The organism is Micromonospora arida, from assembly GCF_003857035.1.
GTDB lineage: Bacteria > Actinomycetota > Actinomycetes > Mycobacteriales > Micromonosporaceae > Micromonospora > Micromonospora arida.
On the sequence record NZ_QGSY01000213.1, the window covers coordinates 1 to 50,645 of the forward strand.

46 protein-coding genes are annotated in these 50,645 nt (G+C 70.5%); 27 read left to right on the forward strand and 19 right to left on the reverse strand.

Annotated features, from left to right (window positions below):
- Nucleotides 1-103: 103 nt before the first annotated feature.
- Genes DLJ58_RS20275 through DLJ58_RS20290 form a run of 4 tightly spaced genes read right to left on the reverse strand, consistent with a single transcriptional unit; the run spans nt 104 to nt 4,486 of the window.
- Nucleotides 104-1,312: an ABC transporter ATP-binding protein gene (locus DLJ58_RS20275; RefSeq protein ID WP_124858596.1), complete on the reverse strand. Its 1,209-nt coding sequence runs from the start codon at nt 1,310-1,312 to the stop codon at nt 104-106.
- 10 nt (nt 1,313-1,322) lie between these two features.
- Nucleotides 1,323-2,159: a carbohydrate ABC transporter permease gene (locus DLJ58_RS20280; RefSeq protein WP_124858597.1), complete on the reverse strand. Its 837-nt coding sequence runs from the start codon at nt 2,157-2,159 to the stop codon at nt 1,323-1,325.
- A gap of 1 nt (nt 2,160) precedes the next feature.
- Nucleotides 2,161-3,144 (reverse strand): carbohydrate ABC transporter permease, encoded by a 984-nt coding sequence (locus DLJ58_RS20285; protein ID WP_124858598.1) that lies wholly within the window; start codon nt 3,142-3,144, stop codon nt 2,161-2,163.
- Between the two features lie 55 nt (nt 3,145-3,199).
- Nucleotides 3,200-4,486 carry an ABC transporter substrate-binding protein gene (locus tag DLJ58_RS20290; RefSeq protein WP_124858599.1) on the reverse strand — a complete coding sequence of 429 codons (1,287 nt, stop codon included), beginning with the start codon at nt 4,484-4,486 and terminating at the stop codon, nt 3,200-3,202.
- A 212-nt stretch (nt 4,487-4,698) separates the two neighbouring features.
- On the opposite strand from DLJ58_RS20290, the gene DLJ58_RS20295 reads away from it, so the two are divergent.
- From DLJ58_RS20295 to DLJ58_RS20310, 4 genes are read left to right on the forward strand one after another with little or no spacing between them, the layout of a single operon-like run.
- Entirely contained in the window at nt 4,699-5,076 is a 378-nt protein-coding gene (locus DLJ58_RS20295; RefSeq protein ID WP_124858600.1) for a PadR family transcriptional regulator, read from the forward strand.
- A 3-nt stretch (nt 5,077-5,079) separates the two neighbouring features.
- Complete coding sequence (locus tag DLJ58_RS20300; RefSeq protein ID WP_124858601.1) at nt 5,080-5,775, forward strand: hypothetical protein; 696 nt, start codon at nt 5,080-5,082, stop codon at nt 5,773-5,775.
- Between the two features lie 48 nt (nt 5,776-5,823).
- The gene (locus DLJ58_RS20305; RefSeq protein WP_124858602.1) at nt 5,824-6,147 is read left to right on the forward strand and encodes a hypothetical protein; all 324 of its coding nucleotides are present in this window, start codon (nt 5,824-5,826) and stop codon (nt 6,145-6,147) included.
- Nucleotides 6,144-6,542, forward strand: coding sequence for a hypothetical protein (locus DLJ58_RS20310; RefSeq protein ID WP_124858603.1), 399 nt, complete (start codon nt 6,144-6,146; stop codon nt 6,540-6,542). The genes DLJ58_RS20305 and DLJ58_RS20310 overlap by 4 nt, the downstream gene beginning before the upstream one ends.
- Nucleotides 6,543-6,560: 18 nt before the next feature.
- Here DLJ58_RS20310 and DLJ58_RS20315 read toward each other — a convergent pair whose 3' ends face one another.
- Nucleotides 6,561-6,818 carry a flavin reductase gene (locus tag DLJ58_RS20315; protein ID WP_124858604.1) on the reverse strand — a complete coding sequence of 86 codons (258 nt, stop codon included), beginning with the start codon at nt 6,816-6,818 and terminating at the stop codon, nt 6,561-6,563.
- 264 nt (nt 6,819-7,082) lie between these two features.
- Here DLJ58_RS20315 and DLJ58_RS20320 point away from each other — a divergent pair, with 264 nt between their 5' ends.
- The 5 genes from DLJ58_RS20320 (at nt 7,083) to DLJ58_RS20340 (ending at nt 9,908) form a co-directional block, all read left to right on the forward strand.
- A complete protein-coding gene (locus DLJ58_RS20320) occupies nt 7,083-7,883 on the forward strand; it encodes a helix-turn-helix domain-containing protein (RefSeq protein WP_124858605.1) in 801 nt (266 codons plus the stop codon).
- On the forward strand, nt 7,877-8,059 hold the full coding sequence (locus DLJ58_RS20325) for a DUF397 domain-containing protein (protein ID WP_124858635.1): 183 nt from the start codon (nt 7,877-7,879) through the stop codon (nt 8,057-8,059). Before DLJ58_RS20320 ends, DLJ58_RS20325 begins: the two co-directional genes overlap by 7 nt.
- Nucleotides 8,060-8,263: 204 nt before the next feature.
- Nucleotides 8,264-8,968 (forward strand): VOC family protein, encoded by a 705-nt coding sequence (locus DLJ58_RS20330; RefSeq protein ID WP_124858606.1) that lies wholly within the window; start codon nt 8,264-8,266, stop codon nt 8,966-8,968.
- Between the two features lie 185 nt (nt 8,969-9,153).
- The gene (locus tag DLJ58_RS20335) at nt 9,154-9,585 is read left to right on the forward strand and encodes a RusA family crossover junction endodeoxyribonuclease (protein WP_124858607.1); all 432 of its coding nucleotides are present in this window, start codon (nt 9,154-9,156) and stop codon (nt 9,583-9,585) included.
- 47 nt (nt 9,586-9,632) lie between these two features.
- Nucleotides 9,633-9,908 (forward strand): hypothetical protein, encoded by a 276-nt coding sequence (locus DLJ58_RS20340; protein WP_124858608.1) that lies wholly within the window; start codon nt 9,633-9,635, stop codon nt 9,906-9,908.
- Nucleotides 9,909-9,921: 13 nt separating this feature from the next.
- Here the strand turns inward: DLJ58_RS20340 and DLJ58_RS20345 are convergent, their stop codons facing one another.
- The 3 genes from DLJ58_RS20345 to DLJ58_RS20355 form a co-directional block, all read right to left on the reverse strand.
- Nucleotides 9,922-10,707, reverse strand: coding sequence for a L,D-transpeptidase family protein (locus tag DLJ58_RS20345; RefSeq protein ID WP_124858609.1), 786 nt, complete (start codon nt 10,705-10,707; stop codon nt 9,922-9,924).
- 409 nt (nt 10,708-11,116) lie between these two features.
- On the reverse strand, nt 11,117-11,827 hold the full coding sequence (locus DLJ58_RS20350; RefSeq protein WP_124858610.1) for an HAD family hydrolase: 711 nt from the start codon (nt 11,825-11,827) through the stop codon (nt 11,117-11,119).
- Nucleotides 11,828-11,974: 147 nt separating this feature from the next.
- On the reverse strand, nt 11,975-12,553 hold the full coding sequence (locus DLJ58_RS20355) for a TetR/AcrR family transcriptional regulator (protein WP_244219048.1): 579 nt from the start codon (nt 12,551-12,553) through the stop codon (nt 11,975-11,977).
- Between the two features lie 178 nt (nt 12,554-12,731).
- Between DLJ58_RS20355 and DLJ58_RS20360 the strand changes: the two genes are divergently transcribed.
- Nucleotides 12,732-13,931 carry a low temperature requirement protein A gene (locus DLJ58_RS20360; protein ID WP_124858612.1) on the forward strand — a complete coding sequence of 400 codons (1,200 nt, stop codon included), beginning with the start codon at nt 12,732-12,734 and terminating at the stop codon, nt 13,929-13,931.
- 56 nt (nt 13,932-13,987) lie between these two features.
- On the opposite strand, the gene DLJ58_RS20365 is transcribed toward DLJ58_RS20360, so the two are convergent.
- Complete coding sequence (locus tag DLJ58_RS20365; RefSeq protein WP_124858613.1) at nt 13,988-14,902, reverse strand: RNA polymerase sigma-70 factor; 915 nt, start codon at nt 14,900-14,902, stop codon at nt 13,988-13,990.
- A gap of 158 nt (nt 14,903-15,060) precedes the next feature.
- On the opposite strand from DLJ58_RS20365, the gene DLJ58_RS20370 reads away from it, so the two are divergent.
- Entirely contained in the window at nt 15,061-15,444 is a 384-nt protein-coding gene (locus DLJ58_RS20370) for a DoxX family protein (protein ID WP_124858614.1), read from the forward strand.
- 136 nt (nt 15,445-15,580) lie between these two features.
- On the opposite strand, the gene DLJ58_RS20375 is transcribed toward DLJ58_RS20370, so the two are convergent.
- Nucleotides 15,581-16,180 carry a TetR/AcrR family transcriptional regulator gene (locus DLJ58_RS20375; RefSeq protein ID WP_124858615.1) on the reverse strand — a complete coding sequence of 200 codons (600 nt, stop codon included), beginning with the start codon at nt 16,178-16,180 and terminating at the stop codon, nt 15,581-15,583.
- Between the two features lie 100 nt (nt 16,181-16,280).
- On the opposite strand from DLJ58_RS20375, the gene DLJ58_RS20380 reads away from it, so the two are divergent.
- Nucleotides 16,281-17,438, forward strand: coding sequence for an FAD-dependent oxidoreductase (locus DLJ58_RS20380; protein ID WP_124858616.1), 1,158 nt, complete (start codon nt 16,281-16,283; stop codon nt 17,436-17,438).
- A gap of 123 nt (nt 17,439-17,561) precedes the next feature.
- Here the strand turns inward: DLJ58_RS20380 and DLJ58_RS20385 are convergent, their stop codons facing one another.
- Nucleotides 17,562-20,270 carry an MGH1-like glycoside hydrolase domain-containing protein gene (locus DLJ58_RS20385; RefSeq protein ID WP_124858617.1) on the reverse strand — a complete coding sequence of 903 codons (2,709 nt, stop codon included), beginning with the start codon at nt 20,268-20,270 and terminating at the stop codon, nt 17,562-17,564.
- A gap of 42 nt (nt 20,271-20,312) precedes the next feature.
- Here DLJ58_RS20385 and DLJ58_RS20390 point away from each other — a divergent pair, with 42 nt between their 5' ends.
- The 12 genes from DLJ58_RS20390 to DLJ58_RS20445 all read left to right on the forward strand — a co-directional run bounded on the left by DLJ58_RS20390 (nt 20,313) and on the right by DLJ58_RS20445 (nt 37,290).
- Nucleotides 20,313-22,256 (forward strand): amylo-alpha-1,6-glucosidase, encoded by a 1,944-nt coding sequence (locus DLJ58_RS20390; RefSeq protein WP_124858618.1) that lies wholly within the window; start codon nt 20,313-20,315, stop codon nt 22,254-22,256.
- 137 nt (nt 22,257-22,393) lie between these two features.
- Nucleotides 22,394-23,728, forward strand: a complete 1,335-nt coding sequence (locus tag DLJ58_RS20395; RefSeq protein WP_208741229.1) for a glycosyltransferase family 4 protein — start codon at nt 22,394-22,396, stop codon at nt 23,726-23,728.
- Nucleotides 23,729-23,811: 83 nt separating this feature from the next.
- Nucleotides 23,812-25,482, forward strand: coding sequence for a serine/threonine-protein kinase (locus tag DLJ58_RS20400; protein ID WP_279635895.1), 1,671 nt, complete (start codon nt 23,812-23,814; stop codon nt 25,480-25,482).
- 179 nt (nt 25,483-25,661) lie between these two features.
- Nucleotides 25,662-27,233 (forward strand): serine/threonine-protein kinase, encoded by a 1,572-nt coding sequence (locus tag DLJ58_RS20405; protein WP_244219050.1) that lies wholly within the window; start codon nt 25,662-25,664, stop codon nt 27,231-27,233.
- Between the two features lie 103 nt (nt 27,234-27,336).
- Nucleotides 27,337-28,146, forward strand: a complete 810-nt coding sequence (locus DLJ58_RS20410; RefSeq protein WP_124858619.1) for a metal-dependent hydrolase — start codon at nt 27,337-27,339, stop codon at nt 28,144-28,146.
- Nucleotides 28,143-29,051, forward strand: a complete 909-nt coding sequence (locus DLJ58_RS20415) for an amidohydrolase family protein (protein WP_124858620.1) — start codon at nt 28,143-28,145, stop codon at nt 29,049-29,051. The genes DLJ58_RS20410 and DLJ58_RS20415 overlap by 4 nt, the downstream gene beginning before the upstream one ends.
- 267 nt (nt 29,052-29,318) lie before the next feature.
- Nucleotides 29,319-30,350, forward strand: coding sequence for a LacI family DNA-binding transcriptional regulator (locus DLJ58_RS20420; protein ID WP_244219051.1), 1,032 nt, complete (start codon nt 29,319-29,321; stop codon nt 30,348-30,350).
- A 76-nt stretch (nt 30,351-30,426) separates the two neighbouring features.
- Nucleotides 30,427-31,731, forward strand: coding sequence for an ABC transporter substrate-binding protein (locus tag DLJ58_RS20425; RefSeq protein WP_124858622.1), 1,305 nt, complete (start codon nt 30,427-30,429; stop codon nt 31,729-31,731).
- A 67-nt stretch (nt 31,732-31,798) separates the two neighbouring features.
- The gene (locus tag DLJ58_RS20430; protein WP_112583000.1) at nt 31,799-32,767 is read left to right on the forward strand and encodes a carbohydrate ABC transporter permease; all 969 of its coding nucleotides are present in this window, start codon (nt 31,799-31,801) and stop codon (nt 32,765-32,767) included.
- Between the two features lies 1 nt (nt 32,768).
- Nucleotides 32,769-33,656, forward strand: a complete 888-nt coding sequence (locus DLJ58_RS20435; RefSeq protein WP_124858623.1) for a carbohydrate ABC transporter permease — start codon at nt 32,769-32,771, stop codon at nt 33,654-33,656.
- Nucleotides 33,653-35,884, forward strand: coding sequence for an alpha-xylosidase (gene yicI / locus DLJ58_RS20440; RefSeq protein WP_124858624.1), 2,232 nt, complete (start codon nt 33,653-33,655; stop codon nt 35,882-35,884). The genes DLJ58_RS20435 and yicI overlap by 4 nt, the downstream gene beginning before the upstream one ends.
- Nucleotides 35,881-37,290: a GH1 family beta-glucosidase gene (locus DLJ58_RS20445; protein WP_124858625.1), complete on the forward strand. Its 1,410-nt coding sequence runs from the start codon at nt 35,881-35,883 to the stop codon at nt 37,288-37,290. The genes yicI and DLJ58_RS20445 overlap by 4 nt, the downstream gene beginning before the upstream one ends.
- Nucleotides 37,291-37,455: 165 nt before the next feature.
- Here DLJ58_RS20445 and DLJ58_RS20450 read toward each other — a convergent pair whose 3' ends face one another.
- The 3 genes from DLJ58_RS20450 to DLJ58_RS20460 form a co-directional block, all read right to left on the reverse strand.
- Complete coding sequence (locus DLJ58_RS20450; RefSeq protein ID WP_124858626.1) at nt 37,456-38,214, reverse strand: hypothetical protein; 759 nt, start codon at nt 38,212-38,214, stop codon at nt 37,456-37,458.
- A gap of 56 nt (nt 38,215-38,270) precedes the next feature.
- Nucleotides 38,271-38,864, reverse strand: coding sequence for a nucleotidyltransferase family protein (locus tag DLJ58_RS20455; RefSeq protein WP_124858639.1), 594 nt, complete (start codon nt 38,862-38,864; stop codon nt 38,271-38,273).
- A 270-nt stretch (nt 38,865-39,134) separates the two neighbouring features.
- Entirely contained in the window at nt 39,135-40,844 is a 1,710-nt protein-coding gene (locus DLJ58_RS20460) for a bifunctional 3'-5' exonuclease/DNA polymerase (RefSeq protein ID WP_124858627.1), read from the reverse strand.
- 120 nt (nt 40,845-40,964) lie between these two features.
- Between DLJ58_RS20460 and DLJ58_RS20465 the strand changes: the two genes are divergently transcribed.
- Nucleotides 40,965-42,671, forward strand: a complete 1,707-nt coding sequence (locus DLJ58_RS20465; RefSeq protein WP_244219052.1) for an ABC transporter ATP-binding protein — start codon at nt 40,965-40,967, stop codon at nt 42,669-42,671.
- 50 nt (nt 42,672-42,721) lie between these two features.
- The gene (locus tag DLJ58_RS20470) at nt 42,722-44,413 is read left to right on the forward strand and encodes an ABC transporter ATP-binding protein (RefSeq protein ID WP_244219053.1); all 1,692 of its coding nucleotides are present in this window, start codon (nt 42,722-42,724) and stop codon (nt 44,411-44,413) included.
- 5 nt (nt 44,414-44,418) lie between these two features.
- On the opposite strand, the gene DLJ58_RS20475 is transcribed toward DLJ58_RS20470, so the two are convergent.
- From DLJ58_RS20475 to DLJ58_RS20495, 5 genes are read right to left on the reverse strand one after another with little or no spacing between them, the layout of a single operon-like run.
- Nucleotides 44,419-45,348 carry a carbohydrate ABC transporter permease gene (locus tag DLJ58_RS20475; protein WP_124858630.1) on the reverse strand — a complete coding sequence of 310 codons (930 nt, stop codon included), beginning with the start codon at nt 45,346-45,348 and terminating at the stop codon, nt 44,419-44,421.
- A complete protein-coding gene (locus DLJ58_RS20480; protein WP_124858631.1) occupies nt 45,348-46,256 on the reverse strand; it encodes a carbohydrate ABC transporter permease in 909 nt (302 codons plus the stop codon). The genes DLJ58_RS20475 and DLJ58_RS20480 overlap by 1 nt, the downstream gene beginning before the upstream one ends.
- 18 nt (nt 46,257-46,274) lie before the next feature.
- Nucleotides 46,275-47,711 carry an N-acetylglucosamine/diacetylchitobiose ABC transporter substrate-binding protein gene (gene ngcE, locus DLJ58_RS20485; RefSeq protein ID WP_124858632.1) on the reverse strand — a complete coding sequence of 479 codons (1,437 nt, stop codon included), beginning with the start codon at nt 47,709-47,711 and terminating at the stop codon, nt 46,275-46,277.
- Nucleotides 47,712-47,737: 26 nt separating this feature from the next.
- A complete protein-coding gene (locus tag DLJ58_RS20490; protein ID WP_091403970.1) occupies nt 47,738-48,487 on the reverse strand; it encodes a sugar isomerase domain-containing protein in 750 nt (249 codons plus the stop codon).
- Nucleotides 48,484-49,446: a MurR/RpiR family transcriptional regulator gene (locus DLJ58_RS20495; RefSeq protein ID WP_124858633.1), complete on the reverse strand. Its 963-nt coding sequence runs from the start codon at nt 49,444-49,446 to the stop codon at nt 48,484-48,486. Before DLJ58_RS20495 ends, DLJ58_RS20490 begins: the two co-directional genes overlap by 4 nt.
- A 203-nt stretch (nt 49,447-49,649) precedes the next feature.
- Here DLJ58_RS20495 and DLJ58_RS20500 point away from each other — a divergent pair, with 203 nt between their 5' ends.
- A complete protein-coding gene (locus DLJ58_RS20500) occupies nt 49,650-50,642 on the forward strand; it encodes an N-acetylglucosamine kinase (RefSeq protein ID WP_124858634.1) in 993 nt (330 codons plus the stop codon).
- The last annotated feature ends 3 nt before the right edge of the window (nt 50,643-50,645 follow it).

The following is a 50,645-nucleotide window of genomic DNA, read 5'->3' on the forward strand; positions in this document are numbered from 1 at the left end:
CGCCCCGCCCCCGCCGCGCCGATCTTGCACTTCCTGTCCCGACACAAGGGGCATTCCACCTGTATCGACGACCGAAAGTGCAAGATCGGCGCGATCGGGGCCGTCAGTCGGCGAGCGCGCCGGCGGCTCGACCCTCGTGCAGGGTCAGGTTGCGGCCGTTGGCCGGGTCGAACAGGTGGATCTTCTCCAGGTTGAACCAGACCCGCCGCGTCTGCCCCTCGGCGACCGGGGACTCGGCGGACAGCCGGGTCACCAGGTTGCCGCCGGCACCGGCGAAGTCGGCGGCGCCCGCGTCGGCGGCCAGCTCCTCCAGCTCGGCGGCGCTGGCCTTCTCACCCTCGACGGTGAAGTAGACGTACTTGTCCGAGCCCATCGACTCGACGATGTCCACCGGCGCCTCGAACTCCATGCCCCGCCGACGGGTGTCGTCGTCGACCAGTTCGGCGTCCTCGAAGTGCTCGGGCCGGATGCCGAGGATCAGCTCGCGGGGCGCGTCGGCCGCCTCCAACTCCCGGCGGACCCGGTCACCGATCGGCACCGTGCCCAGGGCGGTGTGCAGCTCGCCGTCCTGCACGGCGGCGTGCAGGAAGTTCATCGACGGCGAGCCGATGAAGCCGGCCACGAAGAGGTTCTTCGGGTGGTCGTACAGCTCCTGCGGCGGCCCGACCTGCTGCACCGCGCCCCCGCGCATGATCACCACGCGGTCGCCGAGGGTCATCGCCTCGGTCTGGTCGTGGGTGACGTAGACGGTGGTGGTGCCGAGCTGCTTCTGCAGGCGGGACACCACGGTGCGCATCTGCACCCGCAGCTTGGCGTCGAGGTTGGACAGCGGCTCGTCCATCAGGAACGCCTTCGGCTGGCGGACGATCGCCCGGCCCATCGCCACCCGCTGACGCTGGCCACCGGAGAGGTTGGCCGGCTTGCGGTCCAGCAGCGAGGTCAGCTCCAGCACCTTCGCCGCCTCGTCGACCTTGCGGTCGATGGTCTCCTTGTCGAGTTTCGCCAGCCGCAGCGGGAACGCCATGTTCTCCCGCACGGTCATGTTCGGGTACAGCGCGTACGACTGGAACACCATGGCGATGTCCCGGTCCCGGGGGGCCTTGTCGTTGACCCGCTGCCCGGCGATGCGCAGCTCACCGGAGCTGATGTCCTCCAGCCCGGCGATCATGTTGAGGGTGGTGGACTTGCCGCAGCCCGAGGGCCCGACCAGGATCACGAACTCGCCGTCGGCGATCTCCAGGTCGACGTCCTGCACGGCGACGGTCCCGTCCGGGAAGCTCTTGCTCACCTTGTCCAGCACGATGTCAGCCATGACTACCCACCTATCCCTTTACCGCGCCGGAGGTCAGCCCGGACACGATGCGACGCTGGAAGAAGAGAACGAACAGGATGATCGGAACGGTGATCACCACGGCGGCGGCGCAGATCGCCCCGGTGGGGTCCTCGAACTGCGACGCGCCGGTGAAGAACGACAACGCGGCCGGCACCGTGCGGGACCGCTCGGTCGAGGTCAGCGAGATGGCGAACAGGAAGTCGTTCCAGCAGAAGATGAAGACCAGGATCGCCGTGGTGAACAGCCCGGGCGCGGCCAGTGGCGCGATCACCCGCCGGAACGCCTGCGCCTGGGTGGCGCCGTCCATCTTCGCTGCCTTCTCCAGATCCCACGGGATCTGCTTGAAGAACGCCGACAGCGTGTAGATCGCCAGCGGCAACGCGAAGGTGATGTACGGCAGGATCAGCCCCAGCCAGGTGTCGAAGATCTTGAGCTGACGCTCGATCTCGAACAGCGGCGACACCAGTGACACCTGCGGGAACATCGCGATCAGCAGGGAGACGCCGACCAGCAGCTTCTTACCGGGGAAGTCCAGCCGGCTGATCGCGTACGCGGCCATCGCGCCGAGCACCACCGCGATCAGCGTGGCGATCAGCGCGATGCCGATCGAGTTGACCAGCGCCCGGACGAACTGGTCGGTGTCGAAGATGGTCCGGTAGTTGTCCAGCGTCCACTCCCGGGGGATGAAGTTCCCGTCGGTGAGGGTGGCCGGCGTCTTGAACGACAGCGACGCGATCCACAGCACCGGGACCAGCGCGAAGACGACCACGAGGACGTCGAGCAGACCCCAGCGCAGTTTTGCCCTGGTAGTGGTTTCGACAGCCATGTCAGCGCCTCTCCCCGTCGTCGCTGCCCGGGGCAGCGGTGCCGAACAGCTTCACGAAGATGAACGCGATGATCGCCACGGTGATGAAGATCAGCACCGACATCGTCGAACCGATGCCGAGGTTGAGGCCCCGGATCAGGTTGTTGTAGGCGAGCATCGACACCGACGACGTCTCGTTGCCTCCGGCGGTCAACACGAAGATGTTGTCGAAGACCCGGAACGCGTCCAGGGTGCGGAACAGCAACGCGACCAGGATCGCCGGCTTCATCACCGGCAGCATCACCTTGGTGAACTTCTGCCAGGCGGTCGCGCCGTCGGTGGAGGCCGCCTTGAGCAGGTCCTCCGGGACCAGCGCCAGGCCGGCCATCAGCAGCAGCGCCATGAACGGGGTGGTCTTCCAGATCTCCGCCAGCATGATGATCGCCAGGGAGCTGGCCCGTTCGGTGAGCGGCGCGCCGTCACTGAACAGGTCGGCCAGGTAGCCGGTGCCGGGCGTCCAGGCGTACCGCCAGGAGAACGCGGCGACCACTGTGACGATCCCGTACGGGATCAGCGCCGAGGTCCGGACCAGGCCGCGCCCGACGATGGTGCGGTGCATGATGATCGCCAGGCCCATACCGAGCACCAGCTCGACGGCCACGGTGACCACCGTGATCAGCGTTGTCACCCCGAACGCGGTCCACCAGAACTCGTTGGTGAGCACTGTGACGTAGTTCTCCAGCCCGATGAACTCACGCTGGTCGGGGAAGCGCAGGTCGAAGCGCTGCAACGACAGCCAGACCGAGTAGATGATCGGGTACGCGGTCACCGCGATCATGACCAGCGCGGCCGGCGCGCAGAGCAGCAGACCGAGCCGGCGTTCGGCCTTCTTGTTCTCGCTCAACGGGGGCTTGCGACGGCTGCCGCGTTGCTTCGGTACGGAGGCGGGCCGCTGGGTTTCCTCGGCGGCGACTTCGGCGCCGGTCGGCGTGGCGTTGATACTCACGGGGCCACCTTCCTTCGCGACTGCGGGGCTCGCAGGAACGGCTCACTCCTCGCGCTCACGGCAGGACCCCCTTGGACTGGAGGGCGTCGGCGATGGCGCCGCGCAGCTCGTCGGCGGTCTGCTGCGGGCGGATCCCGGACGGTGGCGACAGGATCGCCGACATCACTGTGGAGATGCTCTGGTAGGCGGGGGTCAGCGGACGCGTCGCCGGTTCCTTCAACTCCTCCAGGATGGTGTCCTTCATCGGGTACGCCTCGGTCATCTCCGGGTCGTCGAAGACCGCCTCGATGGTCGGAGGAACGCCGTCGTTGATGGCGGAGAACTTCTGGTGCTCGGCGCTGCGGATGCACCGGGCCGCCTCGAAGGACTGCTCCGGGTGCTTGGAGTAGGAGCTGACCGCCAGGTTGACCCCACCGATGGTGACCTTGCTGGGGGTGCCTTCGTCGATGCCCGGAATCCGAGCCCAGCCGACCTGCTTGGCCAGCTCCGGGTTCGCCTCCTGAAGGGCCGGGTAGACGAACGGCCAGTTCACCTGGAACGCGCCCGCACCGGACTGGAACTCCAGCCGAACCGGGTCCTCGGTGGCGTTGCTGAACGACGGCGAGGTCACCCCCGAGTTGGCGAACTTCTTCAGCTGCTCCAACGCCCGGACCGTGCCCTCGTCCATCACGGCCTTCTTGCCGTCGTCGCTGAGGATCTTCCCGCCGGCGCTTTCGGCCAGGGTGTTGTAGAGGACGACCAGACCCTCGTACTGCGCGCCCATGGTGAGCACCTGGTACGGCTTGCCCTGGTCCTTGAGCTGCTGGGCCGCGCTGATCATCTGGTCCCAGGTGGTCGGCGGCTGCGGCACCAGGTCCTTGCGGTACCAGAGCAACTGGACGTTGGTGTTCTTCGGCGCCGCGTACAGCTTGTCCTCGTACCGGGCGGTGTCCAACGGCCCGGCGAGGGTGCCCTGCTCGACCTCGGCCTTGTCCTGGCCGGTCCACTCGCGGATCCAGTCGGCGCTGGCGAACTCCTGGGTCCAGGTGACGTCCAGGCCGAGCAGATCCATCCCGCTGTCCTCGGCGGCCAGCCGGCGCACCATCTGCACCCGCTGGTCGTCGGCCTGCCGGGGCAGCACCCGGTAGGCGATTTCGTACCGTCCCTGGGCCTGCGCGTTGCAGTCGTCGACGACCTTCTGCAGGTTCTGCTCTGGCGGGTAGTACAGGTTGATCGTGGGTGGGCCGCCAGCGTCGTCCGCGCCGCACGCGGCCAGCGGTGCGACGAGTGCCAGCGCGGCGGCCGCCGCGCCCAGCCGAACAACCGGCCGGCGTCGGTGTCGAGCCGTCTCGGGGTCCGTCATCGCTCTCCCCCTCTCCTCGGCGAAGACCGGGGAGGGCATCCGTGCCCCGGCGCACGGCGAGACGATCTCGAGCCGGTGAGCTGCGAAAACTCCGGCGCGAACGCTCTGTAGCGGCTACTCTGCCCCACCCGGGAAGTCGCGAAACCTGGCTGTCACAGCCGAAGTTCAGTTCGGTATATCGTGACGCCAAATAGCAAGGTAGTATGTGTCGCATGGTAGCGGCGGAGAGCCAGTCCTTCGACGACAACGACCGCCAGACCCAACTCCTGCGGGGCGCGCTGGACATGTGCCTGCTGGCGCTGCTGGCACGCGAGCCGGCGCACGGCTACGAGCTGGTTCGGCGAATGGAGACGGCCGGCTTCGGCGCCATCAGCTACGGCACCATCTATCCCCTGCTGACTCGCATGCGCCGACTTGGCCTTGTTGCTCACGAACAGCAGGTCAGCCCGACCGGTCCGCCCCGAAAGGTCTACGCGCTGACCGGGTCCGGTCGGATCCACCTGGATGCCTGGCAGAAACAGTGGAACCGCTTCACCGACACCGTCGACGCCGTTCTCTGCCCGCTCGACCACAACCCCACGAGGAGTTGACCCATGGACACCATCGACCGCCTGCTGGGCGAAGCCGACCAGGCGTGGCGCGGGTACGGGGTCGGCTCGGCCGATCGGGCGGCACTCGCCGCGGACCTGCGCCTCGACCTGCGAGCCGCGGCCGCCGACGGGGGCGATCCCGAGCAGTTGATCGGCGGTGACGTGTCCGGCTTCGCGCGGCGGCTCGCCGACGAGGCTGGCGTCCGACGGGTGCGTGGCGACTACGGCCGCATTCTCGGCACCGCGCTGATCGGCGCGACGCTCGGTGTCGTGCTCGGCTACGGCCTCCTGATGGCGGCCTACCCGGCCTTCGTCCGCATGGTCGACATCCCCCGCTCGATCGACGTACCGGTCCAGCTCGCCGTCGCCGTCTACTACGGCATACCGGCCGCCGTGGTCGTCACGGGAGCGGTCATCGCGGTACGGACCCGGCTCCGCGACCTGCCCGATATCCGGCGGACGGCTCGGTTGATGAGCATCCTCGTGCCGGCGGCCGGCATCGTCATCACGCCGATCACTGTCGGCTTCGCCTGGTCCACCCACTACAGCACGGCACCGCCGGTGGTGGTCGCGGAGATCGCCATGGTCCTGGCCGCGCTCGCGGGCGCCACTGCGCTGGCACGCCGCTTGTCACTGCGCGAGGCCCGGACCGCCGCCGACGGCCCGCACCCGAATGCCACCAGAGTCAAACCCGCTTGACGGTACGAGCAGCGCCAGCCTGGAGTATGACAGGTGTAAGCTGCGCGTATGACAGAGCCTCAGCGCCGCTTCACGATCTCCGTCCCCCCGGACGTGAGTCAGATCCTGGAGAGCCAGGGCAACCGCATGGCCAGCGCCTACGTCACTGAGTCGGTGCGTCGGCGCAAGCGGGTGGAGCAGCACAAGGAGTTGTTGCTCGCCGCCGGCATCCACGTCAGCGAGCAGGGTGTGGCCGAGGCGCGGGCCCGTCGCCTGGGCGTCGAGGCTGAGTGGTCTCCGGAGCGGTTCGAGGCGGAGCGCGCCAAGATCCGCGCCGCCATGGAGGCCGAGATGAACGGTGACGACACCGCGCCCCGCGCCGACGCCGCATGACCTCGGAGACGACGCCACCAGTTCGGCTCATCCTGGACCGGTCGGCCCTGCTGGGGTACGCCGTCCTCCGGACGGTGCACGTGGGCGAGCCCGTCCACGAGGTGATTGAGGACGGGGTGCGGTTCGGGGTGCCGGTGGTGGCAGCGACCGAAGCGTTGACCATGGCGACCGGCAAGGATTTGGCCCTGCTGCACAAGCTGCTGGCCCTGACGTCCTGCGCGCTGCTGCCCGAGCAGGCGGAGGATCTACCGGAGCTGACCTTCTGGCAGCGCAGGACCCGTCGTTTCGACCTGGCCGCAGCCGCCGTGGCGGGCCTGACCCACGACGCCGCGGTGCTGACCAGCGAGGGGCCCGGATACTCCGACGGGGTGCCGCTGATCCACTTTCCGGGATGAAGGACGGCGGGCCGAGCGTCAGCCGCGGGCCCTGGCCCAGGAGAGGAAACGCTCGGTCATCCGGGCCGGCGGGTGGTCCGGATGGAGTTGGGTGAGCTGGTTCGTCGCCTCGTGCATAAGAGTGCCGAGATAGATCAACAGTGCGGTCCGGTTAGCCCGGTACTCGCTCAGCAGGGCGAGCTTGGCCGGCTGGCAGGGCCACTCCCGGCCGCAGTTGCGGCACCGCCAGAGCGGGCGCATGGCGACGTGCGGGACGGGCGGCCGGACCACAACCATCACCGCCACCGCACCAAGGGCCTCAGCACATCGTCCTCCTGAAGGTGGGTGAAGGGGTCGCTCCCGCAAGGGGGAGACGGGAGCGACCCCGGGTGCAGAGCCTGCCGCCGCCATCCCGGCCACCAGCGGACCCGCCACTGGTGACAGTCTGGTGATGACGCGACTACCGTCGATACGTGCTCGTGCCATCCGTGCAGCTCAGCGGTCCAGGTGAGCACCCATGAGGGACACGCCGAGCCAGACCGAGCGAAGGTTGGGGAATCGATGGGGAGCGTCACCGACTACGTACTGGAGGAACTGCGTCTGTTCCGGACGGGGTTCGGGCTCAGTCAGGACGACTTCGGCAGGGGCATCGGCTATTCGGGTTCACATGTCAGCTCGGTGGAGACCGGCGGGCGACCGCCCACTAAGGAGTACATGAGGGCGGTCGACACCCACCACCACACCGGCGGGCGCTTCCTGCGCATGCTGGAGGGGTTGGCCCGGCTCGACGCCGAGCCGGCCTGGCTGCGCGAGTGGATCGAGTTCGAGCGGGAGGCGACCACGCTGCGCTGGTTCGAGTTGGCGTACGTGCCGGGCCTGCTCCAGACCGAGCGGTACGCCCGCGCGACGCTGGCCGGTGGCCGGTTCGACCCCGAGGATGTGGACCGGATCGTCGCCTCCCGGTTGGAGCGCCAGGCGATCCTGCAACGCCCGCGCCCGCCGCAGCTCATCGCCGTCCTGGACGAGGCGGTGCTGCGCCGGCCGGTGCTCGACCAGCCGGGGCTCATGGTCGAGCAGTGCGAACACCTCGCCCAGTTGACGGCGGCGGAGCATATCCAGGTGCACATCGTCCCGACGGATGCTGGGATGTACCTGGGAATGGGCGGCCAGTTCATCATCGCCGAGATGCCGGACGGCGAGCGCGTGACCTATGCCGACAACCAGCTCACCGCGCAGATCGTCGATGCGCCAACCGACGTCGCTAAGCTGGCGAAGACATGGGAAATCGTGCGGAACGAGGCGCTCCCCCGCCGGCAGTCAATCGACCTGATCAAGGAAGTGGCGAAGTCATGGGCATGCTGACCCCCCAGTGGCGCAAGTCGACCCGGTCCGGTGGCAACGGCGGAGCCTGCGTCGAGGTCGCCGACAACCTGCCGAGCGTGGTGCTGGTGCGCGACACCAAGGACCGCGACGGCGGCACCCTGCACGTCGACCCGACGGCCTGGAAGGCGTTCGTCGGTTTCGTCAAGCAACACTGAACGCGAAACCCGGAGAAGCCCTCACGCGAGGGCTTCTCCGAAGTAGACATGCCCCGACCGCCCGCCCGCGCCGATCTTGCAGTTTCGGTCGCCGAAAAGCGTGGAATGCCCCCTACGTCGGGACAGAATGTGCAAGATCGCGGTCAGACCCGGGTCAGACCCGGGTCAAACCCGGGTCAAACCCGGGTCAGGCATGCTGGGGCCATGATTGCGCGCTTCAAGGATCTCTGCCTGGACGCCACCAACCCACTCGCACTCGGCGCCTTCTGGGCCCGCATGCTCGACGGTGACGTGGCCGATGCCGGTGACGACGACACCCGGGTGGACCCGCGCTCCGCGCGCTCCAACGCCGAGTCGATCTGGGTGAACAAGGTGCCCGAGCCTCGGGTCGGCAAGACCCGCGTACACCTGGATCTGCGGTTGGCCGACGCGGACCCGGCGGCGTTGCTCGCGGATGGCGCACGGCTGGTCCGCGAACCGGGCGGCGAGGCGTCCTGGTGGGTGCTCGACGACCCGGAGGGCAACGAGTTCTGCGCGTTCCCGGCCCGTGACGGCACCCGACCAGGCCCGTTCGAGCTGGTGGTGGACTCGACCGACCCGGCGGCGCAGGCGACCTGGTGGGCCGGGGTGGTCGGCGGCACCGTCGAGCACGAGGCGAGCACCTCGTCGGTGGCCGGCGCGGCCGGGTTCCCGTGGGAGTACTGGGTGTTCGTCGGGGTGGCCGAGCCCAAGACGGTCAAGAACCGGCTGCACTGGGACGTCGACCTGGTCGACCCGGAGCCGATGGCGCTGATCGCGGCGGGCGCGACGCTGCTGCGGGAGCCGCTCGACGAGGCGCACTGGTGGTGGGTGCTGGCCGACCCCGAGGGCAACGAGTTCTGCGCCTTCGCACCACGCCCCACCGGGTGAACGACCGACTACCGAGCGCGGGCGTCGTCGGCTAGCGTTTTCCTAGCGCCGTAGCCGGCGCGTTCGCCACCGCCGTCGACACGCCTCCGGCCGACCCATGCCTGCCCGATCGGTTGGTAATCGCGGGAACGTCCCACCGCCGCTCCCCCGGTTCGGCAGGATCGTCCCAACGAGGAGGTGCCGTCGTGCAGGACACCCGCGCTCTCGCCCTGACGTTCGAGGTGAGCGGCCTGCCACCGGTCAAGACCGAAGCGTTGTCCATCTTCGCCGCCGGGCACCGGCAGGCGACGAGGGTCCGCACCCTGCTCCAGGCCGCCCTCGCCGCGGCCCAGCGCACCGGCTGGACGCCGCTGCCCGGGCCGATCGAGGTGGACCTGGTGTTGCGCTGCCCGCCCGGGCACCGTACGTCCGACGCCAGCACCCTACTCGGCGGCGTCTGCGCGGTGTTGCAGGACAAGAAGCGGGTGTCGAGCATCGGCCTCACCCACCTCGGCGTGCTGGTCGACGTCGCCCTCTACGACGACGACCGGCAGATCCGCCGGCTGTCGTACCACGAGGAGCCGGCGGAGGAGTTCTCGTACCAGGTGCGGGTCGCCGCCGTACCGGCCGGGGTTTGACCGACGTTCGCGGTGGGGTATCGCGGACGCCGACGAAGGGAGCACCGATGTCGGAGCCACATGTCACGCTCGACCCCCGCGGGCTCGATCCCGTGCAGCAGAAGCTGCGCGGCCCGCTGGAGGAGCAGCTGACCTCGGCGCTTCAGGCGGCCACCGAGCGGGTCCGCTCCGGCTATGCCGGCGAACCGGTCGAGCAGGTCTGCCAGCGACTGTTGGAGGAGACCCGCTCCGGGTTGCATCCCGACATCGCTGCCGGGTTCAACCCGGACATGGACGAGTTCTGCCGGGTGGCGGTGGCGATCGTCCGGCGCGAGGCGGACTGAGCCGCAACGGCTCTCAGTATCGGCTGAGCTGGGCGTACGGGCTGAGCACGATGCGCGGCGACAGCGCCGGGTCCAGCCAGTTGAGCACGTCGACCAGGTGATCGTGGGCGAGGGAGACGCAACCAGCGGTGGCGTTGCCGGCGCTGGTGCTGAACTGGTGCAGGAAGATCCCGCTGCCCGCGTTCGGCACCGGCTTCGGCACGTTCGGCGGCATGTTGTAGGTGATCACCGCGAAGTGCGTGTACGCGGGGACCTCCTTCCACAGTGCCTCGCTGGCCCCGCCCGGGTTGGTCGCACTCTGCTGGAAGGTGTTGTAGCGCGCGGACGACGGGTTCTCGTTCCACCAGTCACCACTGACCAGCCGGTGGTAGGGGAATCGCACGCCCGGGTTGGCCGCGATGCCGTACATGGTGGTGCCGATCGAGTAGACGCCGGTCGGCGTGGTCGCCACACCCTCCACGTGGTTGTCGCTGAAGCCCTTCGAGCCGATCCGAGCGGGCAACGACGGCGAAGCCGGCTGCCAGCCGTTCCGGACCCGCACGTACGCCTCCAGCGTGGCGTAGGTGGTGGTGTAGCTGCTGGCGCCGACGATGATCACCTGCTTCGTCTCCACCGGCAGCGTGGTCAACGCGCTGGCCCGGCTCGGTAGCTGCAACCCCGGCCAGGGCCGCTGCGCCGGGGCCGTGCCCCAGCCCGGCCGCAGCGGCCGGTCCGTCGCGAGTGCGGGCGCAGCCGGGGTGAGCACGGCCGGGGCGGCCAGACCCGCCGCCGCGCCGAGTAGGAGAGATCTGCGCTTCATGCCGCCATCCTGACAGTCGAACCGGCGCGGGGTCTGCCCCGCCCGTAAGGGTCGAACGATTCGCGGGCGGGTCAGGACCGGGTCCGCAACTACCCGGCCCTGACCCTCGGCCGTCCGGCAGGGAAGCGGACAGCTCCGGCACCCCGCCGCGCGGGCGTGGCACGACGCCACGCGCCAGAACGGGGTGAGCCGGCCACTTCGCACTCAGCTCCACGGTGCTCACCCGCCGAACGCCGACGCGCCCCCGACACACCCCGAAGGGCCGTGAGCGCCGAACCAGGTTAGGTGCGCTCCGACCGGCCGGACAAGCCGCGTCGGACGACCGGCGGCAGGACTGATCCCACGATGAAAATCGGGCAGATTGGCGTAACGCGACCATGATCGCCGACGCTGTTTGGCTTCGGTACGGTCAGAAGTGGCGCAGCAGATCCCGGAACGCGGCGAGCCGCAGCACCAAGCCGTCGGTCGGGTCCAGTTCGTCGTCCTCCAGCACCCAGGTGTTCGCGTTCGGAATGAACACCGCGTTCAATCCGGCGGCCCGCGCCGGCAGAATGTCGGACTTCGGGGAGTTGCCGATCATCCACGCGCCGTCCGGCGCGAAGCCGTGCTCCCGAGTGAGCCACCGGTACGTGTCGACGTTCTTCTCGGCGACGATGTGCGCGGCCCCGAAGTGGTGCAGCAGACCGCAGGCGTCCAACTTGCGCTGCTGCTCCTCCCGATCGCCCTTGGTGAGCAGCAGCAACTCGTGCCGGCCGGCCAAGTCGTCGAGCGCGTCGGCCACCCCCGGCATCAGCTCAACCTGGTGCTCGACGAGGGCCAACGCCAGCCGGTCGATCTCCTGACGTTCGGAGTCGGTGGCCGGCCGCTCGCGCAGCCGCTCCAGGCACTCCGCCAGGCTGCGCAGGAAGACCTTGCTGCCGTACCCGTGGGCCACCGCGTTGGCCCGCTCGATGTCGTCGAGGACGGCCCGCAGTTCGGCCCGATCCAGGGTGGGGTGGTCCAGCCAGGCAAGGAAGTCGTCGATCACCCGCTCGAAGACGACGTTGTTCTCCCACAACGTGTCGTCCGCATCAAAGATCAACACCTGTGCCTGCCGTCGCGCCGCCACGCCGATCGTCATGCCATCCCCTCCCCGTGCCACCGTCCCAAGGCCGAGAGACAGGATAGGCGGGAGATCGATGTGAGATCTTCCGGATTTTCGTGAACCGTTGCGGCGCGGCCGTCGTCCTGCGGAGGCGACATCCATGATGGTTCCCGCCCAGCGTGGTCAGGGCCACCGCAGCAACCGTTGCGCGATCAACGCTTCGCGGTCCTCCTGCCCCTCGGGTCGCAGCCGGCCACCGCGGGTGAGCATCACCACGCCGTGCAGCAGGCTCCAACCCACCTCGGCCAGGGTGTCCGGGTCCCGCCCCTCGGCCAGCGGGGTCAGGGCCGCCCGCAACTCGGCGAAGACCGCCCTCGGCGCGGCCGGCACGCCATCCACGCCGAGGGCCAGGTCGGGGGTCAGCGCGAGCATCGCGTCATAGACCTCGGGATTCGTGTACGCGAAGTCGAGGTACGCGGTCGCGACCGCCGGCCAGACCCCCTCGGGGCTCCCGGCGGTCTCCGCGTGCGCCTCGGCGAGGTCGGCGGCCAGATCGGCGAAGGCACACACCGCGACGGCGGCGATCAGCGCCTCCAGATCGGCGAAGTGCCGATAGATGTCGCCCATGTCGATCTGGGTTCGTTCGGCGAGCCGTCGAGTGGTCACACCCGCCCAGCCCTCCGTCTCGGCCAACTCTCGCGCGACCGTGACGATGAGGTCACGCCGGTCCTGTTCAGCGGCCTTCTCGGCAGGTCCGGGCACGTCCACGAGCGTAGAGGCGCACACCTGCGGTAGCGGTCGGGTGACGGATTGGTGACTGTTGTGGTGAGCCGGCCTCGCTCCCCCACGTGCCACAGCCGCCCCCTGGCTCGTTAGGCGAGGAGATCACCGCGACGGGAGGGGAAGTGGTCGTTCGGCGACACCGGCACGTGGGGAGCCGATGAGGAACACCCCCGACAGACTGTTGCGCAGCGAAGCCACCCGCCAGCGGGCCACCTTTCTGGAGCTCTTCCTCGACCTGGTCTTCGTCTTCGCCCTCACCCGGATCTCGGCGCGGCTGATCGCCGACTTCACCGACGGCCAGCGCGGTGTGTACGCGGGCCTCGGCCAGGCTCTGCTGCTGTTCCTGGCGCTGTGGGCGATCTGGTCGGTGACGGTCTGGTCGACAAGTTGGCTGGACCCGGACGCCCCGATCGTCCAGACCGTCATCATCATGACGTTGGTCGGTGCCATGACGATGGCCGTCGCCGTGCCGCACGGCTTCGGCGCGCGGGCCTCCCTCTTCGCCATCACCCTGGTGACCCTCCAGATCGGCCGAGTGGTGTTCTTCCACGTCGCCGGGCACGGCCGGCCGGACCCCCAACAGTCCATCCGGATCCTGTTCTGGTTCGGCCTGAGCGCACCGCTCTGGGGCCTCGGCGGGCTGGTCGACGACGGCACGGTTCGCGGGACACTCTGGACCCTCGCCGTGCTGACCGACTACACGGGGCTGTACTTCGGCTGGCCGACCCCCCGACTCGGCGCGCAACGACTCGGCGTCCAGATGATCGCGGCCGAGCACCTGGCCGAGCGGTACCAACAGTTCCTCCTCATCGCTCTCGGCGAGGCGATCTTCGTCATCGGCCTAGCCTTCAGCGGCAGCGAGTTCCACACCGACCAGACGGGTGGGTTCGTCCTGGCGCTGGCGAGCACCGTCCTGCTCTGGCGGATCTACTTCCACGTGGCGGGAGGAATGCTCGGCGCGGCCGTCGACCGTTCCGGTAACCCGGCCCGGCTCGCGACCGACATGGCGTTCGCCCACATGGTCATGATCGCGGGGATCGTGCTCACCGGCGTCGGCTTCGAGCTGTTCATCACCGAGCCGCTCGGGCACCTCCCGGCGACCTGGCTCATCGCCATCTTCGGCGGCCCGGTGCTCTTCCTCGCCGGACGATCGGCGCTCGAATACCAGGTCTTCGGTCGGGTCTCCCGGTCCCGGCTGGCCGCCCTGCTGGCCTTCGGCCTGCTGATCCCGGCAGCACTGCACCTCCGGCCGCTCACCGCAGGCGCGGTCGCCGCCGTTGTGCTGCTCGGCGTCGCCGGAGCGGATGCGCGACGATCCCGCCACCGGTCGCCGGAGACGCCCACGCCCCCGTACTAGGGTCCGTGTCGAAGCGGGTCGAAGACCGGCGGGTTGGCGAGCGCCCTGTAGCGCGATCAGCGGCCCAGGGCCGTTTCGCTTCGCATGTGCGACAACTTCTCCGGGTTACGCACCGCGTAGACCCCGCTGATGAGACCGTCGTCGATACGCAGCGCGAGGACCGTGTCGACCGCGCCGTCGAGCCGCAGAATCAGCGCCGGGTGACCGTTGACCTGGGCGGGGTGCAGCGACATGGTCGCGGTCCTGGCGTGTGTGCTGCACAGCAGACGGGCCACCTTGTCGGCCCCGGCGACAGGCCGCAGCACGGCCTGCTTGATCCCGCCGCCGTCGCCGATGAGCACGACATCCGGCGCGAGGACGTCGAGCAGGCCCTGCACGTCGCCGGTCTCGACGGCCCGCCGGAACGCGTCCAACGCCCGCCGGGTGTCCGCCGAGGAGACCATCCCGCGCTGCCGGCGCGCGGCGACATGAGCCCGCGCCCGGTGGGCGATCTGACGGACCGCGGCGGGACTCTTGTCGACCGCCTCGGCGATCTCGTCGTACCCAAGGTCGAAGACCTCACGGAGGACGAACACCGCCCGCTCGGTCGGCGCGAGCGTCTCCAGCACCAGCAGCATCGCCATCGAGACGCTCTCGGCGAGTTCGACGTCGTCGGCGACGTCCGGTGCCGTCAGCAGCGGCTCCGGTAACCAGGAACCGACGTAGGACTCCCTGCGCCGGCCCACCGCCCGCAGCCGGTTGAGCGACAGCCGGGTGGTGATCCGGACCAGGTAGGCGCGCTGGTCCCGCACCGTCGCGAGGTCCGCGTCCGCCCACCGCAGCCAGGTCTCCTGGAGTACGTCCTCCGCGTCGGCGGCCGAGCCGAGCATCTCGTACGCGACGGTGAAGAGCAGGTTCCGGTGACTGACGAACGCGTCGACGGCCCGGTCCCCCCGGCCGTCCGCTCCTCTGATTCCGCCTTCCGCATCCATGCGTCCTCCAGTCTCGCCGAACTCGACCGCGTCGCCCACCAGACACCGGCCTGCCGACTTCTGTGACGCCGGGCGTCCGTGCTCCTCGTCACTTCACGAGCTGTCACAGCGCAGCGGCCGGCGGTGTCTCCTGTGTGACCCGAGACGGAGGCAAACTCATGAACCTGGCACTGTGGATAGCGGCCGGTCTGTTGGCCACAATCGCCCTGGCCGGCGGCATCACCAAGACGTTCGTACCCAAGCAGAAGTTGGCCGCAGCCAACGGCGGAGGGTGGACCGGCGACGCCAGCGTGGGCTTCGTCAAGACCCTCGGAGTCCTGGAAGTCCTAGCCGCGGTCGGTCTCATCCTGCCCGCCGTGCTGGACATCGCACCGGTGCTGGTGCCGGTGACCGCCATCTGCTGGATCCTGCTGATGATCGGCGCGATGATCACCCACCTGCGCTACGGCGAGGCGAGGTTCATCGTGCTGAATCTGATCTACCTCACCCTGGCCGCGTTCGTGGCCTGGGGTCGCCTCGGACCCGAGCCCTTCACCGGCTGACCCGAGCCCTCTCCCGCCCCGGCTGATGGACCGTGCCCCGCCGTCCTCGCGCGATGACGTCGCGGACCGCGCTGCGGAGACGCACGACGATTCGGGCCGGGACGCGAGGCCCAGCGCGGGATTGCCGGCGCGGCGCTCAGGAGGGTGCGGCGGCGGGGAAACCATGGGTGAGCGCGCCGATCACCCGCTGGATCCGGTGCTCCGCCGTCGGGTCGGTGTGGCCGGTCAGCGCGACGTGGTGCAGCACGCTGACCACCGCCAGGGCCAGTGCGTCGGTGTCGGCGTCGGCAGGCACGCGCCCACGGCTCTGCTCGGCGGCCAGATAGTCGGCGACCGCGCGTTCGATCCCCCGTAGCCCTGACATACCGCTACCCAGGACCGCCTCGACGTTCGCCGACAACTCCGGGCGGAACGCGGTCAGCCGGGCCAACGCCGTCAGCGTGCCCAACGGCGTGGCGAGGACGGCCTGACGCAGATTGTCGGCAACCGTGCCGGACCCGGCGCGCTGCGGCAGGCCGGCCACCTCGCCGGCGATCTGGAAGACGCGATCGACCGCGAACCCGGTCAGGAAATCGTCGAAGTTCGCGAAGTGCGCGTAGAGCAGGCCAGTCGCGACGCCGGCCTCGCGCGTGACGGCCCGGCCGGTGAGCCGGCTCGGCCCCTCTTCCACGATCAACCGCTCGACGGCAGCGAAGAGCTGCTGTCTGAGCGCTGGGATGGCGACTCCGCGCGGCATGGCTGAAGTCTAGGCGGTTGCGCCGTCGCCGGTTGCGCCGGTATGAACAGTCGCTCATACTAGTTTGAGCAGATGCTCATTCTAGGCGGCGAGGTGCTGGATGAAACGTGCGGTGATCGTGGGTGCGGGGATAGCCGGGCTGGCCACAGCCCTGCGACTCCACCGGGACGGGTGGCAGGTTCTCGTGGCCGAACGGGCCCCGGCCCGGCGCAGCAGCGGCTACATGGTGAACCTGATCGGGCCGGGCTACGACGCCGCCGAACGCCTCGGCCTGCTCCCCGCGCTGTCCGCCGCCGACCTGGGGCTGTTCACCACCGTGCTGGTCCACGCCGACGGACGGCCCAAGTTCACCGTGCCGTCCGCCATCGCCGAGGCCGCACTCGGCAAGCGGGCCCTCTCGGTGTTCCGCGGCGACCTGGAATCCAGCCTCTTCGAAGCGGTGCGAGACCGTGTCGACATCCGCTTCGGCACCACCGTCACCACCGTCGACCAGCACACCGATCACGTACGCGTGGAGTTGAACGACGGCACCATCGAGCAGGCCGACCTGCTGGTCGGTGCCGACGGGGTGCACTCGGCCACCCGTACCGCCGTGTTCGGCCCCGACTTCCGGGTGGACCTCCCGTACCTCGTGGCCGCCTTCCCCCTGACCCACCCGGTGCCTGGCGTGCCCGAGTCGTCCGCCACCACGTACATCGGCCCCGGGCGCACCGCGGCGATGGTCAACCTGGGCCCGGAACGGTCGTCGGCGTTCTTCACCTATCGCAGCGCGGAGCCCACCGCCGACCTGAGAAGCGGGCCGGTCGACGCGCTGCGGGCCGCGTTCGGAGATCTCTCGGGTGGCGTGCCCGACGCGATCGACCACCTTGCGAAGGACCCGGCCAGCGCCTACTTCGACGCCGTCAGCCAGGTGGTCATGCCACGCTGGAGCACCGGTCGCGTCGTCCTGCTCGGAGACGCGGCGTGGTGCGTGACGCTCTTCGCCGGACACGGCGCGGCCCTCGCCCTGGCCGGCGCCGACCACCTCGGCGACGCCCTGCGACGGCACGCCGACGACCTCCCCGCCGCACTCGCCGAGTGGGAGGCCGGGCTACGCCCGGAGGTCAGCAAACGGCAGGCACTCGCCCGTCGAGGAATGGCCCAGTACGCGCCACCCAGCCGGTTCCACGTCTGGATGAGCGATCTGACCATCCGGGCGATCACCCTGCCCGGCATCAGCGGCCTCGTCCGACGAGGTATCGAACGGGCGAACCGCTGAGTGCTGTCCGGCCTTTCGCATGATCGTGCTCGATCCAGGATCGAGTGGCCTCCTGACGTCAGCGACACCACTACAACCTGGATCGAGCACGATCATGCAGGGCGAACGCGCGGGCGGCGGGGGTCAGCGGCGCAGCGTGAGGATCAGGTCGGCGACCAGGGCTGTCCAGCCGGTCTGGTGCCAGGCGCCCAGGCCGGCCCCGTTGTCGCCGTGGAAGTACTCGGGGAAGGCGATCAGGTCGCGCCAGTCCGGGTGGGTCTGGAACATCTGAGCGGCACCGTAGATCGGCCGTCGACCCCAGTCGTCCTGGGTGAAGAGCGAGATCAGCCGGGCGGAGAGGTCGTCGGCGATCTCGTCCAGGGTGTGCTTCACCCCGGAGCGGGTCGGGTACTCCACCTGGAGGTCGTCGCCGAAGAACGCCGCGTAGTCGCGCAGCGCGCTGATCAGCAGGAAGTTCGTCGGCATCCAGATCGGCCCGCGCCAGTTCGAGTTGCCCCCGAACAGTCCGCTGGTCGACTCGGCCGGTTCGTAGCCGACGGAGAACTCCTGCCCGCCGAGGGTGACCGAGAACGGCTTGTCCAGGTGCGCGCGGGACAGCGTACGGAGGCCGAAGTCGGAGAGGAACTCGTCCGGGTCGAGCATCCGGGCGAGCAGGCGGACCACCTGCTCCGGGCCGACCATGGACAGCAGTCGCTGCTGCCGGCCGTCGGGGCCCAGTCGGCGGGTGCCGATCACCTGGGCGTACTCCGGGCGGTTGGTGAGGAACCAGCGCAGCCGGGCGCCCAACTCCGGTAGGTGGTGCAGGGTCCGGGCGGTGAGCCGGGTGGTGGCGGCCAACGGCAGCAGCCCGACGACGGAGCGGACCTTCAGCGGCACCTTCGTGCCGTCGGCGAGGCGCAGCACGTCGTAGAAGAAGGCGTCCTCGTCGTCCCACAACCCCTGCTCGTACGCGGCGGCGGCGATGTAGGCGAAGTGCTCGAAGAACTTGGTAGCGGTGTCCACCCAGGTCCGGTCGTGTTCGGCGAGCACGATCGCCATGTCCAGCAGGTTGAGCGCGTACATGCCCATCCAGCCGGTGCCGTCGGACTGCTCCAGCACCCCGGCGACCGGCAGCGCCGCCGAGCGGTCGAACGGCCCGACGTTGTCCAGCCCGAGGAAGCCGCCCTCGAAGACGTTGTTGCCGCCGGTGTCCTTGCGGTTGACCCACCAGGTGAAGTTGAGCAGCAGCTTGTGCATCACCCGGGCCAGGAACTCGTAGTCCCGGCCGCCGTCGATCTCGAACACCTTCAGCGCCGCCCACGCGTGCACCGGCGGGTTCACGTCGCCGAACGCCCACTCGTACGCCGGGATCTGCCCGTTGGGGTGCAGGTACCACTCGCGGAGCAGGAGCAGGATCTGCTCCTTGGCGAAGCCCGGGTCGACCCGGGCGATGCTCACGCAGTGGAAGGCCAGGTCCCAGGCCGCGTACCAGGGGTATTCCCACGGGTCAGGCATGGAGATGACGTCGAAGCTGGTCATGTGCCACCAGGCGCTGTTGCGCCCGTGTCGACGTCCGGCCGGCGGCGGGGTCGAGCCCGGGTCGCCTTCGAGCCAGCGTTTGACGTCGAAGTGGTAGAACTGCTTGCCCCACATCAGCCCGGCGATAGCCTGCCGGGCGACCAGCGCCTCGTCGGGTGTGGCGGCCGGCGGGATCACTCCGGCGAAGAACCGGTTCGCCTCGGCCCGCCGCGCCCACACCACGGCCTCGAAGCCGTCGCTGAGGTCGGCCGGGGGCGGCGGCGCGGCGGCCGGCGGCGACGCGGTGCGGGTCAGCCGCAGCCGGATCTGGCGCTGCCCGCCGGCCGGCACGTCGAGCACGTAGTGCAGCGCGCCCTTGGTGCCCTCCCGGGCCGGGTTGACGGTGGCCGCGCCGTTGACGACGTGGTCGTTGATGCCGTCCTTCGGGTACGGGGAGCGGCCGGGCAGGCCCCAGAGCCGCTCGGCGTTGGTGTCGTTGTCGCAGAGCAGCGGCACCGGGCCGCCGTCGCCCTCCAGCAGCAGTTGGCCGAGCACCCGGTGCTCGCCGACGAGCCGGGTGCCCTGGCCGGTCAGCCGGGGGATCCGGTCGCCGCCGGGCAGGCCCCAGGACCAGGTGTTACGGAACCACAGGGTGGGCAGGACGTGCAGGGTGGCAGCCTGGTCGCCCCGGTTGGCGACGGTCACCACCATGCAGAGGTCGGTCGGGGACGCCTTGGCGTAGTCGACGGTCACGGCCCAGTACCGGTCGTCGTCGAAGATCCCGGTGTCCACCAACTCGTACTCGGTGTCGTCGCGGCCGCGCAACGCGTTCACCGCGACGAGTTCGTCGTACGGGAAGGGTGCCTGCGGGTAGTGGTAGCGCCAGCGCATCCAGGAGTGGGTGGGCGTGGAGTCCTCGTACCACCAGTACTCCTTGGCGTCCTCGCCGTGGTTGCCGCTGTCTCCGCCGAGGCCGAACATCCGCTCCTTGAGGATCGGGTCCTTGCCGTTCCACAGCGCGAGGGCGAACGCGAACGTCTGTCGGTCGTCGCAGACGCCGGCCATCCCGTCTTCATTCCACCGGTAGGCTCTGGACCGCGCGTGGTCATGCGGGAAGTAGTCCCAGGCCGTACCGTGCTCGCTGTAGTCCTCCCGTACCGTCCCCCACGCCCGTTCGGACAGATAGGGACCCCATGCACGCCAGTCCTGCTCCCCCGAGTCGGCCTGGGCGAGCCGGAGCCGCTCAGCGTCGGGTGGCGAGGCGTCGGAGGACGATCGGTCAGTGATCACGTGCACATCTTTGACGTCGCCGCGGTACTTGACCACAGCGGCCATTCTCGTCGTGGCGTGTTACACCTTGCCGCAGGTGGAGGAAAGTTGATCGACATTCGCTTCGGCCCGCAGGTCTGCGGCGATCTGACCAGCGCGGCCAGCCGGGAGTGGCTGGTTCCCGACGGCCTCGGCGGCTATGCGATGGGCACGGTGGGCGGGCTGCGGACACGTCGCTACCACGGCCTGTTGGTGGTTCCCGGCGAAACGCCGGCGTCTCGCCGAGTGGGACTGGTCAGCCTCGATCCGGCCGTCACCCTGCCGTCCGGCGCGCGGGTGCGCCTCGGCGCGCACGAGTGGGCCTCCGGCGACGTGGACCCGCGCGGCTTCGAGCTGTTGGAGCGCTTCGACCTGGTCGACGGACTACCCCGGTGGCGGTGGCGGATCGGCGCGGTGGTGATCGAACGGGAGCTGGCCATGCTGCCCGGCCGTTCCTGCGTCGCGGTGGTGCACCGGCTGGTCGCCGGTGGTCCGGTCCGGCTGGAGCTGTCGGCCGCCTGCACCTGGCGGGACGCGCACGGCGAACGGCGGGCCGACGGCCCGATCCCGCAGGTCGAGGCGGTGGCCGACGGCGCGGTGGTCGAGGGCGCGTACCGGCTCGCCGGCCCGGGCTGGGCGCCCGAGGGGCAGTGGTGGCTGGGCGTGCACCACCGCGAGGAGGCCAACCGAGGGCTGCACCCGGACGAGGACCTCTGGTACGCGGGCCGCTTCGTCGGCGAGCTGGACCGCCCCGGCGACACGGTGTCGGTGCGGGCCTGGGCCGATCCGCTCGACCTGGAGCCGATGGCGGCCGAGGACATCGTGGCGACGGCCCGGCGGCGCAACCGGCAGGTGGTAGCGACGGCGAAGCCGGCCGACGACGTGGACGCCACCCTGGCGCTGGCCGCCGACGCGTTCGTGGTGCGCACCAACCAGGCGGCGGTGGACGTGGTCGCCGGCTACCCGTGGTTCGGGGCGTGGTCGCGCGACACGATGATCTCGTACGAGGGGTTGTTCCTCTGCACGGGTCGCGCCGACGAGGGTCGGGAGCTGCTGCGGTCGTACGCGGCGACGCTGTCGGAGGGGATGCTCGCCAACACGGCCGACACCGGTCGGGTGGAGTACAACACCGTCGACGGCACGCTGTGGTTCCTGCACGCGATGAGCCGGCACGTCACCGTCACCGGCGACACCGACCTCGGCGACGAGTTGCTGCCCGCGTTGCGCGCGGTGATCGACGCCCACACCGCCGGCACCCGGTACGGGATCCGGGTCGACCCGGCCGACGGGCTGCTCACCCAGGGTGCCGCCGGCACCGCGCTGACCTGGATGGACGCCCGGGTGTACGGGGTGCCGGTCACCCCGCGGACCGGCAAGCCGGTCGAGGTCAACGCGTTGTGGATCAACGGGCTGGCCGGGCTCGCGGAGCTGACCGAGCTGGCCGGGCAGGACGCCGACGAGCTGTGGCGACGCCACCGGCAGGCCACCGCCTCGTTCCGGGAGCGGTTCCCGGCCCCGACCGGCTGGCTGCACGACGTGCTGGACGCGCCCGCACCGGCGTACCCGTTGGGTGGCGCCGCCCTGCACGACGACGACGCGTTGCGCCCCAACCAGCTGCTGGCCTGGTCGCTGCCGTACGCCCCGATGGAGCCGGACGAGGCGACGCTGCGGCGGGTCGGGGGCGGGCTGCTCACCCCGCTCGGGCCGCGCAGTCTGGCCCCGGATTCCGGGGAGTTCGTGGGCCGGCACCGGGGCGGCCCGGCCGACCGGGACGGGGGCTACCACCAGGGCACGGTCTGGCCGTGGTTGCTCGGCCCGTACGTGGACGCCGCACGCCGGGGAAAGATGTCCGTCGATGACGTGTTCGTTGGCATTGAGGCCCATTTGATGGAATATGGGTTAGGCTCGGTGAGCGAGACGGCCGATGGCCTCGCGCCGCACACCGCTACCGGGTGCCCGTTCCAGGCATGGTCGGTGGCCGAGCTGCTGCGGGTGCGGCGAAAGAGCCAGTAGCGCTTTACACGACCGCAACGGTGGTGTCGCCGCTGGTTATCGCGATCCCGGCAGGATTGGCCTCGATCCAGACGCGACGGCGACATCGAAACCGGTGTCGGTCGGCGCGCGCCCGGGGACAACTCAAAGGGGGCCGCATGTCACTCGATGCCCACGTGATCGACATCAACCCCGCCCGACAACTGCGGGTGCTGATGCTCTCCTGGGAGTACCCGCCGGTGCTCGTCGGCGGTCTCGGTCGACACGTGCACGCCCTCTCCGTCGCCCTCGCCGCCGCCGGCCACGAGGTCACCGTCGTCACCCGCCACAGCGACGGCGCGCCCCTGGAGGAGTACGCCGACGGCGTGCGCATCCTGCGCGCCCCCGAAGACCCGGTGGCCTTCCCCCTCGCCACCGGCTCACTGCTGGCCTGGACCATGGGCTTCAACCACACCCTCACCCGCACCGCCCTGCGCGCCACCCAGGCCGGCTCCTACGACGTGATCCACGCCCACGACTGGCTCGTCGCCCACACGGCCGTCACTCTCGCCGAGCACCTGGACCTCCCCCTGGTCACCACCATGCACGCCACCGAGGCCGGGCGGCACCAGGGCTGGCTGCCGGAGGAGATGAACCGCACCATCCACGGCGTCGAGCACTGGCTCAGCAGCTCATCCATCCGGGTGATCACCTGCTCCGGGTACATGCGCGATCAGGTGACCACACTGTTCGACGTACCGGCCGCCCAGGTCGACGTGGTGCCCAACGGGGTCGACGACCGGGCCTGGCGGCCCCGCCCCCGAGCGGTCGCGTCGGCCCGGGCACGGTTCGCCGGGGACGGCCCGTTGGTCGGGTACGCCGGACGGCTGGTCTACGAGAAGGGCGTCCAGCACCTGGTGCACGCCGTACCCCGGCTCCGCGAACGACACCCTGGGCTGCGCGTCGTGATCGCTGGCGACGGCCCGTACCGCACCGAGTTGGAGGCGGAGGCCCGGCGACTGGCCCTCAGCTCGACCGTCCGGTTCACCGGGTTCCTCGACTCCAATCAACTACCGGCGATGCTCGGCGCCACCGACGCGACGGTGGTGCCCAGCCTCTACGAGCCGTTCGGCATGGTGGCGCTGGAGGCGGCGGCCGCCGGAGCGCCCCTCGCCGTGGCCCGTACCGGCGGCCTCGCCGAGATCGTCGAACCCGGCGTGACCGGGGTGACCTTCCCGCACAGCGACCCGGACGCGCTCGCCGGCGCGGTCGGCCAGCTGCTCGGGGACGAGGTCTTCGCCCGGCGGCTGGCCCGCCGGGCCCGCACGATGGTCGGCGAGCGCTACGGCTGGGCCACCATCGCGGCCCGCACCGCCGCCAGCTACGCCACCGCTCGTCGCGAGCACGGCCCCGTGCAGGCCCGACGCGCCGCCGCCCGACTGGCCGGCGGGCGGGCCCGGATCGCCATCCCGGAGGGGAACCTGCTCGCCGCCGCCGACCACGCCGCATGCTGAGCTGAGTCGGACGACCGATAGGTGACTTCCGATCCGCTGGTTAGGGTGTAGCCCGGACAGCGGCTGAGGAGGAGCGTGCACAGGTGCTGATCGCCGGTCGGTACCGGCTGCTCGACCTGGTGGGTCGCGGGGGCATGGGTCGGGTGTGGCGCGCCCGCGACGAGATGCTGCACCGCGAGGTAGCGGTCAAGGAGATCGTTCCACCAAGTTGGTTGGCCGACCCTGAACGGGCCGAGGTGCGCTCACGCACCATGCGGGAGGCGCGCGCCGCAGCCCGACTCAACCACCCCGCCGTGGTCCGGCTCTACGACGTCGTCGCGGTCGACGGCAGCCCCTGGATCGTCATGGAGTACGTCCCGTCCCGCACCCTGCAGGACGTCGTGGACGCCGAAGGGCCGCTGGAGCCGGCCCGTGCGGCCCGGATCGGGCTGGCCGTGCTCGACGCGCTGCAGGCCGCGCACACCGCCGGGGTGCTGCACCGCGACATCAAACCGCAGAACGTGCTCGTGGCGCACGACGGGCGGGTGATGCTCACCGACTTCGGGCTGGCCACCTTCGACGGCGGCGACGGCGCGATGACCCGCCCCGGCATGGTCTTCGGCTCCCCGCAGTACGTGGCCCCCGAGCGGGCCGCCGAGGGGGTGTCCACGGTCGCCGCCGATCTGTGGTCGCTCGGGGCGACCCTGCACGCCGCCGTGGAGGGGCAGTCCCCGTACGCCCGCAGCACCGCGATGGCCACCCTGAGCGCGCTGGCCGCCGGCCCGCCGGACCCCGCCCCGCACGCCGGGGCGCTCGCACCGGTGCTTGACGGGCTGCTTCGCCGCGACCCGCGTGACCGCCTCGACCACGACTCGGCCCGTCGGTTGCTGAGGGCCGCCGCGACCGGCCGGGCCGACCCGCCGTCGACGGCCGATCGGCGCTCGACCGATGGGCCGGTGCCGGGCCTGGTCGATCAGTCCGCCGACGACCCCGACCCCACCATTCCGCTGCCTGACCCGGACGCTCCGGCCGCAGCCGGCGGCGCCTCCCCCACGCCCCCGGATCCGGCGGTCGCCGGGCGTACCGCGCGCCGGGTGGCGGTGGTCGCCGTGGCGCTGCTGGTCGCCGTCGTGGCCGGCGTCGGCACCGCGCTGACCGTCGACGGTGACAAACCCCGCGACACCACCGGCTGGTCCTCCCCGACACCGAACCGTCCGCCCGACGGGGGGCCGATCGGCCCCGGCCCGCCACCGAAGGGGCGCAACGTCCCCCCGCCCCCGTTCGCCTGTGTCCGCCCGGACGTCGTCGGATCGCCCGTGCAGGCCGGTACGCCGAACCCCGGCGAGGAATTCCGGCCGCCGCCCGGCTGGGTCTGGCACGTCGACACCGCCGGCTTCCGGGTCTCCGTACCGACGACGTGGCTGACCTCCCGCGACGACGGGGTGGCGTGCTTCCAGGACCCGGCGACCGGCCGGACCTTCAGCGTCACCGAGGGCAGCGCGGCCGATCCGGTGGAGCGGCTACGGGCCGTCCGCGACGCGGCAGCCGGCGCGGGGGCGTTGCCGGGGTACGACGAGATCCGGCTCGCCGCGGGCGACGGCGGGGCCGAGTGGGAGTCCCGCTGGCGGACACCGCACGGGACTTGGCTGCACGCCCGGCAACAGATCCTCGACGCCGACCGCTGGACGCTGGGTTGGATCACCGACGACGGGGACTGGCCCGGGGCCGCAGCCGTCTGGGAATTGGTGCGAAAGAGTTTCCGACCACCCCGCTGACCTGCACCGTATGGCCATGATCCGGACCACCGTCCGTCGTGGATCGAGGCCGCTCAGTGGATGAGAAAGCCGGCATTGGTGGTTATCGTGGAACCCGGGGTGACCGAGGGGGAGCGACCGTGCATCAGTTGCTGATCGCGGGTCGGTACCGGCTGCTCGACCTGGTCGGCACCGGCGGTATGGGCCGGGTGTGGCTTGCTCGTGACGAGATGTTGCATCGCGACGTGGCGGTGAAGGAGGTCGTGCCGCCGTCCTGGCTGGCCGAGACCGAGCGCGCGGAGTTGCGGCTACGAACCCTGCGTGAGGCACGCACCGCCGCCCGGCTCAACCACCCCAACGTGGTCCGCCTCTACGACGTGGTGCACGACCGGGAGAGCCCCTGGATCGTGATGGAGTACGTGCCGTCGCGGTCGGTGCAGCAGATCATCAGCGCCGAGGGGCCACTGAGCCCGCAGCGCACCGCCCGGATCGGGCTGGCGGTGCTCGCGGCGTTGCGGGCTGCCCACGCCGCCGGGGTGCTGCACCGCGACGTGAAGCCGCACAACGTGCTGGTGGCCGACGACGGGCGGGTGGTGCTCACCGACTTCGGGCTGGCCACCTTCGACGGTGGCGACGGTGCGATGACCGGGCCCGGCACGGTGCTCGGCTCACCGCAGTTCGTCGCCCCCGAGCGGGCCCGCGAAGGAGTGTCCGACGCGCGTACCGACCTGTGGTCGCTGGGCGCGACGCTCTACGCGACGGTCGAGGGGCAGTCACCGTACGCGAGGTCAAGCGCGATGGCGACGCTCAGCGCGCTGGCCACCGAACCACCCGATCCGATGCGTCGGGCCGGTCCGTTGCGTCCCGTCATCACCGGCCTGTTGCAGCGCGACCCCTGGCGACGGTTGACCGCCATCGAGGCGGAGCCGCTACTGCGCAGCGCCGCGGCGAGCCAGGACGAGCCCGCCGGGCCGGTCCGGTCCTCGGCCGTCGCGGCGCTGCTCAGTGCCGGCCGGGCCATCGCACCCCACCCGGTCGAACCGGTGGCCCCGCCGGACGAGCCGGCCACGCCAGCCCCGAGCCCACGCCCGCGGCACCCACCCGGCCGGCGACGGCGCCTGATCGCCCTGGGTGGCGCGGCCACCGCTCTGCTCGTCGCGGGAGGCGTCACGCTGGCCCTGGTCAACCGAGGCGATGAGCGGATTCCACCGTCCGGCTCGGGTGGTGGCGCACCGACCTCCCGGCCGGCGGCGTTCGCGTGCGCGTCGTCCCCGCCACCGGCGGCGACCCCGGTGGTGTCGGTGTCACCGCCAGCCGACGTGAAGTACGGGCTGCGCGAGGGTTGGACCTGGTACGACGACCCGACCGGGTTTCGGATCGCCGCGCCGGTGGGTTGGGCGCGCTGGACCGAGGGCTCGGTGACCTGTTTCCGGAAATCCGGTGGGTCCCGGGTGCTCAGTGTCGAGGCGGGGCCGGCCCGCGCGGACCCGGTGGCGTACTGGAAGGCCGAGGAGACTCGACTGACCGCGAGCGCCGCGCTGCCGGGCTATCGCAAGGTGGACATCTCCGCGATGGACATCTTCAAGGGTGGCGCGGTCTGGGAGTGTGGCTGGCAGAACGCCGTCGGCGTTCCGGTGCACAGCTTCCGGCTGTTGGCCAACACCTCGGCCGACCGTTCCTACACCGTCTCGTGGTTGACAGAAGAGTTCGACTGGCAGGTCAACGCGGCATACTTGCCGATGATCCGGCAGAGCTTCACCCCCACCCTGTGACACGGTCCGATGTGGACTCTTTGGGTGATGCCCCTGCGGCGCCGACGCTGACTACAGTGGCGTAGTTTTGGGCGCTCAAGATCCCTGGGGAGGGTGAGCCGAGATGATGGGACCGCAACACGCGCTGTCCGGCGCGGCGGTGTGGCTGGCTGGCTCCTGGGCGTTGGAGCAGTTCGCCGACTACCACCAGTCGCCGCTCGCGTTGGCGGTGGGCACCGCGGTGTGCGCCGGTGGCGCGCTCTTTCCCGACCTCGACATGTCGGGCAAGGTGACCAAGAACCAGGGCGGGGCCACCGTGGCCCGTACCTTCGGAGTCTTCTCGCTCTTCGCCGCCGAGGTGATGGAAAAGATTTCTCTCGGGGTCTACTACGCCACCAAGCTCAGCAGGGACCCCCGCCGCAACAACGGGCACCGGACGCTGACCCACACGCTGCCGTTCACAGTGCTGGTCGGCTGGGGCACCACCGCGCTCTGCGCCGCGTACGGCAAGTGGGCGGTCATCACCATCCTGTTCTTCATGTTCGGCCTGGCGCTGCGCGGGCTGTTCGACGAGTGGGCCGAGCGGGCCGGGTGGGTGATCATCACTCTCGCGTCGGCCGGGGCGGCCTGGTTCACCTTCGCCAACCTGCCGGGCGGACGCGGCTATCCGCTGATCGGCACCGCGCTGGGCGTGGGCTGCTTCGTGCACATCCTCGGCGACATGATCACCAGAGCGGGCGTGCCGATCCTCTGGCCGATCCCGATCAAGCGGCGCATGTGGATGATGATCGGCCTGCCGAACAGCATCGCCCTGCGCGTCGGCAGCAAGGCCGAAGTGGTCGGGATGCGCATCGCCCTGACCGTCGTCTCGGCGCTCGCCACCGTCGGCCTGATCGCGCCCTCGGTGCTGAGCCGCTTCGACATCGACATATGACCGATCCGGCGCCGGCGATCCCGCCGGCCGAGGACGAACGCGTACCGGAGTTCTGCCGCGACCTGGGGCTGCCCGGTCTCGCCGACGTGCACGTGCACTTCCTGCCGCCGCGCCTGCTGCGTCGGGTGTGGGCCTACTTCGACGCCGCCGGGCCACTGGTCGGCACCGAGTGGCCGATCCGCTACCGGTGGAGCGACGCCGACCGGGTGGCGCATCTGCGCCGGCTCGGGGTGCGGGCGTTCAGTGCCCTGGCGTACGCGCACCGACCGGGCATGGCGGCGGAACTCAACCGTTGGACGCTGGACTTCGCCCGCGACACCCCCGGGTGCCTGGCCTCGGCCACGTTCTACCCCGAGCCGGAGGCCCCCGGGTACGTCGAGGCGGCCCTCGCCGAAGGTGCCCGAGTGCTCAAGGTGCACCTACAGGTCGGCGGCTTCGCACCGACCGATCCGGCGCTGGACCCGGTGTGGGGGATGCTGTCCGACGCGGGTGTGCCGGTGGTGGTGCACGCCGGGCACGCACCGGTGGGGACGGCCAACACCGGTCCGGACCCGTTCGCCGCCCTGCTCGCCCGCCACCCTCGGCTGACCGCCGTGGTGGCGCACCTGGGCGCCCCGGACTACCGGGCCTTCCTGGACCTCGCCGAGACGTACGAGCGGGTCCGGCTGGACACCACAATGGCCTTTACGCCCTTCTTCGACCATTTTGTCCCCTTTCCCGCTGAGGAGCTGCCCCGGTTGCGCGACCTGGGGCTGGCCGGCAAGGTGCTGCTGGGCAGCGACTTCCCGAACATCCCGTACCCGTACGCCGACCAGGTGACCGGGCTGGCCCGACTGGACCTGGGCGACGACTGGCTACGCGCGGTCTGCTGGAACAGCGCCGCCACCCTCTTCAACCTGCCCTGACCCCACGGCTCAGCTCCGCGATCTTGCACTTTCTGTCCCGACACAAGGTGCACATCCATCCATATCGGCAACAGGAACTGCAAGATCGGCGCGGACTGCTCGCTACGCGGGCTCGGGGCCGCGCACCCGCTGAATTCTTTTCGACATCGGCTATTGACGTCGCCGTAACAGGTGGCCTAGCGTCCTGTCGAACCGCTTCGTCGAAACGCTTCGACGAAGTTCGGGAGCGGTCCCACCCCAGGCCGGAGGAGGTGCGCGGTGGCCACCATGCACGACGTCGCCCGCCTCGCGCAGGTCTCGGTCAGCACCGTCTCGTACGTGCTCACCGGCACCCGGCCGATCTCGCAGGCCACCCGCAACAAGGTGCTCGCCGCGATGGCACAGCTCGACTACCAGCCCAACGCGATGGCCCGCGGGCTGGCCAGCCGCCGCAGCCGGATCCTCGGCCTGCTGATGCCGATGGACGAACGCGGCCTCGGCGCCACCGAGACCGCGTTCGTCACCGGTGCCGCCGCCGCGGCCAGCGTCGCCGGCTACCACCTGGTGCTCTCGCCGGTGGGCGGGGGCGACCTCGACGACCTGCGTCGGCTGGCCAGTCAGCGGATGCTCGACGGGGTCGTGCTGATGGAGGTCCAGCTGGCCGACGAGCGGGTCACAGTGCTCCAGGAGGCGGGGGTGCCGCTGGTGCTGATCGGCCGCACCGACGACACCAGCACGCTCTCCTACGTCGACATCGACTTCGACCAGACCGTCCGGGAAGCCGTCGCGCACCTGGCCGGCCTCGGGCATCGGCGGATCGTCTACGTCAACCACTCGGCCGCCACGTTGGCCAGCGGTTACGGGCCCGCGCTGCGTACCCGTGACGCCTTCACCGCGGCGATGACCGGGCACGGCCTGGAGCCGGTGATGATCGCGGCCGAGGACAGCGCCGCCGGCGGGCGGGCCGCCCTGGCCGCCGCGTTCGCGCAGGCCCCGGAACTGACCGCGGTGCTGGCCATGAACGAGACGGCGATCTTCGGCATCCTCGGCGAGCTGACCGGCCGCGGGTTGTCCGTGCCCGACGACGTCTCCGTCGTCTCGATGGTCACCTCGCCGCAGGTCGCCGAACTGGCCACCCCGGCGCTGACCGCGATGACGTCACCCGGTTCGGCGCTCGGCCGGATCGCGATCGAGGCGCTGACGCGCCACCTGGACGGCCCCGCTGACCTTCGTCACCAGCAACTGCTGCCGTGCACGTTGGAGATCCGGGGGTCGACCGCAGCGCCACGAAGCCGCCAGCCAATGGTGGCCGACAAGTAGATGGCCCGCCGCCGCGCTGCAACGCGACGACGGGCCCCGTGAAGTACCGGCTAGATACTCAACGAGGAGGATGGTAATGCAGCGATTCCGCCGGCTCGTCGCCGCGATCGCCCTGGCGGCGACAGCGACGACCACCGTGGCCGCCTGCGGCGGTGGTGACAACGGGGACAGCAGCGACGCCAAGGTTCTCAAGCTCTGGCACTACGAGAGCGAGAACAGCGCCATGGGGGTCGGCTGGAACCGGGCGATCGAGCTCTTCAAGTCCGAGCACCCGGGCGTCGAGGTGCGCTTCGAGCGCAAGGCGTTCGAGCAGATCCAGCAGAACGCGGGCATGATCATCAACTCGTCCGAGGGCCCGGACATCATGGAGTACAACAAGGGCAACGCGACCGCCGGGCTGCTCTCCTCCCAGGGCCTGCTGGCCGATCTGAGCAGCGAGGCCGACAAGCGTGGCTGGGCCGGCAAGCTCAGCCCCAGCCTGCAGACCACCGCCCGGTACAGCGACAAGGGCGTGATGGGCTCCGGCAAGTGGTTCGGTGTGCCGAACTACGGCGAGTACGTCACGGTCTACTACAACAAGGACCTGTTCCAGCAGAACGGCGTCAAGGTCCCGACCACCATGGCCGAGATGACCGCCGCGATGGACACCTTCGTCGGCAAGGGCGTCACCCCGCTGGGCATGGCCGGCGCCGAGTACCCGGCCGGGCAACTCTTCTACCAGCTCGCCCTCTCCAAGGGCGACCGGCAGTTCGTCGACAACTACCAGCTCTACAAGAACCCGGTCGACTTCAAGGCCGACCCGCTCAAGTACGGCGCGGACACCTTCGCCCAGTGGGTGCAGAAGGGCTACGTCGCGAAGAACTCGGCCAGCCTCAAGGCCGAGGACATGGGCACCGCCTTCATCGGCGGCAAGGTTCCGATGATCGTCTCCGGTAGCTGGTGGTACGGCCGGTTCAAGACCGAGATGAAGGCCAACTGGGACACCTTCCTCTTCCCCGGCAACACCCTGCAGGCCGGCTCCTCCGGCAACCTCTGGGTGGTCCCGGAGAACAGCAAGGCCAAGAGCCTGGCGTACGACTTCATCGACATCACCCTGCGTCCGGAGATCCAGGACCTGATCGGAAACAACGGTGGTGTTCCGGTCGCCGCTGACGCGTCGAAGATCAGCGACCCGAAGGACCGCAAGCTGATCGAGGACTTCAACACGGTCAGCAAGCAGGACGGGCTCGCCTTCTACCCGGACTGGCCGGTCCCCGGCTACTACGACGTGCTGGTCTCCGGCTTCCAGGGTCTGATCAACGGCTCGAAGTCGCCCGACCAGGTTCTCGACACGATCGCCAAGCCGTACGCCGATGGCGTCAAGGAGATCACCGGCAAGTGACACGGCGAGCGGCGGGCGCGACCGGCACGACCGGCGCGCCCGCCAGCCCCGCCGGGAAGGATCTTCCATGGCTGTCTCCGAGACGGTCGCCGCCACACCGCCGGCCGCGACCCCCACCCCGCCCGCGCCCAGCCGCAGACGCCGCGGCCGCAACGCGGCGTACTGGCTCTACCTGCTCCCCGGAGCGGTGCTCTTTCTCCTGGTCATCGGTGCGCCGCTGGTCGGCACCCTCTACCTGTCGCTGACCAAGTGGTCCGGCATCGGCGACCCCCGGTGGGTCGGCCTGGACAACTACCAGCAGTTGCTGCAGGACGACGTGTTCTGGGCGTCGTTCCGCAACACCGTCTGGATGCTCGTCGCGATGGTGGTGGTGCCCACAGTGCTCGGGCTGCTGCTCGCCGCGGTGCTCTTCGACGTCATCGGCCGCCGGTTCAAGCCCCGCACCGCCGCCGCGTTGCGGGCCGCGTTCTACCTCCCGCAGGTGCTGCCCGTCGTGGTGGCCGGCATCGTCTGGGGCTGGATCCTGCGCCCCGACGGCGCGTTCAACAGCCTCCTCGACGCGGTCGGTCTCGGGGCGTTACGCCACGACTGGCTCGGCGACCCGGGCACCGCCCTGCCGGCCGTGATGGCCGTGATGATCTGGGTGCAGATCGGCTACCCGGTGGTCGTCTTCATGGCGGCGTTGCAGCGGGTCGACCCCGAGTTGTACGAGGCGGCCGAGGTCGACGGTGCGAACTGGCTGCACCGGTTCCGGGCGATCACCCTTCCGCAGATCCGGCCGGAGACCTTCGTGGTGGCCCTGACCTGCACCATCGCCGCGTTGAAGGTGTTCGGGCCGATCTTCGCCCTGACCCGGGGCGGCCCGGACAACGCCACGAACGTGCCGTCGTACTTCGCCTACTACACGTTCTTCAAGAAGCTGCAGGTCGGCTACGGCTCCGCGATCTCCATGGTGCTGACACTGATCATCGTGGTGGTGGCCGGGATCTTCATCTGGATGCAGGCCCGCAGCGAGCGCCGGGACCGGGGGTTCTGACATGGCCGTCACGCTCACACCGAGCACGGCGCCGGTGACGCCGGCCCGGCCCGTACGCGATCGACACCACCGCGGCGTCAGCCGCTGGGTGGTGCTCGCCCTGGTCACCCTCGGCGCGCTCGTCATGCTGGTGCCGTTCGCGTTCATGCTGCTCAACGCGTTCAAGTCGCCCGGCGACTACTCCTCGGGCGGCCCGCTGAGCTGGCCGACGGAGTTCTACACCAAGGGTCTGCGCACGTACTGGACCGAGGTGAACTTCCCGCTGAAGTTCTGGAACTCGGCGATCATCGCCGGCTCGGTGGCCGTGCTCGGCGTCGCCGTGTCACTGCTCAACGCGTACGCCCTGGGCATCGGCCGGGTCCGGGGCCGGCTGTGGATCGTCGGTCTCTTCCTGCTGGCCAACATGCTGCCGCAGGAGGCGCTGATCTACCCGCTGTACTACGTGGCGAAGCAGGTCGGCCTCTACAACACCCAGCTCTCGGTGATCATCATCTTCACCGTGATCCAGAGCGCGTTCGGCACCTACCTGCTCGCCTCGGTGATGGGCACGTTCCCGCGCTCGCTGCTGGAGGCCGCCGCCCTGGACGGCGCCGGCAAGTGGACGGTGCTGTGGCGGGTGGTCTTCCCCAACCTGCGACCCACCCTCGCGGTGCTGCTCATCTTCTTCTTCATCTGGACGTGGAACGAGTTCCTCATCCCGCTGGTCATGCTGATCGACAACCAGACGCAGACCATTCCGGTCGCGCTCGCGTCGTTGCAGGGCGACCGGCTGATGGACGCTCCGACCACCAATGCCGGCGCGCTGATCAGCCTGGTGCCGGCCATCCTCTTCTTCCTCATCTTCCAGCGCACTCTGGCGCGCGGCATCACGGCAGGAGCCGAGAAGTGAAGTTCACCGACGGGTACTGGCAGCTGCGCCCCGGCGTCAGCGTCCTGCGCCCTGGCGTCGTGGAGTCGGTGGAGCCGGACGAGCGCGGCTTCACCGTCTTCGCACCAACCGGTCAGATCACCGGCCGAGGCGACACCCTCAACCGTCCCCTGGTCACCGTCCGGTTCTTCTCCCCCGCCCCCGGCGTCATCGGGGTGACCATCGCCCACCACACCGGTGGGCTGCCCCGCGAGCCGCACTTCGGGCTGAGCACCGACGAGACACACCCGGTCACCGTCGACGTCACCGGGCTCAGCGCGACGCTGACCACCGGCGAGCTGACCGCGCGGGTCGCGCTCATCGACGGGTGGCGGGTCGACTTCCTGCACGGCGACCGACTGGTCACCGCGTCCACCGCACGCAGCATCGGCGTCGTCACCGACGCCGAGGGCCGCCGGCACGTACACGAACGGCTCGCCCTCGGTGTCGGTGAGACGGTGTACGGGTTGGGCGAGCGCTTCGGCCCGTTCGTCAAGAACGGGCAGACCGTCGACATCTGGAACGCCGACGGAGGCACCGCCAGCGAGCAGGCGTACAAGAACGTGCCGTTCTACCTGAGCAGCACCGGCTACGGGGTCTTCGTGGACCACCCGGAGCACGTGTCGTTCGAGGTCGGCTCCGAGGTCGTCGCCCAGACCCAGTTCAGCGTCGAGGGCCAGTCACTCACCTACTACGTCATCGACGGGCCCAACCCGAAGGACGTGCTGCGCCGGTACACCGCCCTCACCGGCCGTCCGGCCCGGATCCCCGCGTGGTCGTACGGCCTCTGGTTGTCCACCTCGTTCACCACCTCGTACGACGAGAAGACGGTGACCGAGTTCGTCGACGGGATGGCCGAGCGCGGGCTGCCGCTGTCGGTGTTCCACTTCGACTGTTTCTGGATGCGTCAGTTCCACTGGGTCGACTTCATCTGGGACCCGGCGACCTTCCCCGACCCGGAGGGGATGCTGCGCCGGCTGCACGAGCGCGACCTGAAGGTGTGCGTCTGGATCAACCCGTACATCGCGCAGCGCTCGTACCTCTTCGAGGAGGGCCGCGAGGCCGGTTACCTGGTGCGCAACCCGGACGGTTCGGTCTGGCAGTGGGACAAGTGGCAGGCCGGCATGGCGCTTGTCGACTTCACCAACCCGGACGCGGTCCGCTGGTTCACCGGCAAGCTCAAGGCCCTGCTGGACATGGGCGTCGACTGCTTCAAGACCGACTTCGGTGAGCGCATCCCGACCAACGTGGTGTGGCACGACGGCTCGGACCCGCAGCGGATGCACAACTACTACTCGTACCTCTACAACAAAGCGGTCTTCGAGCTGCTGGAGTCCGAGCGCGGCGAGGGCGAGGCCGTGCTGTTCGCCCGCTCGGCCACCGCCGGCGGACAGCAGTTCCCGGTGCACTGGGGCGGCGACTGCGAGTCGACGTTCGTCGCGATGGCCGAGTCGCTGCGCGGCGGGTTGTCCCTGGCCGCGTCCGGCTTCGGCTACTGGAGCCACGACATCGGCGGCTTCGAGGGCACCCCCGACCCGGCGGTGTTCAAGCGGTGGGTCGCCTTCGGGTTGCTCTCCTCGCACTCCCGGTTGCACGGGTCAGGCTCGTACCGGGTGCCGTGGGCGTACGACGAGGAGGCCGTGGACGTCCTGCGGCACTTCACCCACCTCAAGCTCGGCCTGATGCCGTACCTGGCGGCCGCCGCCCAGGAGGCTCACCGCGACGGGACGCCGGTGATGCGGCCGATGTTCCTGGAGTTCCCGGACGACCCGGCGACGGCGCACCTGGACCGGCAGTACATGCTCGGCCCGGACGTGCTGGTCGCGCCGGTGCTCAGCGCCGACGGCGACGTCACGTACTACGTGCCCGCCGGCACCTGGACGCACCTGGTCAGCGGCGCGCAGGTCACCGGCCCGGCCTGGTTGACCGAGAAGCACGGCTTCGACAGCCTGCCGGTGCTGGCCCGACCGGGCGCGGTCATCCCGTTCGGCTCCCGCACCGACCGACCCGACTACGAGTGGGCCGACGATGTGCGGCTGCGGGTGTACGCACCGACCGACGGGCAGCGGACCCGGGTACGGGTACCGTCACCCGGCAACGGACCGGGCGCCGAGTTCGACGTGCGCTACGAGGGTGGGACGGCCAGTGCCGAACTGGTCGCCGGCACCTCGACGGGTTACATCTGCGAGATCCAGGGGACGGAACGATGACGCAACACCACTTCCCGGAGAGCTTCGTCTGGGGGTCGGCGACGGCGGCGTACCAGATCGAGGGCGCGGCGCACGAGGACGGGCGCGGACCGTCCATCTGGGACACCTACAGCCACACGCCCGGTCGGACCCTCAACGGTGACACCGGTGACGTGGCCGCCGACCACTACCACCGGTGGGCCGACGACCTCGGACACATCGCCGACCTGGGGCTCGACGCGTACCGGTTCTCCATCTCCTGGCCCCGGGTGCAGCCGGGCGGCTCGGGCCGGTTCAACCAGGCCGGCATCGACTTCTACTCGCGGCTGGTGGACGGGCTGCTGGAGCGGGGCGTCCGCCCGGTGGCCACCATGTACCACTGGGACCTGCCGCAGGAGTTGGAGGACGCCGGAGGGTGGGCGGCGCGGGAGACCGCGTTGCGCTTCCAGGAGTACGCGGCGGGCATCGTCGGTGCACTGGGCGACCGGGTGCACACCTGGACGACGCTCAACGAGCCGTGGTGCTCCGCGTACCTGGGCTACGCCTCCGGCGTGCACGCGCCGGGTCGGACCGAACCGGCGGCGGCGCTGGCCGCGGTGCACCACCTCAACCTCGCGCACGGCCTGGCCGGTCGGGTGGTTCGGGAGCTGGCCCCGTCCGCCGAGCTGTCGGTGACGCTGAACCTGCACGTCGTCCGGGGCGCGTCCGACTCGGCGCCCGACCAGGACGCGGTCCGGCGGATCGACGCACTGGCGAACCGCGCGTTCCTCGGCCCGATGCTGGACGGCGAGTACCCGGCCGACCTGCTGGCCGACACCGCCTCCGTCACCGACTGGTCGTTCGTCCGCGAGGGCGACGAGAAGCTGATCGCGGTGCCGCTGGACGTGCTCGGGGTCAACTACTACTCCAGCACCCTGGTCCGGGCCTGGGACGGGGTGTCGGCCCGCTCGGACGCCGACGGGCACGGCGCGTCGACGTCGACGCCGTGGGTTGCCGCGGAGAACGTCGACTTCCTGCCGCAGCCCGGCCCGTACACGGCGATGGGTTGGAACATCGACCCGCCGGCGCTGACCGAGCTGCTGCTGCGTCTCCAGCGCGAATACCCCAGCCAGCCCATGATGATCACCGAGAACGGCGCGGCGTTCGACGATGTGGTGTCGGCCGACGGCCGGATCCACGACGACCGGCGGATCGACTACCTGCGTCGGCACATCGGCGCGGTGGCCGACGCCCGCGCGCAGGGCGCGGATGTGCGCGGCTACTTCGTCTGGTCGTTGCTGGACAACTTCGAGTGGGGCTACGGCTACGACCGTCGCTTCGGCATCATCCGGGTCGACTACGACACCCAGGTACGCACCTGGAAGGACAGCGCCCACTGGTACCAGCGTCTCGCCGCCACCGGAAAGCTGGACTCGGCGCAGGACTGAAGTACCCCGCCACGCCCGCACCGAGCTTGCGGCCATGTCCTGACGAGCGTGATGCCTGTGAGTCATCCTGATGACTCACAGGCATCAGGCATTCCGGGAAGCGCGACGCAACGCCTCCTGGGCCGTCGGCTCGACCCGGAACCGTCGGGAAGGTGCTTTCGCCGATCACGGCCTGGGCAGGTGGGCGCAGAGCTTCCTGGGGAAGGCCGGCTCGGTGGTGCGGACAGGTCCGCAGCCGGCCTCCGTCGAGTTGGCGATCGTCTCCCAGCCGCCCTGGCCGGCCCACCGCAGAAAATAGCGGCGCACGTTGACCGACGCGTCGCAGCCGGGCCGCGGCTCGGCACCGCAGGGCACCGGATCGAACGGCACCGTCATGACCAGCCAGGTGCCGTCGCAGCCCTCGACTGATCCGGTCGAGTGCCGGGACACGTCCATGCCGCGGACCACGACGCTCACCCACGCCTGGTCACAGTGGTCCTTCGGCATCGGACCGCAACCGAAAGTCGGGTCGCAGCGCTGGTACCCCGCACCGTCGGGCTTCCACGGCTGCTCGTTGAGCACGACGGTCCGGCCGGCAATCGGCCCTGGCGCTGTCAACGTCACCTCGCCCGGCGTGTGGGTGGGGCAGGCCCCAACCACCCCGGACAGGCGCGAATCCTGCACCACGTTGGCGTAGATCCGGTTGTTCTCCTCGGTGAAGTAGGTGATTCGCGGATTCCGGGAGCAACCATCCGCGTCACCCAGCAACGCCACGGTCAGCACGAGCGAGCGCGGGTCCGCGCCGGCCCGGACGGCCGTGACATCAGTCTGGTAGGTGGTCCAACCGGTGTCTGCGGCCGGGCCGACCTGCACGGGCGCGTCGCCCGGCCTGGCGCAGCCGACGAGCACGGCCAGGCACAACAGGGCGGTGGTGAGTCGACGCATGCACCGAGTATCGCCAGTGGACGGCCCGGCACATCCGTACGGATACTCAGGCCGCCTTAGACCCCGACGCGCTGCGGCGGGACGGTGAGCCCGTAGAGCTCCATCAGCTCCGGGGTGTCGATCCGGCTGCCGTCGGCCACCGAATCGCAGGCGATGTCGACGATCTGGTCCTTGTGCGCCAGCAGGTACGGTCGGGCGCCCACGTCGGCGCTGGCGAGGGTGGCGATCCCGGGCCAGTGCCGGCGGCCGAAGAGCATCGGGTAGCCGCGCAACCCGTCGTAGGTGGCGCAGACGAGCACGTCCGGGTACGGCAGCGCGGCCACCCGGCGGACCGCCACGGCGGTCAGGCCCGGCATGTCGACGGGGACCACCACCACCGCCTCGATCCCGTCGTCGTCCATGGCGGCCAGGCCGGCCCGGATGGACGAGCCGACTCCGGTGCCCCACGCCTTGTTGATCACAACGGTGGCCTTGCCCAGGTCGGCGGTCTCCCGGACCTGCTCAGCGGCGGCACCCAGCACGACCACGATCTGCTCGCAGCCCGCCTCGGTCATCGTGTCGATCATCTGATTGACCAGGGGCTTGTCTCCCTGGTGCAGCAGCGCCTCGGGACCACCGATCCGTCGTCCCCCGCCTGCGGCGATGATCATTCCTGCGATCCGGTTCAGCTGCGCCCCCTCCAGCACGGGATGGACCGTGTCCGATCCACCCCCTCCTACGGACCTTGCAACGAGGGCGGCCGCTCGCGGGTGGCGGGGCGTAAAGGAGAAATAGTGCAACCGTTATACACCGGACCGTGGCAGCGCCCCCGCACCGTCGCCGCCACCCCCTGCCGGGAGTCGTTGATCAAGTGATGAAAAGTAGGTCAGGAGCGCTCCTGGAACCTACTTTTCATCACTTGATCACGGTGAGAGCAGGGGTCAGGCCGCGTCGGCGTAACAGTCGACGATGGACAGGTCCAGGGGGAACCGGACCGGCGTCGCGCCGAAGAGCAGCGCGGAGGCGCGCTCGCCGCAACGGTTGACAGCCTCGGCGACCGCCTCCGCCTGATCGGCCGGTGCGTGCACGACCACCTCGTCGTGCTGGAAGAAGACCAGCTCGGCGTCGGTGCCGGACAACTCCGTCCGCAGTGTGGCCAGCAACGTGGAGGCCCACTCCGCCGCCGTGGCCTGGATGACGAAGTTGCGGGTGAAGCGCCCCCGGGACCGGGCGGCCCGCGCCCGCGGACTGTGCGGGTCACCCGCCCCCTCCGGATCGGAGGGCTCGTCGTCGAGATCACCGAACCCCGCCGAGCCGGGCGGACACGTCCGCCCCAGCCACGACCGCACCAGCCCACCGTTCTCACCGGTACGCGCCGCAGCCTCGACGTAACCGAACGCCGTCGGGTAGCTGCGCTTCAGCACCGCCAACGCGGGCACCGCGGCCCCGCCGGTCTGCCCGTACATCGCGCCGAGCAGTGCCACCTTGGCCTTGGCCCGGTCGCCGCCGAACGAGTCCCGGGCCAGGGCCGCGTAGAGGTCGCCGGCACCGCCCGCGGCCGCCAACCGCGCGTCGTCGGAGACCGCGGCCAACACCCGGGGCTCCAACTGACCGGCGTCGGCGACCACCAACCGCCAACCCGGATCGGCCACCACCGCCCGCCGGATCACCTTGGGGATCTGCAACGCGCCACCACCCCGGGTGGCCCACCGGCCGGAGACGACGCCAGCCGGCACGTACTCCGGTTGGAACCGGCCGCCCCGCACCCACTGATCGAGCCAGGCCCAGCCGTGCGCCGTCCAGATCCGGTAGAGCTCCTTGTATTCCAGCACCAGCGGCACCGCCGGATGGTCCACCCCGCGCAGCACCCAGGCCCGGGTGTTGGGCAGCTCCACCCCGACCCGGGCGAACGCCTTCAGCAGCTCCGCCGGGGAGTCCGTGTGCAGGCCGCGTACGCCGAGAGCGTCGGCGATCCGGGCGGCCAGCTCGGCGAGTCGGCGTGGCGGACCACCGACCGGGGACGCCTCGCCGAGCAGCTCGTGCAGGATCTCGTTGTGCACGTCGGCACGCCAGGGCAGCCCGGCGACGCCCATCTCCGCCGCGATCAGCGCGCCGGCCGACTCGGCGGCCACCAGCAACCGGAACCGGCCGGGGTGCTCGGTCGCGGCGACGCGGGTGAGCTGGTCGGCGTACACCTGGGTCAGTGCCTCGATGCCCGGGCCCGGCGGACCGGGCAGGGTGTCGAAGAGCGCGCCCTGCCCGTGCCCGGGCGGTGCGGCGGCGCGCGGCGGCGGGTCGGGCGGCACCGCCGCGCCGGTCAGCCGTGCCCAGGCGGCGGCCAGCGAGCGGGGCTCACCCCAGCGGCCCGCGTGCCCGAGCAGCAACGCCTCGGTCAACTCCACGTCGTGACAGCGATCGACCCGGACGCCGGCGCGCAGCAGCGACGGGTAGACCGCCGTGGCGGTCGACCAGACCCAGCGCGGGTGCTCGGCGGCCTCGCGGGCGGCGACCGCGGCGACCAGATCGGTGACGACCTCAGGCGGCCCGGTCGGCCGCCCGGTGACGTCCAGCGGGCACAGCACTCCCCCACCCCGCTCGTCGGACACCACCGCCACCAGCACGAACGTGATTCTGCCTCTCCCCTCCGACACAAACGGAGGCGCACCTCACCATGATCGGGTCAGTGCGGCGTCGGAGGTGGTCGGTAGCGTGATCGGGTGCCTCCCCAGATCCCGCATCCCGATCCTGGCACCCCCGACGCCCGCGGTCCGATGCGCTACCTCTGGTGGCTGGTCCGCTGCCAACCCTGGCGGGTGCTGCGCGGCAGCCTGATCGGCACGGCCTGGATGATCGGGCTCTCGGCCCGGCCCTACCTGATCGCCCGCGCCGTCGACGACGGGCTGCGCGAACGCGACACCCAGGCCCTGGCGCTCTGGGTCGCGGCGATCGTCGTCGCGGGCGTGGCCCTGTCCTACCTGGGCATCATGCGGCACCGCACGATGACCTTCATCCGGGAGGACGCCAAGGCCCGCTCGGCGGAGGTTCTGCTGCGCCACCTGTCCCGCATCGGCGCGGTGCTGCCCCGCCGGGTCGGGGCGGGCGAGGTGTCCACCATCGGGGGGTCCGACATCGACTGGACGGCGCAGGTGCTGACGCTGACCGGGCCGGGCGTCGGCGCGGTCGTCGCGTACGGGGTGATCGCCGTGGTGCTCTGGTCGATCTCACCGATGCTCGCGCTCTGCGTGCTGGTGGGGGTGCCGGTCGTCGGTCTGATCGTGGGGCCGCTGCTGCGCCGCCTGGAGCAGGTCGAATCGGTCTACCGCCGGCAGCAGGGCGCGCTCACCGCCCGATCCGGCGACATCGTGGCCGGGCTGCGGGTGCTCGCCGGGGTGGGCGGCCGGGACCTGTTCGCCCGGCGGTACGCGTCCCGGTCCCAGGAGCTACGCGCCGAGGGCTACCGGGTCGGCGCGGTCAACAGCTGGATCGACGCGGCGACGGTCGCCATCCCCGGGTTGTTCCTGGCGGCGGTGGTGTGGCTCACGGCCCGGATGGCGGTGACCGGTGACGTCACGATCGGCGAGTTGGTCGCCGTCTACGGCTACGTGGCGACCCTGATCGTGCCGGTCTGGTTTCTGCTGGAGGGCAGTCACCAGCTCATCCGCGGTCGGGTCGCCGCCCGGCGGATCGCCGATCTGCTCAACGTGACACCGGACGACGTCGGTGGCCCGGGTCGCCGGTGGCCGGGCGCCGTGCCCGAGGCACGCCGGCCGGATGCCCTGGCCGCACCGGTCGGCCCGGCCGACCTGCACGACCCGCTGACCGGCCTGACCGTGCGCGCCGGCCAGCTGACCGGGGTGGCGGCAGACGACCCGGCGGCGGCCGTGGCGTTGGCCGACCGGCTCGGCCGGTACGTCGCCAGCGACGTCACCTGGGGCGGCGTGCCGCTGCGCGAGGTCGCCCTGGACGAGGTCCGCGCGCGGATCCTCGTCGCCGACCACGACTCCTACCTCTTCGCCGGCACGCTGCGCGACATCCTGCGCGCCGGGGCCGACGACGACGACGAACGGATCGGCGCGGCCCTGCGGACCGCCTCGGCACAGGACGTCGTCGACGCCCTGCCCGCCGGGCTGGACACCCCGATCGACGCCCGAGCCCGGACGCTCTCCGGCGGTCAACGCCAACGGCTGCGCCTGGCCCGGGCGCTGAGCGGCGAACCCGAGGTGCTGATCCTCGTCGACCCGACGTCGGCGGTGGACGCGCACACCGAGGCACGGATCGCCGAGCGGCTGCGGACCGCGCGGGCCGGGCGGACCACAGTGGTGATCGCCACGTCGCCGCTGCTGCTCGGCCGGGCCGACCTGGTCGCGCTTCTGAGCGCCGGCCGGATCACCGCCACCGGCAGCCACCCCGACCTGCTCGACGACGACCCGGCCTACCGGCACCTGGTGGCCCGCGGCAGCGAGGAGGCGTACCGGTGAGCCGACTGCCGGTGGCCGACCGCCGCACCGTACGCCGGGCCCTGCGGGACATGATCAGCCGGCACCGGCGCGCCGTCGGGGTCGTGCTGGCGCTGCACAGCGCCGCCGCGGTCACCGGGCTCGCCCCGCCCTGGCTGCTGGGCACCATCGTCGACCGGGTCACCGCGGGCGCGAGCGTGGCCACTGTGGACCGGTTGGCACTGGCCATCGCCGGCTGCGTCCTGGTCAGCGCCCTGCTCTCCCGCTACGCCCAGTACGCCGGCCACCGCTTCGGCGAACGGGCCGTGGCCGAGCTGCGCGAGGAGTTCGTCTCCCGGACCCTCGGGCTTCCCGTCTCGGTCGTCGAGCGTGCCGGCTCCGGGGACCTGGCCACCCGCAGCTCGGTCGACGTGTCGACGGTCGGCACCACCGTGCGGGACGTGGTGCCCACCATCGTCATCGCCACGGTGCAGTTGACGTTGCTGTTCGGGGCGGTCTTCCTGCTGCACCCGCTGCTCGGGTTGGCCGCGCTGGCCGGGCTCCCGTCGATCGTGGCGGTGACCCGCTGGTACCTGCGCCGGGCCAGCTCCGCGTACCTCACCGAGGGCGCGGCGGCGGCCGAGCTGACCGAGACGCTGACCACCACCGCCGAGGGCGCGCGCACCGTGGAGGCGCTGCGGCTGACCGACGACCGGATCAAGCACGGCACCACCCGCGTCACGATGGTGTGGCGGGCCCGCCGGGCGACCCTCGCGCTGCGTACCGTGTTCTTCTCGGTCGTCGAGGCCAGCTATCCGCTGCCGGTCGCCACGGTCCTGCTCGTCGGTGGCTACCTGTTCTCCCGGGACATGGTGTCGCTCGGCGCGGTGGTCGCCGCCGCGCTCTACCTGCAACAGGCGATCGACCCGATGGACCGGCTGTTGCAGTGGACCGAGCAGGCGCAACGCGGCTTCGCGTCGTACGCGCGGCTGCTCGGCGTCGGCATGGTCCCGCCGGAACCACCCGGCACGACCGCCTCGTCACGGGGTGAGCGGCTCGTCGTCCGTGGGGCCCGGTTCTCCTACTCCGACGGGCCGGACGTGCTGCACGGCATCGACCTGGAGGTGCAGCCCGGTGAGCGGCTGGCCGTCGTCGGCCCGTCCGGCGCCGGCAAGTCCACCCTGGCCCGGCTGCTGGCCGGGATCGACGCGCCGCGGCACGGCGTCGTGAGCATCGGCGGCTGCCCGGTCACCGACCTCGACCCGGCCGAGCGACGCCGCCGGATCGCCCTGGTCACCCAGGAGCACCACGTCTTCATCGGCTCGGTACGCGACAACCTCTCCTTCGCCGCGCCCGACGTCTCCGACGAACAGATGCGCGCCGCGCTGCTCACCGTGGGCGCCGAGTGGTTTGCCGAGCTGCCCGACGACCTGGACACCCAGATCGGCGACGGGGCCCGTCAACTCGGTGCGGCCGAGGCCCAACAGCTCGCGCTGGCCCGGTTGGTGCTCGCCGACCCGCACACGCTGATCCTGGACGAGGCGACCGCCGCGCTCGATCCGTCCACCGCCCGCCGGACCGAACGCGCGCTGGCCGCCGTGCTGGTCGGGCGGACCGTCATCGCGATCGCGCACCGGCTCAACACCGCGCACGACGCCGATCGGGTCGCCGTGCTCGCCGACGGTCGGATCACCGAGATCGGCAGCCACGACGAGCTGGTCGCGGCCGGCGGGGCGTACGCAGCCCTGTGGCACTCCTGGCACACCCGCGTCGACGAGCGCTGAGCGTCCTACTTCACCGCGCCGGAGGTGAGGCCGGCCTGGATCTGACGCTGGAACACCGCGTACACGATGATCATCGGGAGGATGGCGATGGTCAGCGCGGCGAACAGCCCGGACCAGTCCGCCTCGTAGCCGGCGTTGACGGAGATGTCGGCGATGCCCTGGGTGAGGACCCATTTGTCCTTGGCGTTGGAGAGCAGCACCAACGGGAGCTGGTACTGCGCCCACTGACCGATGATGTTGAAGATCGTCACGCTGATCAGGCCCGGCTTCGCCATCGGCATCATGACCTGGAAGAACAGTCGAGTGTGCCCGCAGCCGTCGATCATCCCCGCCTCGGCCACCGACGACGGCAACGTCTTGAAGAACGCGGCCAGGAAGAACACCGTGAACGGCAACGAGTACGCGCTGTAGACCAGCACCACTCCGGTGTGGGTGTCCAGCAGACCCAGGTTCTTCACCACGAAGAAGAGCGGCACCAGTGCCAGGAAGACCGGGAAGGCCAACCCCGAGACGAAGAGGAAGTAGACCGCCCGGTTGCCCCAGAACTTGTAGCGGGCCAGCACGTACGCGGCCATCGAACCGAGCAGCATGGTGAGGAACGTGCTGCACGACACCACGATCACGCTGTTGAGGAAGTATCGCCCGACGTGCGCCTTGGTCCAGGCCCGCCCGAAGTTCTCCCAGCGCAGCTCGGCCGGCAGCGTCCACGGGCTGCTGAAGATCTCGCTGGTGTTCTTGAACGCGGCGAGGAAGGTCCAGAGGATCGGCACGATCACGATCACCGCCCACACGGCGAGCGCGACGTGCCCCAGGCCGGCGAATAGCCGTACCTCCGAGCGGGGGCCCTTGCTCCCCGACCCGGCGGGGGCGGACGGGTCACCGGTCTTCGGCGGTAGCGCCGCCGGCGTCGGCGGCAGCGTCGACTGCGGATTCATCAGTACTCCACGCTTTCCCGCTTGGTGAGCCGCAGCGTCAGCGCCGCGAACGTGAGGGTGAGGAAGAACAGCGCCACGCCCATCGCCGAGGCGTAGCCGTACTTCGAGTAGACGAACGCGTTGCGGTAGATCTCCATGGCGAGCACCGTGGTGGCGCCGTCCGGGCCGCCACCGTCCACCGAGAGCACCGCCACGATGGCGAACGCGTCGAACGCCGCGATCCCCAGGTACACCCAGGCCACCTGGAGGGTGTCCCACAGCAGCGGCAGGGTGACCCGGAAGAACAGGGTCACCTTCGTCGCCCCGTCCATCTCGGCGGCCTCGTAGATCTCACCGGGGATGGAGGCCATCCCGGCCGAGAAGAGCACCACGTAGAAGCCGACCGCCTGCCAGACCAGCACCGCGATGATCGACCAGAGGGCCAGGTTCGGCTTGACCAGGAAGAGGATCGGCTCGAGGCCGAACTTCATCAACACGCCGTTGATCAGGCCGGACTCGTTCGGCCGGTACACCATCTGGAACAACACCGCGATGATGGCCACCGCCAGGACCTGGGGGAAGAAGAACACCACCCGGTAGAACTTCGCCCCCCAGACCCCCTGGCGTTGACCACCGCTGCTCTTGCCGCCCACGTTGAGCAGGAAGGCGAAGAACAGGGCGATGGCAATGGTGATCAGCGGCAGGGCAAGCAGCAGTACGCCGTGGTGCTGGACCGCTTTCCAGAAGGCCCCGTCGTCGAGCAACCTCCGGTAGTTGTCGAAGCCCACCCACTGCGGGGCCGACAGCCCCCGCCAGTTGGTCATCGAGATCTGGAACGCCTGCGCGTACGGCCAGATCACGAAAGTCACGTACAGCGCGACCGGGGCGAACAGGAACCCGATCACGAATGGATACTTGCCGTGCCGCATGACCCTAGCTCCGATCGATCAGCGCTTGAACTTGGTGACGGAGCTGTCCTTCTTGATGGCGTCGGCGCGCTTCTGGATCCGCTCCACGAAGGCGTCCGCGTTGATCCGGCCGAACATCAGCTCGTTGGTGGCGGTGCGCGCCTCCGTGTCGAGCTCCTTGTACCAACCGTCGAAGTACAGGTTGAACACGTCCTGACCGGCCGCCTTGAGCGCGGCCTGCGAGCTGGCCACACCGGGCGGGAAGGAGAAGCCCTCCGAGCCGGCGGTGACCACGGTCGGGGCCTTGACCACCTCGGTGAAGCCCTTCGCGCCCGCCGTCGAGAGCATCTGACGCATGTACTCCAGCCCGCCCTTGGGGTTCTTGCTCTTCGCCGAGACAAAGTAGCCCTCACCGGCGGTGGCGCGCAGCGCGGTGGCCGGCAGCTTGTCCGACGCGGACATGCTCGGCACCGGCATGAGCTGGTAGTCGAAGCCGGCCGGGGTGTCCTTCTTCTGCTCGCCCTCCAGCCAGTCACCGCTGGGGTACAGGGCAACCTTGTACTGGTTCTGCCGCAGCTGCACGTCGGTGTGCTTGAGGCCCTCGAAGCTCTTGTCGCTGAACTTCGCCCCAACCTCGGCCCATGCGGTGGCCGCCTGCTTCACGGCGTCCTGCTGCCAGGCGCCGTCCTCCAGGTTGTCGATGTTCTTCAGCACGTCCGTGCCGCCGATCTTGGCGGCGTGGGTGAGGATCACGTTCCACTGGTAGTAGGCCGCGTTCGCACCGGCGTAGCCGTACGGGGTGATGCCCTTGGCCTTGATGGCCGTGAGCAGGGTGATGAACTCGTCCCAGTTCTTCGCCGGCGCCCAGCCGTTGTCCTTGAACAGCTTCGCCGAGTACCAGATGCCGAAGACCGTGGAGACGTAGTACAGGACGAACGGCTTGCCGTTGAACGAGCCCGCCTCGATGGTGCCCGGCACCACCGTGTCGCGGACCTTCTTGCTCGGGTCGTCGACCGACGGCGCGTCCCACAGCTCGGTGAGGTCCTGGAGCTGCCCGTCGGCCACGAGCGCGCCGAAGTCCATCAGCTTCTCGCCCGAGTTGTTCACGAACTCCGGCGGGTTACCGGAGGCGAACCGCGGCTGGAGCACGGTGGAGACGGCCTGGGTGGCCTGGTGCTTGACCTCCGCCTTGGGGAACGCCTTCTTGTACAGCGGCTCGTGCACGTCGGTGGCGTACTTCTCGCCGTAGCCACCGTTGAAGATGACCACCTCGATCGCGGCGTCCTCCTTGACGCCCAGCGGGTTCTTCTCGCTCTTGGTGCCGCCGGCGACCTGCTCGTTGTCGCCGTCGCTGCCGCTGGTGGCGCAGGCGCCGAGCAGGCCGATGGCCGGAGTGGCGAGCATGCCCACGGCGGCGGCGCGACGCAGCACCGTGCGACGGTCGAGTGCGGCCGGGTGTTCGGGGGTAATCGACATCGTCGTCTCTCCTTGTGAAATTCGGGTCATGCGGTACGCCGGAGACGTCCGGCGTACCGCGACTCGAGGGCGAGGTTGTGCTCGTCCCCGCCGGGGACGTTGGCGGAGAGGTAGATAGGGGGCACCTCTCCGGCCTGGTGGAACCGTCGTACGACCTCGGCGGTCAGCAACTGCGCCAGCAGCGCGGTGGTGACCGAGGAGACCGCACAGACCGCGCCGCCGCCCTCGAGCGGCAGCAGTGCATCGCCGTACGGCGCGCCGTTGTCCAGCACGACGTCGGCGAGGTCGGCGAGCCGGTGCCCGGACGGGTGCCGTGGGGCGACCCGCGCGGTGTGCTCGACCGAGGTGACCGCGATCAACGGGTGACCGCGCTCGGTGACCAGCGCCGCCAGCTCGACCACCGAGCCGTTGATGCCGGATTGGGACGCCACCACGAACACGTCGCGCGGCTGGGGGGCCGCGAGCGCGTAGATCTGGTGGGCGATGGAGGGATCACGTTCCAGCTTGGGGTCGGCGAGCACGTCACGCGGGGCGTCACCGTGCATCACCAGGTCCCGTACCGAGAGCCGGTTGGTGGGGACCAGCCCGCCGGCCCGGGCGACCAACTCGGCGGCGAACGCCTCCGAGTGCCCGGCGCCGAACGCCTGGAGCACGCCGCCGTCGCGCAGGCTGTCGGCGATCAGGTCGGCGGCCCGGGTGATCCCGTCGGCCTCCGAGTCGAGCAGCCGGTCGAGCACCGGGCGGACGGCGTCCGCGTACCCCTGGGCGCTGATCACGAGCCGGCCCCTTTCGCTGCCTTGTGCCCGTCGACGGCCTGCGCCGTCCGCCGGAAGGCCGCGTGCGCGCGGTCGTGCGTGCGTTGGGCGACGGCGATGTAGAGCAGGTCGAGCACCACCAGTTGGGGGTGCCGGGCAGAGAGCGCGTCCGGCCGGAAGGTGGTGGCCTGGCTGGCCGTGAGCAGCACGATGTCGGCCAGCTCGGCCAACGGGGAGCGGGGGAAGCCGGTGAGCGCGAGCGTGGTGGCGCCCCGGCTGCCCGCCTCGGCGAGCATCTCGATCGTCTCCCGGGTCTGCCCGGTGTGCGAGATCCCGAGCGCCACGTCTCCGGCGCGCAGCAGCGCGGCGCTGGCCAGCCCCTCGTGCACGTCGTTCCACGCCCACGCCGCCACACCGATGCGGTGCAGGCTGAACTGCATCTCCTCACCGACCAGGGCGCTGCCGCTGGCACCGAAGATGTTCACCCTGCTGGCGCCGGCGATCGCCACCGCGGCCCGCTCCACCTCGCTGAGGTCGAGCAGGGTGGCGGTGTCGTGCATGGCCCGGGTGTCGGCGGCCATGATCTGGTCGAGCACCCGGGCGAGCGGGTCGCTCGGCTGGATCTCCCGTCCGATGTCGACGGTCCAACCGGCCGAGCGGGCCCGGCCGGTCTCGGAGGCGATGCCCAGTCGCAGGTCGGCGTACCCCTCGAAGCCCATCGCCCGGCAGAAACGGGTGATGGTCGCCGGCGAGGTGCCACTGCGCTCGGCCAGCTCGACGATGGTCGAGCGGGCGGCGGCCTCCGGGTCGCTGAGCACGTGCTCGGCGACGCGGTGCAGGGCACCGGTCAACTCGCCGAGCCCGTTGCGGACCCTGGCCAGCACCCCGTCGGAGGTTGATCCGAGGGCGTTCCGCCGGTCGATCGCATCGGCGTCGACCACCGCGGTCCCCGCAGCGGTGTCCACCTCATGATCAACCATCGACGCCTCACATTTTCAAAGGACTCTTAACTGTTAGTGGTAAAATTTCTTACTGAACGACCGTCTATGTCAAGACCGTGGGCGAAGTTTTCAAACTGTTACCTGGCGCACAGCCCCTCACGCCGGCCACAACTTGCCCCGCACGACCCCGCCGACCAGCATGAACAAGCCAGATCGCCGTTCCGCGCAAGGAGACCGTGCCGATGTCCGACACCGTGGTGGTGGGTCTCGATGTCGGCGGTACGTCCACCCGGGCGACCGTCCTCACCCTCACCGGGCAACGCGTCGGCACCGGCCGAGCCGGCGGCGGCAACCCCACCAGTCACGGCGCCGAACGCGCCGCCGCCGAACTGCTGACCTCGCTCCGCGAGGCGCTCGCCGACCTCGACCCGACCCGGGTCGCCGCCGGCACCATCGGTCTCGCCGGAGCGGGCCGGCTGCTCGCCGACCCGGCCGGACGGGCCGCCTTCGACCAGGCCTGGCACGACGCCGGCCTGCGCTGCCCGTACGAGGTGCACGGCGACGCCCTGGTCGCGTACGCCTCCGGCACCGCCGCCCCGGACGGAACCATCCTCATCGCCGGCACCGGGGCGATCACCGCCCAGGTCCACGAGCTGCGGCTCGACCGGGTCGCCGACGGCCACGGTTGGCTGCTCGGCGACGCCGGCTCGGGCTTCTGGCTCGGTCGGGAAGCCGTGCGCCGGCTGCTCGCCGACCTCGACACCGGCCGCGGGCTCGGCGCACTGACCACGACCGTGCTCACCGACATTCTGGGCAGCGCCGACATCGCCGCCCGCCCCCGGGACACCGTCGACGCCACCATCCAGGCGGTGACCCGTCGACCCCCCATCGACCTGGCCCGGCTCGCGCCGCTGGTCGTCGACGCCGCCACCCACGGCGACCCGGTCGCCACCGAACTGATCACCGACGCGGCCGGGCACCTCACCGAGAGCGTGACCCGCATCCGCCCCGCCGGGGCTGTGACACCGATCGTGCTCGGCGGCGGCCTGCTCACCGCGGACACCCCACTGGCCGCCGCCGTCCGGGCCGAGATCGCGCGACACTGGCCGGAAGCGCCACTGCGTACCGCCGGAGACGGTGCCGCCGCCGCAGCCTGGCTCGCCGCCCGTGGCCTACCCGAGGTGACCGACCCTGCGGCTTTGCACGCCCGCCTCTTCCCCACCCCCACCCCCTGAGGC

What these genes read in the sequence shown, in the direction of transcription:
- DLJ58_RS20465 (WP_244219052.1), top strand. Translation starts at nt 40,965, where the DNA reads ATGCGCTACCTCTGGTGGCTGGTCCGCTGCCAACCCTGGCGGGTGCTG.
- DLJ58_RS20360 (WP_124858612.1), top strand. Translation starts at nt 12,732, where the DNA reads ATGAGGAACACCCCCGACAGACTGTTGCGCAGCGAAGCCACCCGCCAG.
- DLJ58_RS20325 (WP_124858635.1), top strand. Translation starts at nt 7,877, where the DNA reads ATGCTGACCCCCCAGTGGCGCAAGTCGACCCGGTCCGGTGGCAACGGC.
- ngcE (WP_124858632.1), bottom strand. Translation starts at nt 47,711, where the DNA reads ATGTCGATTACCCCCGAACACCCGGCCGCACTCGACCGTCGCACGGTG.
- DLJ58_RS20330 (WP_124858606.1), top strand. Translation starts at nt 8,264, where the DNA reads ATGATTGCGCGCTTCAAGGATCTCTGCCTGGACGCCACCAACCCACTC.
- DLJ58_RS20450 (WP_124858626.1), bottom strand. Translation starts at nt 38,214, where the DNA reads ATGCGTCGACTCACCACCGCCCTGTTGTGCCTGGCCGTGCTCGTCGGC.
- DLJ58_RS20455 (WP_124858639.1), bottom strand. Translation starts at nt 38,864, where the DNA reads ATGATCATCGCCGCAGGCGGGGGACGACGGATCGGTGGTCCCGAGGCG.
- DLJ58_RS20375 (WP_124858615.1), bottom strand. Translation starts at nt 16,180, where the DNA reads ATGCCGCGCGGAGTCGCCATCCCAGCGCTCAGACAGCAGCTCTTCGCT.
- DLJ58_RS20395 (WP_208741229.1), top strand. Translation starts at nt 22,394, where the DNA reads ATGTCACTCGATGCCCACGTGATCGACATCAACCCCGCCCGACAACTG.
- DLJ58_RS20350 (WP_124858610.1), bottom strand. Translation starts at nt 11,827, where the DNA reads ATGACGATCGGCGTGGCGGCGCGACGGCAGGCACAGGTGTTGATCTTT.
- DLJ58_RS20480 (WP_124858631.1), bottom strand. Translation starts at nt 46,256, where the DNA reads ATGCGGCACGGCAAGTATCCATTCGTGATCGGGTTCCTGTTCGCCCCG.
- DLJ58_RS20430 (WP_112583000.1), top strand. Translation starts at nt 31,799, where the DNA reads ATGGCTGTCTCCGAGACGGTCGCCGCCACACCGCCGGCCGCGACCCCC.
- DLJ58_RS20340 (WP_124858608.1), top strand. Translation starts at nt 9,633, where the DNA reads ATGTCGGAGCCACATGTCACGCTCGACCCCCGCGGGCTCGATCCCGTG.
- DLJ58_RS20495 (WP_124858633.1), bottom strand. Translation starts at nt 49,446, where the DNA reads ATGGTTGATCATGAGGTGGACACCGCTGCGGGGACCGCGGTGGTCGAC.
- DLJ58_RS20425 (WP_124858622.1), top strand. Translation starts at nt 30,427, where the DNA reads ATGCAGCGATTCCGCCGGCTCGTCGCCGCGATCGCCCTGGCGGCGACA.
- DLJ58_RS20370 (WP_124858614.1), top strand. Translation starts at nt 15,061, where the DNA reads ATGAACCTGGCACTGTGGATAGCGGCCGGTCTGTTGGCCACAATCGCC.
- DLJ58_RS20295 (WP_124858600.1), top strand. Translation starts at nt 4,699, where the DNA reads ATGGTAGCGGCGGAGAGCCAGTCCTTCGACGACAACGACCGCCAGACC.
- DLJ58_RS20275 (WP_124858596.1), bottom strand. Translation starts at nt 1,312, where the DNA reads ATGGCTGACATCGTGCTGGACAAGGTGAGCAAGAGCTTCCCGGACGGG.
- DLJ58_RS20445 (WP_124858625.1), top strand. Translation starts at nt 35,881, where the DNA reads ATGACGCAACACCACTTCCCGGAGAGCTTCGTCTGGGGGTCGGCGACG.
- DLJ58_RS20405 (WP_244219050.1), top strand. Translation starts at nt 25,662, where the DNA reads ATGGGCCGGGTGTGGCTTGCTCGTGACGAGATGTTGCATCGCGACGTG.
- DLJ58_RS20300 (WP_124858601.1), top strand. Translation starts at nt 5,080, where the DNA reads ATGGACACCATCGACCGCCTGCTGGGCGAAGCCGACCAGGCGTGGCGC.
- DLJ58_RS20345 (WP_124858609.1), bottom strand. Translation starts at nt 10,707, where the DNA reads ATGAAGCGCAGATCTCTCCTACTCGGCGCGGCGGCGGGTCTGGCCGCC.
- DLJ58_RS20365 (WP_124858613.1), bottom strand. Translation starts at nt 14,902, where the DNA reads ATGGATGCGGAAGGCGGAATCAGAGGAGCGGACGGCCGGGGGGACCGG.
- DLJ58_RS20500 (WP_124858634.1), top strand. Translation starts at nt 49,650, where the DNA reads ATGTCCGACACCGTGGTGGTGGGTCTCGATGTCGGCGGTACGTCCACC.
- DLJ58_RS20470 (WP_244219053.1), top strand. Translation starts at nt 42,722, where the DNA reads ATGATCAGCCGGCACCGGCGCGCCGTCGGGGTCGTGCTGGCGCTGCAC.
- DLJ58_RS20415 (WP_124858620.1), top strand. Translation starts at nt 28,143, where the DNA reads ATGACCGATCCGGCGCCGGCGATCCCGCCGGCCGAGGACGAACGCGTA.
- DLJ58_RS20380 (WP_124858616.1), top strand. Translation starts at nt 16,281, where the DNA reads ATGAAACGTGCGGTGATCGTGGGTGCGGGGATAGCCGGGCTGGCCACA.
- DLJ58_RS20290 (WP_124858599.1), bottom strand. Translation starts at nt 4,486, where the DNA reads ATGACGGACCCCGAGACGGCTCGACACCGACGCCGGCCGGTTGTTCGG.
- DLJ58_RS20315 (WP_124858604.1), bottom strand. Translation starts at nt 6,818, where the DNA reads ATGGTTGTGGTCCGGCCGCCCGTCCCGCACGTCGCCATGCGCCCGCTC.
- DLJ58_RS20280 (WP_124858597.1), bottom strand. Translation starts at nt 2,159, where the DNA reads ATGGCTGTCGAAACCACTACCAGGGCAAAACTGCGCTGGGGTCTGCTC.
- DLJ58_RS20475 (WP_124858630.1), bottom strand. Translation starts at nt 45,348, where the DNA reads ATGAATCCGCAGTCGACGCTGCCGCCGACGCCGGCGGCGCTACCGCCG.
- DLJ58_RS20385 (WP_124858617.1), bottom strand. Translation starts at nt 20,270, where the DNA reads ATGGCCGCTGTGGTCAAGTACCGCGGCGACGTCAAAGATGTGCACGTG.
- DLJ58_RS20305 (WP_124858602.1), top strand. Translation starts at nt 5,824, where the DNA reads ATGACAGAGCCTCAGCGCCGCTTCACGATCTCCGTCCCCCCGGACGTG.
- DLJ58_RS20410 (WP_124858619.1), top strand. Translation starts at nt 27,337, where the DNA reads ATGATGGGACCGCAACACGCGCTGTCCGGCGCGGCGGTGTGGCTGGCT.
- DLJ58_RS20320 (WP_124858605.1), top strand. Translation starts at nt 7,083, where the DNA reads ATGGGGAGCGTCACCGACTACGTACTGGAGGAACTGCGTCTGTTCCGG.
- DLJ58_RS20310 (WP_124858603.1), top strand. Translation starts at nt 6,144, where the DNA reads ATGACCTCGGAGACGACGCCACCAGTTCGGCTCATCCTGGACCGGTCG.
- DLJ58_RS20420 (WP_244219051.1), top strand. Translation starts at nt 29,319, where the DNA reads ATGCACGACGTCGCCCGCCTCGCGCAGGTCTCGGTCAGCACCGTCTCG.
- DLJ58_RS20435 (WP_124858623.1), top strand. Translation starts at nt 32,769, where the DNA reads ATGGCCGTCACGCTCACACCGAGCACGGCGCCGGTGACGCCGGCCCGG.